The organism is Mucilaginibacter celer, from assembly GCF_003576455.2.
In the GTDB taxonomy this organism is placed as follows: Bacteria; Bacteroidota; Bacteroidia; order Sphingobacteriales; family Sphingobacteriaceae; genus Mucilaginibacter; species Mucilaginibacter celer.
This window is the reverse complement of record NZ_CP032869.1, coordinates 3,284,427-3,342,097: the sequence shown is the minus strand read 5'-3', so window position 1 is coordinate 3,342,097 and position 57,671 is coordinate 3,284,427. Positions and strand designations below refer to the sequence as shown.

Annotated in this window: 51 protein-coding genes and 2 tRNA genes (1 of these 53 only partly in view); 24 read left to right on the top strand and 29 right to left on the bottom strand. The window is 42.8% G+C overall.

The genetic code is table 11. The annotated features are described in order from the left end of the window. On the top strand, positions 1–254 hold the 3' portion of the coding sequence (locus HYN43_RS30325) for a hypothetical protein (RefSeq protein ID WP_162996452.1). The gene continues 112 nt to the left of window position 1, outside the view; only the last 254 of its 366 coding nucleotides appear in the window; its start codon lies off the left edge, out of view; it ends in the stop codon at positions 252–254. A 375-nt stretch (positions 255–629) separates the two neighbouring features. Here HYN43_RS30325 and HYN43_RS13315 read toward each other — a convergent pair whose 3' ends face one another. After that, on the bottom strand, positions 630–1,676 hold the full coding sequence (locus tag HYN43_RS13315) for an IS110 family RNA-guided transposase (protein ID WP_119406621.1): 1,047 nt from the start codon (positions 1,674–1,676) through the stop codon (positions 630–632). Positions 1,677–2,087: 411 nt separating this feature from the next. Between HYN43_RS13315 and HYN43_RS13310 the strand changes: the two genes are divergently transcribed. The 3 genes from HYN43_RS13310 (at position 2,088) to xth (ending at position 4,006) form a co-directional block, all read left to right on the top strand. Beyond that, positions 2,088–2,519: a hypothetical protein gene (locus tag HYN43_RS13310; protein ID WP_162996451.1), complete on the top strand. Its 432-nt coding sequence runs from the start codon at positions 2,088–2,090 to the stop codon at positions 2,517–2,519. Between the two features lie 411 nt (positions 2,520–2,930). Beyond that, positions 2,931–3,122, top strand: a complete 192-nt coding sequence (locus HYN43_RS13305) for a hypothetical protein (RefSeq protein ID WP_119409812.1) — start codon at positions 2,931–2,933, stop codon at positions 3,120–3,122. Positions 3,123–3,232: 110 nt separating this feature from the next. Continuing rightward, entirely contained in the window at positions 3,233–4,006 is a 774-nt protein-coding gene (gene xth / locus HYN43_RS13300; RefSeq protein WP_119409811.1) for an exodeoxyribonuclease III, read from the top strand. 87 nt (positions 4,007–4,093) lie between these two features. Here xth and HYN43_RS13295 read toward each other — a convergent pair whose 3' ends face one another. Then, the gene (locus tag HYN43_RS13295) at positions 4,094–4,642 is read right to left on the bottom strand and encodes a fasciclin domain-containing protein (RefSeq protein WP_119409810.1); all 549 of its coding nucleotides are present in this window, start codon (positions 4,640–4,642) and stop codon (positions 4,094–4,096) included. Between the two features lie 252 nt (positions 4,643–4,894). Between HYN43_RS13295 and HYN43_RS13290 the strand changes: the two genes are divergently transcribed. The 3 genes from HYN43_RS13290 (at position 4,895) to HYN43_RS13280 (ending at position 6,833) form a co-directional block, all read left to right on the top strand. After that, the gene (locus HYN43_RS13290) at positions 4,895–5,134 is read left to right on the top strand and encodes a helix-turn-helix domain-containing protein (protein WP_119409809.1); all 240 of its coding nucleotides are present in this window, start codon (positions 4,895–4,897) and stop codon (positions 5,132–5,134) included. A gap of 46 nt (positions 5,135–5,180) precedes the next feature. Then, a complete protein-coding gene (gene tatA / locus HYN43_RS13285) occupies positions 5,181–5,363 on the top strand; it encodes a twin-arginine translocase TatA/TatE family subunit (protein WP_119409808.1) in 183 nt (60 codons plus the stop codon). Between the two features lie 246 nt (positions 5,364–5,609). Beyond that, on the top strand, positions 5,610–6,833 hold the full coding sequence (locus HYN43_RS13280) for a CehA/McbA family metallohydrolase (protein WP_205589929.1): 1,224 nt from the start codon (positions 5,610–5,612) through the stop codon (positions 6,831–6,833). Positions 6,834–7,136: 303 nt separating this feature from the next. Here the strand turns inward: HYN43_RS13280 and HYN43_RS13275 are convergent, their stop codons facing one another. The 4 genes from HYN43_RS13275 to HYN43_RS13260 form a co-directional block, all read right to left on the bottom strand. Further along, complete coding sequence (locus tag HYN43_RS13275) at positions 7,137–8,030, bottom strand: BT_3987 domain-containing protein (RefSeq protein WP_162996450.1); 894 nt, start codon at positions 8,028–8,030, stop codon at positions 7,137–7,139. 23 nt (positions 8,031–8,053) lie between these two features. Next, a complete protein-coding gene (locus HYN43_RS13270) occupies positions 8,054–9,490 on the bottom strand; it encodes a SusD/RagB family nutrient-binding outer membrane lipoprotein (protein WP_119409806.1) in 1,437 nt (478 codons plus the stop codon). Between the two features lie 29 nt (positions 9,491–9,519). Next, entirely contained in the window at positions 9,520–12,759 is a 3,240-nt protein-coding gene (locus tag HYN43_RS13265; protein WP_119409805.1) for a SusC/RagA family TonB-linked outer membrane protein, read from the bottom strand. Positions 12,760–13,723: 964 nt separating this feature from the next. Then, on the bottom strand, positions 13,724–14,329 hold the full coding sequence (locus tag HYN43_RS13260; RefSeq protein ID WP_162996449.1) for a hypothetical protein: 606 nt from the start codon (positions 14,327–14,329) through the stop codon (positions 13,724–13,726). Positions 14,330–14,523: 194 nt separating this feature from the next. On the opposite strand from HYN43_RS13260, the gene HYN43_RS13250 reads away from it, so the two are divergent. Further along, the gene (locus HYN43_RS13250) at positions 14,524–15,162 is read left to right on the top strand and encodes a response regulator transcription factor (protein WP_119409803.1); all 639 of its coding nucleotides are present in this window, start codon (positions 14,524–14,526) and stop codon (positions 15,160–15,162) included. Here HYN43_RS13250 and HYN43_RS13245 read toward each other — a convergent pair. After that, positions 15,157–16,944, bottom strand: coding sequence for a tetratricopeptide repeat-containing sensor histidine kinase (locus HYN43_RS13245; RefSeq protein ID WP_119409802.1), 1,788 nt, complete (start codon positions 16,942–16,944; stop codon positions 15,157–15,159). The genes HYN43_RS13250 and HYN43_RS13245 overlap by 6 nt on opposite strands. Before the next feature lie 94 nt (positions 16,945–17,038). After that, the gene (locus tag HYN43_RS13240; protein WP_119409801.1) at positions 17,039–17,230 is read right to left on the bottom strand and encodes a hypothetical protein; all 192 of its coding nucleotides are present in this window, start codon (positions 17,228–17,230) and stop codon (positions 17,039–17,041) included. 514 nt (positions 17,231–17,744) lie between these two features. On the opposite strand from HYN43_RS13240, the gene HYN43_RS30320 reads away from it, so the two are divergent. The 3 genes from HYN43_RS30320 to HYN43_RS13225 all read left to right on the top strand — a co-directional run bounded on the left by HYN43_RS30320 (position 17,745) and on the right by HYN43_RS13225 (position 20,318). Next, positions 17,745–18,398 (top strand): hypothetical protein, encoded by a 654-nt coding sequence (locus HYN43_RS30320; RefSeq protein WP_162996448.1) that lies wholly within the window; start codon positions 17,745–17,747, stop codon positions 18,396–18,398. A gap of 57 nt (positions 18,399–18,455) precedes the next feature. After that, on the top strand, positions 18,456–19,256 hold the full coding sequence (locus HYN43_RS13230; RefSeq protein ID WP_119409799.1) for a hypothetical protein: 801 nt from the start codon (positions 18,456–18,458) through the stop codon (positions 19,254–19,256). Between the two features lie 540 nt (positions 19,257–19,796). Further along, the gene (locus tag HYN43_RS13225; RefSeq protein WP_119409798.1) at positions 19,797–20,318 is read left to right on the top strand and encodes an AidA/PixA family protein; all 522 of its coding nucleotides are present in this window, start codon (positions 19,797–19,799) and stop codon (positions 20,316–20,318) included. A gap of 142 nt (positions 20,319–20,460) precedes the next feature. Here HYN43_RS13225 and HYN43_RS13220 read toward each other — a convergent pair whose 3' ends face one another. Next, entirely contained in the window at positions 20,461–20,934 is a 474-nt protein-coding gene (locus HYN43_RS13220; RefSeq protein ID WP_119409797.1) for a GNAT family N-acetyltransferase, read from the bottom strand. A 230-nt stretch (positions 20,935–21,164) separates the two neighbouring features. Here HYN43_RS13220 and HYN43_RS13215 point away from each other — a divergent pair, with 230 nt between their 5' ends. The 5 genes from HYN43_RS13215 (at position 21,165) to HYN43_RS13195 (ending at position 25,022) form a co-directional block, all read left to right on the top strand. Then, a complete protein-coding gene (locus HYN43_RS13215; RefSeq protein ID WP_119409796.1) occupies positions 21,165–22,184 on the top strand; it encodes a metallophosphoesterase family protein in 1,020 nt (339 codons plus the stop codon). A 13-nt stretch (positions 22,185–22,197) separates the two neighbouring features. After that, positions 22,198–22,737: a YceI family protein gene (locus tag HYN43_RS13210; RefSeq protein ID WP_162996447.1), complete on the top strand. Its 540-nt coding sequence runs from the start codon at positions 22,198–22,200 to the stop codon at positions 22,735–22,737. A gap of 3 nt (positions 22,738–22,740) precedes the next feature. Beyond that, positions 22,741–23,169 (top strand): c-type cytochrome, encoded by a 429-nt coding sequence (locus tag HYN43_RS13205; protein WP_119409794.1) that lies wholly within the window; start codon positions 22,741–22,743, stop codon positions 23,167–23,169. A gap of 117 nt (positions 23,170–23,286) precedes the next feature. Next, on the top strand, positions 23,287–24,306 hold the full coding sequence (locus HYN43_RS13200) for a sensor histidine kinase (protein ID WP_119409793.1): 1,020 nt from the start codon (positions 23,287–23,289) through the stop codon (positions 24,304–24,306). Then, positions 24,303–25,022 carry a LytR/AlgR family response regulator transcription factor gene (locus tag HYN43_RS13195; RefSeq protein ID WP_119409792.1) on the top strand — a complete coding sequence of 240 codons (720 nt, stop codon included), beginning with the start codon at positions 24,303–24,305 and terminating at the stop codon, positions 25,020–25,022. Before HYN43_RS13200 ends, HYN43_RS13195 begins: the two co-directional genes overlap by 4 nt. Before the next feature lie 18 nt (positions 25,023–25,040). Here HYN43_RS13195 and HYN43_RS13190 read toward each other — a convergent pair whose 3' ends face one another. Together HYN43_RS13190 and HYN43_RS13185 are read right to left on the bottom strand one after the other, a co-directional pair. Next, complete coding sequence (locus HYN43_RS13190; protein ID WP_119409791.1) at positions 25,041–26,138, bottom strand: pepsin/retropepsin-like aspartic protease family protein; 1,098 nt, start codon at positions 26,136–26,138, stop codon at positions 25,041–25,043. Between the two features lie 177 nt (positions 26,139–26,315). After that, on the bottom strand, positions 26,316–26,804 hold the full coding sequence (locus HYN43_RS13185) for an Lrp/AsnC family transcriptional regulator (protein ID WP_119409790.1): 489 nt from the start codon (positions 26,802–26,804) through the stop codon (positions 26,316–26,318). Positions 26,805–26,930: 126 nt separating this feature from the next. Here HYN43_RS13185 and HYN43_RS13180 point away from each other — a divergent pair, with 126 nt between their 5' ends. Further along, positions 26,931–28,343, top strand: coding sequence for an MFS transporter (locus tag HYN43_RS13180; RefSeq protein ID WP_119409789.1), 1,413 nt, complete (start codon positions 26,931–26,933; stop codon positions 28,341–28,343). Here HYN43_RS13180 and HYN43_RS13175 read toward each other — a convergent pair. The 3 genes from HYN43_RS13175 to HYN43_RS13165 all read right to left on the bottom strand — a co-directional run bounded on the left by HYN43_RS13175 (position 28,317) and on the right by HYN43_RS13165 (position 29,930). Continuing rightward, entirely contained in the window at positions 28,317–28,853 is a 537-nt protein-coding gene (locus HYN43_RS13175; protein WP_119409788.1) for a DinB family protein, read from the bottom strand. The two genes, HYN43_RS13180 and HYN43_RS13175, sit on opposite strands and share 27 nt — an antisense overlap. A 175-nt stretch (positions 28,854–29,028) precedes the next feature. Then, positions 29,029–29,442 (bottom strand): VOC family protein, encoded by a 414-nt coding sequence (locus HYN43_RS13170; RefSeq protein ID WP_119411229.1) that lies wholly within the window; start codon positions 29,440–29,442, stop codon positions 29,029–29,031. Positions 29,443–29,492: 50 nt separating this feature from the next. Beyond that, positions 29,493–29,930: a helix-turn-helix domain-containing protein gene (locus HYN43_RS13165; protein WP_119409787.1), complete on the bottom strand. Its 438-nt coding sequence runs from the start codon at positions 29,928–29,930 to the stop codon at positions 29,493–29,495. 198 nt (positions 29,931–30,128) lie between these two features. Between HYN43_RS13165 and HYN43_RS13160 the strand changes: the two genes are divergently transcribed. Further along, positions 30,129–30,202: transfer RNA gene (locus HYN43_RS13160), tRNA-Pro, on the top strand. A 96-nt stretch (positions 30,203–30,298) separates the two neighbouring features. Next, positions 30,299–30,372, top strand: a tRNA-Pro gene (locus tag HYN43_RS13155). 112 nt (positions 30,373–30,484) lie between these two features. Here HYN43_RS13155 and HYN43_RS13150 read toward each other — a convergent pair. After that, positions 30,485–31,534 carry an ankyrin repeat domain-containing protein gene (locus tag HYN43_RS13150; protein ID WP_119409786.1) on the bottom strand — a complete coding sequence of 350 codons (1,050 nt, stop codon included), beginning with the start codon at positions 31,532–31,534 and terminating at the stop codon, positions 30,485–30,487. A gap of 418 nt (positions 31,535–31,952) precedes the next feature. On the opposite strand from HYN43_RS13150, the gene HYN43_RS13140 reads away from it, so the two are divergent. Together HYN43_RS13140 and HYN43_RS13135 are read left to right on the top strand one after the other, a co-directional pair. Continuing rightward, on the top strand, positions 31,953–32,702 hold the full coding sequence (locus HYN43_RS13140) for an SDR family oxidoreductase (protein WP_119409784.1): 750 nt from the start codon (positions 31,953–31,955) through the stop codon (positions 32,700–32,702). A gap of 57 nt (positions 32,703–32,759) precedes the next feature. After that, positions 32,760–33,632 (top strand): RNA polymerase sigma factor, encoded by an 873-nt coding sequence (locus HYN43_RS13135; protein WP_119409783.1) that lies wholly within the window; start codon positions 32,760–32,762, stop codon positions 33,630–33,632. A 253-nt stretch (positions 33,633–33,885) separates the two neighbouring features. Here HYN43_RS13135 and HYN43_RS13130 read toward each other — a convergent pair whose 3' ends face one another. The 3 genes from HYN43_RS13130 to HYN43_RS13120 all read right to left on the bottom strand — a co-directional run bounded on the left by HYN43_RS13130 (position 33,886) and on the right by HYN43_RS13120 (position 36,829). Further along, complete coding sequence (locus HYN43_RS13130) at positions 33,886–35,280, bottom strand: MFS transporter (RefSeq protein WP_119409782.1); 1,395 nt, start codon at positions 35,278–35,280, stop codon at positions 33,886–33,888. A gap of 2 nt (positions 35,281–35,282) precedes the next feature. Beyond that, entirely contained in the window at positions 35,283–35,849 is a 567-nt protein-coding gene (locus tag HYN43_RS13125; RefSeq protein WP_119409781.1) for a TetR/AcrR family transcriptional regulator, read from the bottom strand. Positions 35,850–35,926: 77 nt separating this feature from the next. After that, on the bottom strand, positions 35,927–36,829 hold the full coding sequence (locus tag HYN43_RS13120) for a helix-turn-helix domain-containing protein (RefSeq protein WP_119409780.1): 903 nt from the start codon (positions 36,827–36,829) through the stop codon (positions 35,927–35,929). 141 nt (positions 36,830–36,970) lie between these two features. On the opposite strand from HYN43_RS13120, the gene HYN43_RS13115 reads away from it, so the two are divergent. Next, positions 36,971–38,536 carry a DHA2 family efflux MFS transporter permease subunit gene (locus HYN43_RS13115; protein ID WP_119409779.1) on the top strand — a complete coding sequence of 522 codons (1,566 nt, stop codon included), beginning with the start codon at positions 36,971–36,973 and terminating at the stop codon, positions 38,534–38,536. A gap of 41 nt (positions 38,537–38,577) precedes the next feature. On the opposite strand, the gene HYN43_RS13110 is transcribed toward HYN43_RS13115, so the two are convergent. Further along, positions 38,578–43,380: a RecQ family ATP-dependent DNA helicase gene (locus HYN43_RS13110; RefSeq protein ID WP_119409778.1), complete on the bottom strand. Its 4,803-nt coding sequence runs from the start codon at positions 43,378–43,380 to the stop codon at positions 38,578–38,580. Between the two features lie 256 nt (positions 43,381–43,636). Between HYN43_RS13110 and HYN43_RS13105 the strand changes: the two genes are divergently transcribed. Further along, positions 43,637–46,108 carry a TonB-dependent receptor gene (locus HYN43_RS13105; RefSeq protein WP_119409777.1) on the top strand — a complete coding sequence of 824 codons (2,472 nt, stop codon included), beginning with the start codon at positions 43,637–43,639 and terminating at the stop codon, positions 46,106–46,108. Between the two features lie 149 nt (positions 46,109–46,257). Here the strand turns inward: HYN43_RS13105 and HYN43_RS13100 are convergent, their stop codons facing one another. After that, positions 46,258–47,265, bottom strand: coding sequence for a LacI family DNA-binding transcriptional regulator (locus HYN43_RS13100; protein WP_119409776.1), 1,008 nt, complete (start codon positions 47,263–47,265; stop codon positions 46,258–46,260). Positions 47,266–47,459: 194 nt separating this feature from the next. Here HYN43_RS13100 and HYN43_RS13095 point away from each other — a divergent pair, with 194 nt between their 5' ends. Further along, the gene (locus tag HYN43_RS13095) at positions 47,460–48,329 is read left to right on the top strand and encodes an inositol oxygenase family protein (RefSeq protein WP_119409775.1); all 870 of its coding nucleotides are present in this window, start codon (positions 47,460–47,462) and stop codon (positions 48,327–48,329) included. A 396-nt stretch (positions 48,330–48,725) separates the two neighbouring features. On the opposite strand, the gene HYN43_RS13090 is transcribed toward HYN43_RS13095, so the two are convergent. The 9 genes from HYN43_RS13090 to HYN43_RS13050 are packed head-to-tail and all read right to left on the bottom strand — an operon-like array spanning position 48,726 to position 57,417. Then, positions 48,726–49,103: a DMT family transporter gene (locus HYN43_RS13090; protein ID WP_119409774.1), complete on the bottom strand. Its 378-nt coding sequence runs from the start codon at positions 49,101–49,103 to the stop codon at positions 48,726–48,728. 10 nt (positions 49,104–49,113) lie between these two features. Then, positions 49,114–50,085, bottom strand: coding sequence for a sterol desaturase family protein (locus HYN43_RS13085; protein WP_119409773.1), 972 nt, complete (start codon positions 50,083–50,085; stop codon positions 49,114–49,116). A 2-nt stretch (positions 50,086–50,087) separates the two neighbouring features. Continuing rightward, entirely contained in the window at positions 50,088–51,527 is a 1,440-nt protein-coding gene (locus tag HYN43_RS30770; RefSeq protein ID WP_119409772.1) for an HAD-IA family hydrolase, read from the bottom strand. A gap of 12 nt (positions 51,528–51,539) precedes the next feature. After that, positions 51,540–52,343 carry an SDR family oxidoreductase gene (locus HYN43_RS13075; RefSeq protein ID WP_119409771.1) on the bottom strand — a complete coding sequence of 268 codons (804 nt, stop codon included), beginning with the start codon at positions 52,341–52,343 and terminating at the stop codon, positions 51,540–51,542. Between the two features lie 3 nt (positions 52,344–52,346). Next, positions 52,347–53,687, bottom strand: a complete 1,341-nt coding sequence (locus tag HYN43_RS13070) for an aminotransferase class III-fold pyridoxal phosphate-dependent enzyme (RefSeq protein WP_119409770.1) — start codon at positions 53,685–53,687, stop codon at positions 52,347–52,349. An 11-nt stretch (positions 53,688–53,698) separates the two neighbouring features. Beyond that, positions 53,699–54,637 carry a transketolase family protein gene (locus tag HYN43_RS13065; RefSeq protein ID WP_119409769.1) on the bottom strand — a complete coding sequence of 313 codons (939 nt, stop codon included), beginning with the start codon at positions 54,635–54,637 and terminating at the stop codon, positions 53,699–53,701. Position 54,638: 1 nt separating this feature from the next. After that, positions 54,639–55,496 (bottom strand): transketolase, encoded by an 858-nt coding sequence (locus HYN43_RS13060; RefSeq protein WP_119409768.1) that lies wholly within the window; start codon positions 55,494–55,496, stop codon positions 54,639–54,641. A 16-nt stretch (positions 55,497–55,512) separates the two neighbouring features. After that, on the bottom strand, positions 55,513–56,340 hold the full coding sequence (locus HYN43_RS13055) for a cytidylyltransferase domain-containing protein (RefSeq protein ID WP_119409767.1): 828 nt from the start codon (positions 56,338–56,340) through the stop codon (positions 55,513–55,515). A 9-nt stretch (positions 56,341–56,349) separates the two neighbouring features. Further along, complete coding sequence (locus tag HYN43_RS13050) at positions 56,350–57,417, bottom strand: glycosyltransferase family protein (RefSeq protein ID WP_119409766.1); 1,068 nt, start codon at positions 57,415–57,417, stop codon at positions 56,350–56,352. Between the last annotated feature and the right edge of the window lie 254 nt (positions 57,418–57,671).

Here is a 57,671-nt window from a genome sequence, read left to right as displayed (position 1 = left end):
CAGAATTAAGTATTTATGGTGGTAAAAACCATGATCAATTTTTGGGTTGCATCAATTGCTCCGATCAAAATATAAAGTCAATTTGGTGCATTTACGGCGATTTTGGTTCAACTCATGGGCCAAAATCAATTTGGAACGAACAAGGGATGTTCGGTAGTAAGCGAAGCCAATTTTCTCCTTATAATCCTTTGGCAAAATATCCACCGCTAATTATCGATGAAAAAAGGAAAATCACTCGGATATTTTACTATTAACAAGAACAATCCTAAACGTACCCGCGACGAGTTTGCTCAAATGATTGTTGAAAGCCGGGACCAAATCACACAGGATATCCAAGGATTTTATAAAGGATATCATTATAGTTTTTTTGATTAGCAAGATTATAAAAAGTGTTGGGTAGGCTGAGTTATATGGGAAAAAGATTACACTATGTCTATTGCGTTTTTTGCGATTTCATAACCTGTTTTAAAAATCAGAATCCTCTTTATTTGATTATCTAAGAAGCTGTTTAAATTTGATTGGTTTTAAATGTAGAGATTCTGTGTTAACATCAAATAATTTTTAGATTTGTTTATTAAGGCGGCACAAGCCAGCCAGATTAGGGCGGTTCATCTTATGATGTCACCGCTCTAACTATTTATAACTACTTTTTCGTTCTCTGTTACTTTGTTCAGGAATTTGGGATCATATTTAATATCAGTTTTCCAAACGATATAGATGAGCCCCAGTAGCTTTCTTTGTACCGCAACAGCTGCCTTCATCTTAATACCGTGTTTACTTACCAGCCGAATAAATACAGCTTTAAAGCGATCGTCATGCCTGATGGCTGCTAATGCCGGCATATACATGGCTTTACGTAAGTGCCTGTTCCCTCTTTTTGATATTTTGGATTTTCCTTTTACCGATGAGCCGGATTGCTTTTCCTTTACATCAAATCCCGCATAGCTTTCGATTTGCTTTTTACTTTTAATCAGGTTAAAGCCATTGGTTTCTGCCATGGTAATTATGGCTGTAAGCTTCCCAACCCCTGGTATTGTGCTGATATTGTTTATCTTTTCAACCAATTCCTTATCCTTTTTGATTATTTCAGCGAGGTCTGCTTTAATTTCCTTTTCCTGTTCATTGAATAACCGGATGCGTTGGTGTAGCCTGGCTATGCTTCTTTCGTTGGGAAACGCTTCTGCATTTTCTGCATGCAGTTGATTTTTAGCTACCGTACGTTCTGCGATTATCTGATTCCTTTCGCGTGTCAATTGTTTAAGGTCTCTGAATATTTTTTTTGGTGGTTGCCATAAACTAATCTTCTTTTCCAGTCCAAACTGGCAGATAGCCTGTGATGCTGTTTTGTCGGTGACCGTTTTTGTTTCGAGTGACTTAGCATAATTGTTGATCTTATTAGGAAGTACAATACTTACTTCATAGCCCAGGCCTGAAAGATGATACGCTAATTTTTCGTGATAAACGCCCGTTGCTTCCATTACAAACCGGACCTTTACCTGTTTATCCGTATGTTTCTTTATCCATACTTCTAAAGCAGAAAACCCAGATGGTTTATTGGCAAATGTTTTGAAAGCATAGATATCTGGTTCAATAGAATCATCCATACGTCCAAGAGAAACTACCAACTCTTTTTGAGCTACATCAATGCCTGCTACCTGTTTTAAAATTTTTGCCATCACTTATTAGGTTTGTATTTTCTTAAGTGAACAACCTTTCTTCGTCTTGTCTCCTGGTCGGATATCCTGAATATACAGACCTGCTGTATTCCTTACATTCTGTTCAGACTCTAAAAGGTAAAAAGAATGAGGCCTGATCTCTACATGTACATACTATAAAAGTTGTTTAGACGCGACCCAACTCTCATTCTTTTCACTTAAGATTTCTAATTTATTCCCTTTTTTATTTGATGACAAACATAGGAGACGCATAATTGCGTCTCCCGCATGCAATTTACGTTAGCTGAGATGTGCAAGGCTGCTTGTGTCCTACGGGAGACGCATGTGACGCGTCTCTACATAAAAGAATATTTAATCGTTTTTAAACAGCCTCTAAGGAACTAAATGTTCTCCATAAATAATAAAACAACTATGAGAAAGCTGGTAATATTATTCTTAACTCTTATCGCCTCATTTGCAGCAAAAGCGCAAAATGGCACAAAAATTTATGGCGGCAAACACTACGATCAGTTTTTAGGCTGTTTTGACTGCGACCCGGAAACTCAAAACTCAATATGGAGCCCGTTTACCGAATATGGTTCCTCCCATGGTCCAAAATCGATTTGGAACGAAAATGGGCGATATGGTTCTGTAACCAGTAATTTCTCACCCTATAATCCCAGTGCAAAATATCCTCCGCGGGTTGTTGATGCAAGTGGAAACTTGCTTGGCTACCTTACCGTTAACAAAAACAACCGCAGTCGTTTACAAGGAGCAATTTCAGACTTAATATGCTTTAGCAGGGATACTGTACTAAAAGACGGAGTAGAAAAATATGGAAAGCAGTTTGGCAAAGTGAATTGAAATATCATTTTTATCCCTAAACGTACCCGCGACGAGTTTGCCCGAATGATTGTTGAAAGCCGGGAGCAAATCACACAGGATATCCCGGGATTTTATAAAGGATATCATTATAGTTTTTTTGATTAGCAATTCAAAGCAAAAGCAGACGATTTTACTTATATCTTTCCTAATGATGTATTGTTTCGGATAGCCGGTGCATTAGTGGATTCGAAGAGAAAGTTTCCCAAAGCTATGGTTATATCAGAACCCGTAATAAAAATTCTTTATGAGACGCAGCGTTAGTAAGCCGTTTTTATAAGCAATCCGTGGAGGCAGAGGACATTACTGCTGAATACAATATGGGGACAATTTAAGCCCAGCCCTTTGCCCTTCAACTTAAAACCATTCCGTCCGCCCTATGTTATACTATACATGACAAAAAAACACACCATCCCCTTCGAACCCGAAGAGTTCCCCATAACCCCGGAAAACCCGGAGATCAGGCAACCAACAGATCCGGGGGAGCCGGAAATACCCGAGGAAGCGCCCGGAAACATGCCCGACGATGTACCTGAAGAACACCCGGCGCAACCCGAAGTAAACCCGGATGAGTTTGAAAAATAATATTGGGGTAACAACTATCTCCGCGCAACAACGAGGTATCTGCGTTTAAAATATAGGTTGCAGATTATGTTTTATAGCGCGGTTTTGGCCGGAGATAGTTATTTTGCATCATGAAAATTGCTACCTATAACGTAAACAGTATAAATGCCCGGATGCCGGTGCTGCTGCGCTGGCTGGAAGAAACCCAACCCGATGTAGCCTGCCTGCAGGAACTGAAAGCCCCGCAGGAGAATTTTCCGGAACAAGCCCTGCTCAATGCTGGCTACAATGCCATATGGCACGGCCAAAAAAGCTGGAACGGGGTTGCCATACTTACCCGTAACCGCAACGTTACCGAGGTGCGCCGCGCCCTCCCCGGCGATGAGGAGGATACCCACAGCCGCTACATCGAGGCCGTAGTTGATGGTGTTACTATCGCCTGCCTGTACCTGCCCAATGGTAATCCGGCTCCCGGCCCCAAGTTTGATTATAAACTGGCCTGGCTCGACCGCTTCAAAACCCACGCGGCCGAACTGATGGCCACCGGCAAGCCCGTAATTTTAACCGGCGACTATAACATTATCCCCACCGGCGCCGACGTGTACAAACCCGAACGCTGGGTTGACGATGCGCTTTTCCGCCCCGAAACCCGCGAGGCTTTCCAAACCCTGCTGGCTCAGGGCTGGACAGACGCTATCCGCCACCTGCATCCAACCGAAACTATTTATACCTTTTGGGACTATTTCCGCAATGCCTACGGCCGCGATGCCGGTTTAAGGATTGATCACTTCCTGCTCAGTCCTGATCTGCTACCCAAACTGGAGGCTGCCGGCGTTGATAAACACGTACGCGGCTGGGAAAAATCAAGCGATCATGGTCCGGTTTGGATCAGGTTAAAGGATTGACGTATTCAATACAGGAAAATCATTTATAAACAAAACGCCCGGTGCTTACGGTACCGGGCGTTTTGTACTATTACAAATTATTGGGTTTTATTTAGGCATCAACACGGTATTCACAACGTGGATTACACCATTTTTCTGAAAAACATCGGCAATGGTGATCCATGATTTGCCGCCTTTTTCATCAACAAGATAAAGTTTTTTACCTTCTTTCATTACGGTGATGGTACCACCACTTACGGTTTTAAGTTCGGCTTTGCCCATGCCTGCTTTTACTTTAGCCTTCAAATCGGCTGCGCTCAGTTTGCCGGCAACTACGTGGTAAGTAAGTACTTTGGTAAGCGTTTCTTTGTTTTCAGGTTTCAGCAGGGTAGGTACGGTTTCTTTGGGCAGTTTATCAAAAGCCTCGTTGGTTGGTGCAAAAACGGTGAAAGGGCCATCGCCTTTAAGGGTTTCAACCAGGCCGGCAGCTTTAACGGCGGCTACCAGTGTAGTATGGTCTTTTGAGTTAACTGCATTGTCAACAATGTCTTTAGTTGGATACATGGCCGCGCCACCTACCATTTTAGTTTGCGCGTAAGTTTTTGGCGCTACCGCTATAGCTACTAAAGCAAAGGCCATTACAAATAATTTTTTCATGATATTATGTTTAATGATTTGATGTAACTAACGGCGTTTTTTAACCGGCGGATTAAAAAATGTTACGCTAAAACGAAGTGAAAAAATATAGCAGTCTGCACAAACCGCAAATTATTTTTAAGCGTATGTTATAATCGCGGGGGTAAGATAAAAGAAGTTTATAATGCGTGCCGTTTTAAATCATTACTCCTATTAAGGATACAGCCTAACTTTTGTCATAATATATTGTTAATTGAATATCAAATAAAACCAATGAGCCAAAACGATATAGGGCGTATAGCAAACCACATCAGGCAGCTGCGCGAAAGCAAAAACTACTCGCAGGAATACATGGCCGCTAAAATGAGGATGAGTCAAAACTCGTACAGTAAAATTGAGCTTAACTATTCAAAACTCACTGTAGACAGGCTGATCCAGATAGCCCGCCTGCTGGATACCGACCCTGGATCGCTGATAGCGGTCTGCGAATACGAAGAAGAACAAGCCGCCTGAAGCGGCCGGGATTTAATAAACATTTACACTTAAAAAAACAAACACCATGGGATTAGGCGCACCGGAGATTATCCTCATATTAGCAGCCGTTTTATTATTATTTGGCGGCAAAAAAATACCCGAAATGATGAAGGGCCTTGGCAAAGGCATGAAAGATTTTAAAGATGCTCAAAACGGCCACGTAACAGAGCCTGCACCTGCACCGGTTGTAACCGAGGTAAAAGAATAACTATTGATGTACATTTAACATATCAGGCATAGCAGAGCATATAAAAGTGAAAATTCGGAGAATAAGCCGCCCCAAAGCCGGATTTGAAAGAACAAGGCTGCGGGGGCTTATTTTTTGCAATAACGATTATATTACAATAAACGTTAGCTCTGTCACATTTTTATGTCATTCAGCTCAATTAACAATGAGCTAATATAACAGGGGTAGGTTCGGGCAAAATTTATTTACCCGGATTAAAAGTTATATATGACATCAAAAAATCAAACCCTGCGAAAAGGGCTAATGCGCATTGGCGCGATAGCTATAGCAGGATGCATCAGTGCCTCGGCTATGGGGCAAAACTCAAAACATGTTAACCCGTTTACGGCCAAACCCATCGCATCACCGCCACCGGTTGCCAGCCTTACAGATGGCGTATGGCTTAAAGGCGAGCTGCATATGCACTCCAGGCATAGCAAAGAATCGTCGAATAACTCTATCGCTAAAATAATAGCCTTTTGCAAATCTGCAAGGATCGACTACCTGGCCATAACGGATCATGATAACCATGTAGATGGCGACGTAGCCCACAACACCTGGACCGATCCTGAATTTAAATCAGACTCGGTATTATTACTTTATGCTGCCGAGTGGACAACCACCCGTGGCCACGGTAACGCTTTTTCGGCCAAACCTTATGATCATCAGCAGCTTTACGATGTACGCGATCAGCGCGATACAGTGGTTGGGCGAATCAAAAATAAGTTGGGCATCCATCTTTCGGCTAACCATCCAAGTGGTAAAGACCATTTTGGGTATTCGTATGATATGGTAAACTCTATCGAAGTATGGAATTCGGCCATCTGGTCAAAAAACGCTAACGCCGTAATGATCTGGGATGATATGCTTTCATCGGGCCGCAAGCTTACCGGCAGGGGTGGGAGCGATGCGCATCATGGCGTACCTGTTGGCGATGAAAAGGCAGGACCAAACACCTACCAGGCTAAAGCCAATTATGCCGGCACACCAACCACCTGGGTATTTGCAAAAAAACGCACAGTGCAGGCTGTGATAGATGCATTGACAAACGGCAGGGTATCGATAAGTTCAAACCCTTATGCTCCGCGGGTTGAATTTTATGCCGATTTAAACGGCGACGATAAAATGGATGCAATGATGGGAGATAACGTAAAGGCTACCGGCAAAGCGGTTAAGTTTAGCGTAAAGCTAACCGGAAGCAGTATTAAGGATACAACCTATACTGTTAATGTGGTAAAAAACGGCAATCCGTTTAATACTTATAAAATGAATGGAAAAACGCCTGTTATTGATTTTACTGATACACCGGCGCTAACAGGTCGTACGTATTACAGGGTTACGGTGGAGGGGCCGTCAACACCATATCCGCAGGTGCCGCAATCGGCTGCGTTGAGCGGGAACATGGTTGGGCTTTCAAATCCCATCTGTTTTAATTTCGATCCAAACTTTTAACAGGTATAAGAAATAAAAGCCGCACACGAGCTTACTGTGTACGGCTTAAGCATATATAACTATTAACTAAAAGAACGAAGCTGCAAAGTATTAGTTTATGGGTTTATAGGTGTAGGTTTCTGGTTGAAAAAAAATTGAGCAAGTACAGATGGGCCAATTAATTCCGATATTGGAGCATCATCAGGCAGATAAGGTTTGATGCAATCTGTCGGCCTGATAACGTTGTCAATTCGGTTACGATAATTGGTTTGGTAAATAAAACTAAGGAGAGATTTTTGCCTCTCCTTAGTTTTGAATCTGATGTTACTTGTGTTTGATAGTTTCTTCAACAACGCGATCACCCGTACCAGCCGGATACCTGTAGTTAAGGATAAAGCTTCTTGATGACGGATCGTAAGTGCTTTTCTTACCAGCTACAGGCAATAATGGCTGAGTAGCACTAACGTTACCCGAAACAGTTACCTCGTTGGTAGCTTCGTTCACAGTTAAGATCATTGAACCGCCGATATCACCAATTTCTGTACTTACCGAAGTTGCGCCGGCTGTGGTAAGGGTTTTATCCCTGTCGATAGCGCGGTCGCCATTTACCGGGTGGTGGAAGGTACCTGTTGAGTGGTATGCACCATCATACTTGTTTTTAATAGCAAAGAAGGAGTACAGGGTATCTTTGCTTGCCGCATGTACGGTTAAACCGGCTGCATCAGTAATAGTATAAGCCAAAGCGTACTTTTTGGTCAGATCAAACTTGGCGCCATTCAATTTAATGGTAAAGTAGTTCTGAAAATCGCCCGGAGCAAACTTGGCGCTCAGGTTTCCGGCTGCATCAGCGGTAACCTTGGGGCTGCTGATGGTGTAAAGGCTTGTTGGCAGCAATTCATATGCGGTACCGTTATCATCGTTGTATTTATCGATGGCGGCAGGTAACGCCTTTAAGGTAATTGTTTGATCTTTTTGCAAATCGGCGGCGCTCTTGGCATCGCGTTTTATCGAAAACACATCAACGGTTTTGATATCGGTAAACGGATCAAAAAAGTGTGGTTGCTCCAACCCATCAGGGAAGCCGATAAATGAAAGGCCATTATTAAGGGCTTCTGTTGTGATCTTATCAGCAGTGGTTTCTTTTCTGCAGCCTGTAAAGGCAACCGCAGAGCAAATACCGGCAATAAGTAAGTATTTAAATGATATATTCTTTTTCATGTTCGTGTCTGTTTTAAAAATGATCAATTGCCACCATCCCACCATACTTTTGTATCCTGGCTGTCGCCGCCCATACGTGCTGCAGCAGCAGTTACATTTTTGCCGTTGGTGCTGTACTCATCAGGTACATAAACAAAACGACGTACAATCTGACCGGAAGAGTTGGTGTGGTCAGGAGCCGGAGTCAGAAGAGGGAAACCTGATTTTCTCCAGATATTCCAGGCCATGTGGCCGTCCGGATAGCTGGCAACCCAGCGTTGGGTTGAGATTAGTTTAATATCTAAACTATTACTATTCTCTTTTATAAGTTTAGCAGCGAAAGTTGCTCCGGTTCCATCGCCGTCCAGTCCCCACTGGTCAAACGATGTTTTGATGCCGTTTGTAAAATCAGTGGCAACGACTTCCGTAGTCCAACCCAAACTGGCAGCTTCAGATCTGGCAAGCCATACTTCAGCAGCGGTAATCAATGTTACAGAACCATTTTCCAGCCTCTTATCGCCGCGTAAAACACGGGCCCAGTTTGGATTGGCATCTGTAAAGGCGGTAACCGCTAAACGTGCTAAACCATAAGGCACACCAACGTCGGAAGTCCCTAACCTGCCGGGTTGCTCGCTATCGCCTCCAAACAAGGCCTGACGCGGATCGGATGTTGACTTAGTATAGTCGGTAAGGGTTTTTGATTCAGCAAAGTCCTTACGACCATTGTAAAGGTTCCACCATGGGCTTTTGTATGGGCCGCCCGGATATTTCAGGATGAAGTTTTGTTCATAATTTTCGATAACACCCGATGCAATTGCCTCTTTAACAGATGTTGAACCCAAGGCTGAAACGCTCGCTACTTTCGACATTTGTACTGAGATAAGCAATTTTAACGAGTTTGCCATTCTTTTCCACGAAGCAACGTCGCCGCCATAAATCAGGTCGCCGCTTATTGGCGATGAATCAAACGAGTTGATAGCGGTTGTAAGCGTACTCAACATGCCTTTGTAAATATCCTGCTGCGCATCAAATTTAGGTGTGATGTTTGCAGAGCCCTGCAGTGCTTCGCTATACGGAATATCACCCCAAGAGTCGGTCATGATCCAAAAAATGTACTGTTGCAATATTTTGGCAACATTAACCATGTTTTTGTTAGGGTTTAGCCTGATAATGATTTGCAGGTTGTTAAGGTTACCACCGTAGTTACCTGCAAACGAGTTTTGAGGCAAATTATAAAGTGAGGTACCTGAATACTGTGTTTCGGTAAAATACTGGGCATACTGGCCACCGCTTATAGCTTCGGTGCCGGTTGAGGCATAACCGCCTAAACCCACTTCAACGTTTGATAGCAACGCCGATGGAATAGGCGTTACGGTTGCTCCGGGGTTGTTGTTAACATCACCAAAGTCTTTAATTTTATTACAGCCCGCACCAAACAATGTGAGTGCGCTTGCTATGGTGTATAAATATATCTTTTTCATTTTTTTATCTCTCTGATATCCCTAAATCGTTAAAATGTTACTCGCAGGTTAAAGCCTATACCCCTTGTACCAGGATACTGTGCAGTTTCACCTTCTGTTGCGGTGATCTCCGATGGATCGAAATCTTTTGATTTGGCGTATATTAACAATAAGTTACGGCCTGTAAGCTCAAACCTTGCCGATTGTAAGGTTTTGCCCAAACCCCATTTCTTGATAGGGAGGTTATAACCCAACGCTACCTCACGCAATTTGATGAAGGTAAGATCGTAGATATAAGGATCGTAAGTTTTGTTGTTGGTTAAGCCCTGGTAGTATGCTTTTGCGTCAACATAGTAAGTAACAGGGTTGTTGTTGGCATCAACACCGGTAACTTTAACACCACCGCCATCTTCAACAGGGTCACGTACCGATAAGCCTTTGTCGTTAAGTGCTGCTGTATTTGCAGTTAAACCACTAAACTGGCCCCACCTGTTCGACAGGGATACGAATTTACCGCCAAACTGATAATCTACGTTAACATTCAGGATAAAGTCTTTAAAAACGGTGAATGAGTTTTGCAAACCACCTGTGTATTTAGGTAATGCGCTGCCAAAGTAAACGTTAGGATCATTTTGGTACATACCTGATGCGGTAAGGATTGGTACGCCATTAGCATTGCGTTTAATACCGTTACCGTAAATCTGGCCCCACCATTTGCCTTTCTGATTGATAAGGTATGGCATATCTGTACCCCAAACACCTGCCACCTGCACGCGGTCAACACCGTATTTGTCGCTAATTTCGGTTACGGTATTGTCAATTAACTGCGCGAAGTTGGCATTAATTGTCCAGCTAAAGTTTGGAAGTTTAATAGGGGTACCACCAGCCATTAACTCTAAACCTTTTCTTTTAATAGCACCTACGTTGGTTTGAATAAATGATACACCGCTTGCCCTGTTTACATTAAGCGATTGCGGGAAATCTTTATCTTTTGCAGCGTAATAGGTTGCACCAAAAGTAGCTCTGTCGTTAAGGAAACCAAGGTTAAAACCAACCTCTACAGTTTCGGTAGTGCTACCATGCAGGTTTGGATCAACAAAGTTGTTCGGACCGCCTTGCAGCAGGTAGCCGTTAAATTTGTTGGCGGCCACGCCGTAAACCACGTTGTTTACATAAGCACCAAAGGTTTCGGTACCGGTACTTAAAGCGCGCGGAATCTGGCCCCATGAAGCCCTTACTTTACCAAAGCTCAGCCAGTCTCTGTATCCCGGAAGTAATTCGCTGAAGATGAATGAACCACCAAATGATTTTGATAATACTGAGTTAGCGCCATTGGCTTTTGGTAATGTTGAGTACCAGTCGTTACGTAAGGTACCGTCAACATACACTATCGATTTGTAGCCAATGGAAGCTTTGCCAAACACGGCACGATATTGCTCCTGCGTGCGGCCGTTACCTACCGAAACCGGATCTACCGAGTTTGATATTGAATAGAGGTTTGGTACGCTTAAGCCGTTTACAGTACTTGCAGAGTTATCTTTGTAGCTCCAGTTGTAAATATCAGTACCGGCGTTGGCGTTTACGTGGAAATCTTTGATCTGCTTGTTATAGCTTAACAAGGTTTCGTAGTTTTCGCGGTTCGAGTAACTGTTTGACGTACCGTAGGCAGCCTTCTGGCCGGTTTGGGTACCGCTGGCTTGAATTTCAGACGAGATTTTACCCTCGTTCCAGGTATTGGTTTGGTTACGGCGGTAGGTTACTTTAAAGTTTAAATCTTTATTGATGTTGTACTGGAAGTAAACCGAGCCATAAAAACGATCTCTCTGGTTAAGGTTTCTCCATTGTTTTTGCCATAAATACGGGTTATACCAGTAGTTACCTGCATAAAACTGATCAGGGTGTGCCGGATCGTATGAGTTTGGATTTTGGTGGTTCCAGCTCACGTAGGTACCATCAGGAGATTTTAAATCCTGTAACTCCTTCATAATACCCATATCCAAATCACGGTGGAACCATGAGTTGAACGAACCGCTGGTTGCGCTTGCATAAGCATCGCTGATCTGTCCGTTAAGCTGGGTACCTACAAAGTTGATGTTGGCACCTGCACTGAAATGCTTGTTCAGATCTAAGTTAACGTTCAGGTTGAAGATGTTTTTATTCAACTTGGTTTCAGGTACAATACCACGGGTGTTTTGGTTGTTGTAGCTCATCCTTACGTTATAGTCGTCGCCGGCTTTGCTGAAAGCGATACCGTTGTTAAGTGCGATACCCGTTTGGAAGAAGTCTTTCGCGTTATCAGGTTCAGGGTTCCATTTAGCAGTTTTGAATGAATATTTTGTACCTGCAGCCCATGCATACCATGGAATATATTCCTGGCCAACCATGCGCGGGCCCCAGCTGCTATCATCGGTATAATCAGGATAGTATTTACCGTCAAGCGCTTTCCAGCCTTCAGGATCGCCTTGTTTCCAGTGGTACTGGATAAAATCTGCCGATGCACCACCACCATAAGTGTTTTGGTAGTTAGGCAGGATGTAAGCACGGTCAAAGTTGGCGCCAACATTCAGCTCGATGCCTGTACCACGACCTTTTTTGCCTTTTTTAGAAGTCATAACGATAGCACCGAATGCACCTTGCGAACCAAATTGTGCCGAAGCCGCCGGACCTTCCAATATCGACACAGATTCCATATCATCTGGGTTAAGGTCGTCTGAGTTTGGCAAAATGGTACCGTCAACCACATAAAGCGGGTTGTTGCCGCTACCAAAACCCACAGCGCCACGAAGCCTGATATTGGTACCACGACCCAAAGCAGCAGCCGACTGGCTACGTACCTGGATACCGGCAACTTTACCAGCCAATGCGTTGTTGATGTTGGGCTGACGAATAGTGTTCAACTCGTCCGACTTTACTACCTGGGCGGCATAAGAAGCAGAACGGGAAGTTTGCTTGGTACCATAAGCACCCGAAATCACAACTTCGGATAACTTATTGGCTGCACTTTCCAATTTAACGTCCAGGGGGCCGTTGCCAATTTCAACAGTACGGGAAGTGTAACCGATAAAGCTAAAGCTTAATGATTTTGCCGAAGAGGGAACGTTCAATACAAATTGGCCATTTGCATTGGTCTGGGTACCGAGGGTTGTCCCCGTAACCCGGATGGATACGCCAGGCAGCGGTAGTCCATCATCTTTCGAAGTTACCCGGCCGGTAACTGTTTTGTTTTGTGCATGTGCCACACTAATAAATAGCATGAACAAACACCAGCTTGCGAGTAGGAGTTTTTTCATTATTAAAAATCAGTTTTAGTTAATACTCAAAACTACAATTTTTGCAATAAAATGAAAAAAAACTTGAAAAAAGTTCAAGATTGGTGTTAATGTATTAAAATATGTATAAAAAATCAGATAAAACATTTTATCTGATGTAAATTTAATATTGATTTTGCTTTTAATTCATTTAAAATTCACGGAATTGTTTAGAGAACTATAGGTTGAGGCGGTAATGTGATAAAATAGGCGACGTTTTTAATGATATATTAATAATAACCATTCAGTTTTATCAATATCACCTAAAAAGAACTCATTATTGTGTCATTTATGAGTAATTTTTAATTTTTTTGAGAAGAGTTATGCTTTGGGGGTATGACGAAGTAGCGGGGGTGAGTGTATTTTTTTTGCAATACCTGGCTTTTTGCGGGTATAATTAAGTTTTTGGTAAAACCTTTTACCTATTTTTTATTATTATAAAAACTGTATATTTTTATTTGTAGCTGATTTTTAGAGTGTTGTGTTATGGTTATTGAATATTTTTTTAATTATATTTTTTATTTTAATATTTATTTAGTGTTCTATCTGGATGGATCTTTTAGATTCTCGCTCTTTTTTTTGTGTTAAATTTCAAAATTACTGTCTATATTTTAAAAACTTGTCGATTTTATGATGGTTTTTTTAAAAATATACGATGGTATTTGATAAAATGCTATCAGCGGTAGTTTGTTTTAATTTATTTTATTTCTAATGCGATTTTAATCTAAAATATAGTACGAATGTTTTGACTGTTTATTGTATGTTGGTTGTTTATCTAATCATTTTGTTCGCAATTACTGATGTTTTGCAGTTGAAGTTGTTTTTTTTGGACAATTTTATTTCGATTTTTGGTGTTTTGTGCTGTTTTATTGGGTAATTATTAGTGTTTGCTTTTAATAACCTGATAATTATCCTGCAATGTTCAGTAACAGAGGTGATAATGTACTCAGCCACGTGAATACGAAAAGTATCGCTTTGAGGAATAATAACCTGGGTTGTTATAAAAGGAATGGAGTGTAGACAATGGCATTAAATAGGGATGGCGTTGTGGGATGTTTTGATAGGTTGCCGAAAATGTTCTGAACTTTAAATCTGTTGTGGAGGGTACAGTGGCTTTGCATTTTAATCTTACCTTTTTCATGTATCCCACAATTAATACCGCATGATTGCCCGGACTTGTAACAATCTGGTGCTCCCGGCTATAATATCGGGGTTGCCGGGCCAGGGTGGCACTGCCTGCCGAGGTTGATTTTGGTTTATTGATATTCAGCCCGACGAAGATGTAGGTACGTTTAACAGGGGTTGCCGGCAATAGCTTATGTTTAACATCCCGGGTTAAAGTTGAGGTTTCGGTAAAAAAACTGAATTTTAACGGGGCTGTGATATGAACCCTGCGTAAATCCCTTGCAGGGGCCTGCTGACAAGCATTGATTTTTCTTGTTAAGGGTGCTTTTGAGGCCGGTAATACTATCGCTCTCTCGGTCATGGTGTCGCGCGATAGGGCTATGATGCAAAAAAGCATTATTATAATTGTGCAAATAATGTATTCCATTGCTTTGGAAGGTTAGTAATGATGTTGCTGTGTTCATTGCCAGCCAACTTTTAGTCGGCATTAATTGGTTTACCGCACAGTGGCTGGTTTATAACACAATTTTAGGTACCCGGAAAAAAGTGTACAATACAAAGCAGTTTGTATTTCTGTGGCAGGAGATAAAGCATAGCTTTACATCTGCTAACACCAATTAAATGACAGCCGGAAAATTATCAGTGATCATTGCGGATGATCATACCTTATTTATAAACGGGCTTTGCATGCTGCTGCAAAGTGAGCCGGATATTGAGATTATGAATGTAGCCTCCAACGGCAAAGAGGTACTGCAACTATTGCACAGCAATCGTATCCCCGATTTGGTATTGCTTGATATTAATATGCCCGGCATTAATGGCTTTGAAGTGCTTAAACGGATCCGGGCTTATTATGGCAAGGTAAAAGTGGTAATGTTATCTACCTATAATGAAGAGCATTTGATTGAAAAGGCCCGTACCGAAGGAGCCAATGGCTATTTGTTTAAAAATGCCGAAAAGGATGAATTAATTAGAGTGATGCGCAAGGTAAATGAGGGCGAACTGTGTTTTCCGCATAAAAAGGAGGCCGTTCATTCAGGTTTTGATGAGCCCGACCTGTTCCTGAAACAGTTTCAGCTTACCAAGCGCGAAATGGAGCTGCTGCAGCTCATTAAACAAAACCTTACCAATCAGCAAATGGCCGATCAGCTGCATCTGAGCATTTATACCGTTGAAACGCATCGTAAAAACATTATGCAAAAGCTAAACCTTAAAAACCCGGTAGAGCTTAACAGGTTTATTATGCAAAATAACCTATAGCACTTTATTACCAACAGGGATATATACCGATACCAATGTTCCTTTACCAGGTTCTGAAATAAATTCAACCTTACCTTTTAAAAAATTAATACGCGATTTTAGGTTGTTTAGTCCCATTCCGTTATAAACTTCGGGGCGGGTTGTATCAAAGCCTTTGCCGTTATCTTCAATGGTAAGGCTAATTTCCTCTTCTGTTCTGATAAGCGAAATATCGAGCCTGGTGGCATTGGCATGCTTCATTACATTGTTTACACTCTCCTGTAATACCCGGTATAAAATAATCTCGATGGTATCATCAAAAGGTGCGTCAAAGCCTTTACTAAAAAAGTTTATAGCTATAAAGCCGGTATCGATGTTTGAAATAAATTGTTTAATTACCTGCGCCAGTCCTGTTTTATGCAGGGCCCAGGGCGCCATGTTGTGCGATATGGTGCGTACTTCCCTAAAACCGTTGTCAACCAAATCTATCGCTTTTTTAAAGCGTGCCTTCTGGTCGTCATTATCAAAAGGTAATTCATCGCCAATTACCGTTAGATTTATTTTTGCTGCCGATATAATCTGGCTTACGCTATCATGCAAATCCTGGGCAATCCGCCGCCGTTCGCTTTCTTCGGTAGCTATGATGGCCTGCATGGCTATGTTGCGTTGCCTTAACTTAAGTTGTTTATAGTAAAAGAAGCCGGCAAACATCATCAGTAAAATAAAAATAAAAGATCCCGCCATCCAGTAGTTGCGCTTGGTTATTTCAAACTGCTGTTTCAGTACCTGGTCTTCCCGTTGGGTTATCTCGTATTTGGTTTGCAGCTGATCCACCGTTTGGGAGCCTTTGGTATTACTTAGGGCATTTGCTTCCACATGCTTTTTTAAATAAATAAGCGATTGTTTGTAATCGGCCTCCAGTTCATATAAATCAGCAATTTCGTAAGCAGCGCTGCTTTGCATATCAGTATAATGGATCTGGGCCGAAAATTGCAGGCTGCTTTTCAAGGCATCAAGCGCCTCCGGATACATTTGTTTATTTTTATATAAAATTCCGAGATTGAAGTAATTGATGGATAGTGCCAGCGTATCGTTCAGTGTCTTTTTTACCTCGATGGTTTTTAAGATATCGGCAGCCGAGTCGTTTTTTTGCCTGATGCTCCCCATCACATCTCCCATAAAATTATGGCTGTAAGCCTCTGTGGTGCTTGCTTTGGTTTTCTCAACCAGCATTAACGAATCCCTGATATCAAACGATTGTCTGAAATAATTAAGGGCCTCACGATAGTTGCCGGTTGTTTCGTATAATGATCCAACCTGGTTTAGTACCGTCATTAATTGCTGCCGGGATCCGGTTTTGGGAGCAAGGGCGATAGCTTTATTGTAAAATTCAAATGCCTTATCGTAATGTTTGAGTTTAGCATAGGCGGCGGCCAGGCTGATATAATCGGCAGTTAGGGTATCCTGTTTATTTAGCTTATTGAAAACCTGTTCGGCCCGGTTATAATAAAAGGCCGCCGAATCATAACTGCCGTTGAGGTAATAGGAGTTTGCAATAGTTTTCAAAAGCATACCGGCAGCAGCCTGGTTTTTTAACCCGGATGCGATATTTAGGCCCTGCATTGCTATAGGGCCAAGTTGTTTTTTTGCTTTTGCCGGCGATTGTTTAATAATCAGCGTGATAGCATTGAGTTGTTTTTGCGCGGGTAAGTTGCTAAACGCTATTTTTTTTAAACTATCGGTATTTTGACCGAAGCACGGAAGTGTAGCTAAACCCAGTAAAAGCAATAGTATATGTTTCATGTACAGGTATATAGCCCGGTTAAAGTTAACGAATTAGGTGCTATAGTCAAAAAGTTACCCGTACGGCGCTGGTTTTGCAAGATAATGCCCGGTGTTAGTAAATAATGATAACCAGTGCAGAAAGTACTGCCAATACAAAAAAGATTATTTGACGCTGCCTTGCACCAAGCAAACACGGTATGCGGCCGGTACCTTTTAATTTATTGAATTTTAGCCTGTACATGGCCGATAATCCTACAAAAGTTAATGACATGCAGCCCATCAGGTAATTTAAATTGCTTTCCATAATTTTTTAATTTTTAGGTGAAACCTGCTGAAATACGCTGCGTCGGGGTTTTGCGTGAATAGCACCGCGCTTATTTCGTTATTTGTTTTTTGGTTTTATTTGATAAAGCAATTTTAGCGAGTACCTGAAGGGTGTACAATACAAAGCAGTTGGTATTTTAATATGAGGTTGTTAGGCTTAGCTTTACAAAAGATTAATAACCCGAATCAGGCCTAAAAAAGAACGCCTGATTTGAGTGTTTAAAGAAAGGCTTGCAGGTAAAAGTTGGGAAGTAGGTAATTGATAAAAAAAGTTAACTTTATTAACACAGATCAATATAAAATTAAGAGAGAGGAGCCTCTGAATTATCAATTACCAAACCTTGTTAAATAATTTAAAAGGCTGTTTATAAGCTGCTGGTGTAACTAAAGCAGTTAACCTTTTGTATAAATGAATAATTAAAACCGAAATATCATATATGTTCCGTCAACCTGAAAGGATCAGAGGCCGAAGTAAATTAATACCGATTTTACTTTTGGCTGCAATTACCGTTTGCGTAAACCGAACGGTAGCCCAAACCCGTAACAACCAGTCGGACTGGAATGTGCCGCCGCCTGTAATTCCCGGTACTATTACTAAAGGTAGTACCAATAAAAACGGTGCTGCTAATAATAAACAGATTACTTTAACGCTTACCGATGTTCCGGTGGTTTCGCAACCGGCTGTTTCGCCTGTGCCTGTGCCGGTACTTGCAGCAGTATCAACAACGCCACCACCGGTAAACGCTCCCGACCAGCCTTTGACAGGCCAGGACGGGTTGCCCGATATACCATCGCCTGATGCACCCGAAGCACCTGCTTTGCCTAAGCAAAGCCTTAAAGATTTGCCGGTTGCCACCTCATCGATGATTGATTTGCCTTTACCCGAATCGCCCGAATTGCCTCCGGCTCCAACCGAGCCAACACCTTCGGGAGTGTCAGGAATTTCAAACGGCTCTGTACCCTTAATGCCTAATCTTTTTGATTCGTTTCCGCTGTCATTAAATTCTGCCGATGTTATCCCATGGTCAGTACCGGTACTTCCGGAAAGCCTGAGCTTTAAGCTGATTATGCCGGCCGATGAAAAAAACAGCAAGCCCGGCGGCAAAGCGATAAAAAGGAATAAACCTCACGCGCCGCGACGGAAATAATCAAAAAAAAAGACATCATGTAGATATGCCGAAGGGCACTATCACAAAATCATCAAAATGAAAACTACCCCAACCAAGTTAAAATATATATTCATCCTCATAACAGCCTGCATCAGCAGCTTTGCTTACGGGCAGGTACGATTTAAGCAGGGCGATGAATTTCAAAGGCAGGTAATTGCCAAATCCAACTGCGTATTACAGCGCGGTGGTCAAACACTGAATGTAAGTTCGGTGTCGATAGCCACCAAATTATATAAAGTAACCGATGCTTCTGATAGGGGAGCTTCTGTTACCATCAGTACTGATAAATTGATTGATACAATTAATGCTATGAACCAGGTTATGGTTTATCATTCGGGCCGCCCGGTTGATCCTAATTCAATCATCCAGGCAGGGCTCCAAAAGTTGTTTAATGCCCAGGCAAGTGTATCAGTAAATAATAAAGGTGAGATAGTGGCGGTTAAACGCCCGGCTATGGCGAATGATACCCTGTTATCATTTGCAGGTATCCAGCCTGAAAACTTATCTGCAGGCAGTACATTGCCTTTTATGGTTAACTTTCCGGTAAATCCATCGCTTAAAAAAGGCTATACCTGGAAAACCAGCACATCATCAGCCGAAATTAATTACACCATTTATGCAGCTAACAGTTTAACCACCACCATTACCTATAAAGTATCGGTTTTAGGCGGAAGCCTTAACAGCCGGATAAACGGAACAATGCTGATTGATAATAATACAGGTATGGTGTTAAAACGCTATTCGCAAAGCGTATCTACCGGTTACGAAATGGTAAATGGTATTGTTTATACCGCTACCCGCCGTACAGCAGTTACCGAAATTTGTAATAAAAAATAAACAGATAGCGAAGCATCTTCTTCAACAAGCCCGAGACGACTACACTGCGTGAGGAAGATGCTTCATTATCGTTTATTCATAATATTGAGGATATTATTTATCCTGTTTTACCTCGCACTATAGATATAGTGGAATCAGGCTCTCAAAGCCTCTGCATTTTAGCTTTTCGATAAATCCTCTTAGGAAGGCACTCTTCAGTTATAACTACGTAATAATATTTTTATTCATATTGGTTAATATTTATGTGTTTATACGCAAAATATTAAAGCGGTAGATATACGCTTGAACTGCCTTGCCAGGCCTCATACCTTTATAATGAAAATGATACCCGGGAATTTCATTTTTAGTATTTAAACCTGATGAGTAAAAAGCGAGGCTGGTAAAAACACAAATGGCCGCTGCTTTTAAACCTGTGGTTTGTATGCTTAAAAATGTGGAATTCAGCTACCACATAAAAAAACGGGTCTACCTGTGAAGGCAAATATTGCAGGGGCGTACATCCGAAAAGCCAAACGAGTAGGAAAAACACACATCTAAATCATGGCAACAATTAATGTATTAATCGCAGTGGACGGAGCAGCATTGGCTACAGCAGGCTTTCCGGTTGGTTCGGCCGATTCTCCAAACAATTTAGGTTCTTACGGCACATCAAACGTGTACATAGCAATGGTAGCTCCTAACAGCTACGTAAGTAACGGAACCCAGGGCCAGTCAGAATTACAGATCAGCGCCGATGGTGGCGACACCATTGAATGGGCAATCACTACGTTCGATAATAATTTTGATCAGACAGCGTATTTATACAACGGATCATTCAACCCCTCAACAGCTATCAACACACCGTTGTCGTATGCCTGCGGCGAGGCCTACGCTTATTTGGCTACCGGTAACCCGCCTGCGGCTTCTCCGTCAAAATTTATTAACCAGGTAAGTACAGTATCGGGCACTATTTTGCAGCTCGGTCTCACCATCCAGTATACATTATCTTTTGTATTGGTAAACAACTCAAATGGCCAGATCATCGGCTACTTTTCATGGGATCCATTTATTAACGTTAATTAAGCGGAAGCATCCGGCTAAACAACGGTTATAAACCTATTTCTTATCATGAGCCCTGTTTAAAGATTGTTTATGCGGGGGAATTAATAAACGGGGTTGCATTACAAAAAGGCAGCCCCGTTTTTACTTTTAAAATAATAGTTGATTATATGTTCATTTGCAGCATAATCATATCTTTCAGCATTACACCGTTATCAAATATCGGCGCGGGATAATTATCAATAAAGAAATTTGTTTTTACGCCGGCTTTAGTAAAACCATTCTTTTCATAAAAAACTATTTCAGGTAAAGCGCAATCAGCTGTGCCAACCCAAATTTGCCGGTAACCCTGGTCTATAGCTAATTGCTTTATTTCATCAATTAATTTGCTACCGATACCCAAGCCCTGGTATTCTGTAGCTACAGCTATGTTTTTTATTTCTATTTCCTCCTGGTTTAAATGCAACAGCGCGAAAACGGCAATAGGCTTGTTATTATTCGGGCTTGTGACAATATACACCCTGCATTGATAAATGTATTTGTTAATGGCTTCAATGCTTTCATCGGCCAGTAACAACAAATCAAAAGGGATGTCATTTTCATCGCTAACTATAGCAGTTGTATATACGGGAGTGTTCATTTCTTGCTGATATTTAGCCGGGCCTGCATTCGGTGGATTAATTTTCTTTTATTTTTCTGATTAGCAAATTTGAAGCTTGCCGGCATTTATGCCCTAAGGTATGTATGGTTTGATTATTTAAAAAACAACCTCATCAAGTAAATCAATACGTTCATGTAAAATAGTATGCCATGCGCGCCTCTTTGTCTTCTTTAGTGTCATAATTTATTGATCATTAAAAAGATAACAGGATGAAAAAACACTTTCATACGCACGAACACGATAGTCCCGATACAAATAATGATGGCATCGATCGCCGGGGATTTTTAGAATGTATGGCCTGGGCGGGTACAGGCGTACTGTGGATGATGACCGGCGGGGTACTAAAATCATACGGTATGAGCCAGATGATTGACAGGGCTACCGGCGGGCTGAAAAAAGGGCTGATAGTACCTAAATCTGATTTTAGTTTTGTGCAGATCAGTGATAGCCATATCGGGTTTAGCAAAGCCGCTAACCCGGATGTTGTGGGTACGCTTAATGCCACCATCGATAAAATTAACAGTATGCCCAATGCGCCATCGTTTGTTTTACATACCGGCGATTTGTCGCACCTGGCCCAGGCCGATGAGTTTGATACCCTCGAACAATCATTAAAAAGCGTAAAAACCGAAAAGATTTTTTATGTACCCGGCGAACATGACGTAACCGATAACGGCAAGCTTTATTTGGAACGTTACGGCAAGGGTACCATAGGCGATGGCTGGTATAGTTTTGATTCGCATGGGGTACACTTTATCGGTCTGGTGAATGTAACCAACCATGTTGACGGCGGCCTTGGATACATTGGTCCGGCCCAACTCAAATGGCTTGAAAATGATTTAAAGCCACTATCCAACAGTACGCCTATTGTAGTATTTGCACACATCCCGCTTTGGGCCATCTACCCGCAATGGGGTTGGGGAACTGATGATAGCGCACAGGCACTGGCTTTACTAAAACGTTTCGGTTCAGTATCGGTGCTTAATGGTCATATTCATCAAACTATTCAAAAAGTGGAGGGTAATATTACGTTTCATACCGCTAATTCTACGGCGTTTCCGCAGCCCGCGCCGGGTGCTGCACCCTCACCCGGACCAATGAAGGTTCCGGCCGAAAAACTACGCAGTTTTCTGGGTTTAACAAGCGTAAATTATGTTGAGCATAATCACACGTTGGCAATTACCGATATGCCTTTAATAGAGGCCGATAAAGTAACCGAACAGAAGTAAGCTAATGGAAAACATGATAAGAATATTAACGGTATTGCTGTTTATGCTTTGCCTGGCAACAACAGGCAAAGCACAGTATAAGCCGGTTGAACAGGAATCGGATTTGAAGTTTACCATAAAAAACCTTGGCTTTGATGTGGAGGGCACTCTCGCCGGCTTTGAGGGGAATATCAGTTTCGATATACAAAATTTAGCCGGCAGCAGCTTTGATGTAACTGTTGCTGCAGCTACTATAAACACCGGAAACAGCCTGCGCGACGATCATTTACGCGGTGAAAACTATTTCGATGCTAAAAATTACCCAAAAATCAGGCTTGTATCTGAAAAAATTACCCTATTAAGTAAAAGCGGAACATACCGGCTGAGCGGAAAATTGACGATGAAGGGTGTAATTAAGCCGGTATCGTTCCCTTTTACAGTAGTGGCGCTGCCCGGGGGATATAACTTTAAAGGATCATTTAAAATAAACCGGAGGTATTTTGGGATAGGAGGCACAAGCACCCTTGCCGATGAATTAGAAGTGAACATTAACGTTACCGCAAAAAAGGCTTAGGTTATGAAATTAAAAACAATCCCGGTAAAAATAAACCGGAAGCTGCTGGTTATAGCATTTTTGGCGGCTTCAATAAGTGTTACCGCGGCTGCCACTATCAATCAGCCGGAGCCGGTGCATTATGAAAACTTAAAGGTATTGCCCAAAGACATCAGTGCGCATGATTTACAAAGCATTATGGCTGATGATTTTGAGGATGGCCTTGGCGTTACCTGCGGTTTTTGCCATGCCAACTCAAAAAACGGACACGGACTTGATTTTGTAAGCGATGCCAAACCCGAAAAGGAAATTACCCGCCAAATGATGCGGATGACCATCGGCATCAATAAAAAATATTTTAAACTTAAACACCCTAAAATAGGTAACGCAGCCCTGGTGGTATCATGCGAAACATGCCACAAGGGCCAGGCCTTTCCGGATGGGAAGCTTTGAGTCCGAAGTCATAAGTTCTAAGTAGAAAGTCTCTCCTTAAAAATGACTTAATACTTTCTACTTAAGGCATCTGGCATTAAACACAAATCGTAACTTAAATAAATATTATCGTTCAAATTGAAATTCAACAAAACAGCATATCACATCGTATTTTGGTTGCTGGCGTACCTTTTCTGGATTTTTGTTTTCAGAAACGGTACGCTGGTATTAACCCATGCCATCACCATTCAGTTTTGTTATCTGCTGTTTATCTCGGCAAACTACTATTTCAATGCGTTTTATACTATACCTGTTTTGCTTAATAAAAAGCGATATGCATTGTTTGCATTTATGTTTTTGCTGGGGATAAGCCTAACCGCAGCAGTAAGGGTGCCGGTATCTATGTTTGTAACTATTTATGTTTTTAAGGTTGCTTATCCGCAGTTTAACTACCTTTCTATTTTTGCCGATTCGTTTGTTAATATACTTTTTTGGGTGCTTTGTATCCTGGCAGCAAAAATGATCATCGAAAAAATCCGCTCGCAGGTTTATATTGAAAAGATTGAAAAAGAGAAGGCCACCAACGAGCTCAATTTTTTAAGGGCTCAGTTTAATCCACATTTTTTGTTCAATTCCATCAACTCTATTTACGGGCATATTGATAAATCAAATAAAGCGGCGAGAGAAATGTTGCTTGTATTTTCGGAAATGCTTCGTTACCAGCTGTACGAATGTAATGTTGAACGGATAAGCCTGGAGAGCGAAGTTAACTATATTAAAAACTATATAGCCATACAAAAGGGCAGGATAGATGAGCGGATTTTGGTGTCGTTTTGTGCATGCGATATCAATGAGCCGGTTTATATCGCCCCGCTTTTGTTTGTTGCTTTTGTTGAAAATGCCTTTAAATACGTTGGTTTTAATGAGCACCGGATCAACCTGGTTGATATCAGCCTGAAATATCAAAACGGCGATTTGTGGTTGCGGGTTTATAATACTAAGGATGTATTTACAGGCAGCCGCGAAGAACGTTCGTGCGGCCTGGGAATAGCAAATACCAGGCGCAGGCTCGAAATTCTCTATCCGCAAAAACACAAACTCGAAATAACGGATAGTATAGATAGTTTTGAAGTGAATTTAACCCTGACAGGCGTATGAAGTTAAACTGCCTTATTATTGACGATGAGCCGATAGCCCGCAAGCTGCTGCAGGAATATATTGAAGAAACCGACTTTATGGTATTGGTTGATGCCGTCGAAAATCCGCTGAAGGCCACAAGCATCATTAACAATAACGATATCGACCTGATATTTTTAGATGTAAACATGCCCAAAATGAGCGGCTTCCAGTTTCTGCGCTCAACCACAAACCTGCCTATGGTTATCATGACTACAGCATACGGCCAGTACGCACTTGAGGGTTTTGAAATGGCCGTGGTTGATTACCTGGTGAAGCCCTTCCCGCTCGAGCGTTTTCTGAAAGCATCACAAAAAGCACTCGAATTAAAAATGTTGAGGCAAAAGCAGCATCCGGCGGATAAAAATGAAGCTGATCATTTTTATGTGAAGTGCGATGGTAAAATAGAACGGGTGTTATATAACGAGCTGGTTTATATTGAAGCAATGGCCAATTACGTTACGCTTTACACGCTGCATAAAAAACTGGTGGTTTACCTAACCGTTAAAGGAATTGAGGAGAAATTACCTGCCGAAAAGTTTATCCAGGTGCACAAAAGTTACATTGTTAATGCCGACTTAATTAACAATATTGAAGGTAATATGATTAATGTTAACGGTACCAGGATTAGTATAGGGCTGAGTTTTTACGACGAGGTAATGGATAAGTTATTAAAAGGCAAACTTTTTAAAAGATAGCGTCTGCCTTTTATAGTCTTAATTATTCTTCAACCCTATGCGGTGGTTGCCGTAATCTGTTAGGTATTCATTGCTGATGAAAAAATCGAGGCTGAAAATGGTGCGGCTGTCGCCGGTATTTGCAGGGTTTTGTACCTCGGTAAGGTTTGAAGTGCTGGTGGTGGTATAGGTGTAAACAAAGCCCTGGTTGGTAGTTACCGTAACTGTCGAGTTTGCAGGCAGGTTCCCTATGGCCGTTGTTGCCAGTTTATCTTCAATTACAGTGGTTGATGGTGTGCCGGTATCAAAAAGCACCGTTGCTGCAATGGTTTTGCCGCTGTAGCTTATAGTTGCAGGGATGTTGGGCGAATACCCGCCTACGTTAAACCTGCTGAGCCCATGCATAATAAAGCCGGATGAAGACAGATCGGTATTGGTAAGGCCGATGGTTAACAGGTTGCTAACATAGTTGCCGGCAGTGCTGAACATGCTTTTATTTAAGGTAGCCAGTTTAAACCCTCCCGTAAGATTGCTCCCCGTTTCAAAATACTGCAGCGGACTTTGAATCTGGCTGATTACATAACTTGTACCGGGGCCAACGCCAAACACATCGCTGGAGTGGGCCGGGAATTTATTGTTATTGTTATCAACTATTTTATAGTAAAGAAAAAAGGGTACCCGCTTGAGGCTGAGGTTACCCAGCTGATCGCCTATGGTGATATTGGCATAGGCAAGGTTGCCGTATTCTTTAGTACCGCTAAGGTTGTCGCCAAAACTTATGATGCCTGTGGTTTTGGTAACGGTAATACCGTTTACCACTACCGAGTCGCCCGTAACCTGGATTCCTGATGAGGTGATCATAGATGCCGGTAAAATTCCATCAGCATCAAGTGTCATGCCCGATGAACCGGTATCGAACACAGTATAATAGGTAACTGCCTTGGTGCCTACCTGGGTAACCGGTAAAAAGATCCTTTTATTTACGCCGCTGGCATACTCATACAAACCCAGCGTAACCGGATTTACAGTAGGTTTTTGCGGTGTGGTGGTTTTATCCTTTTTACAGGAGTTAAAAGCTAAAATGATAAACAGGAAACCGAACAACTTCGGCAGAGATAGTAAAATTTTTTTTGTCATACAGATCCGTTTTAGCGGTCAATAATAAATACGGGATAAGGCCTGTAAAAGTTGGTTTCAAAAATATAATAAGTTTAATCATTGCCCGCAATTAATCGACAAACAAAAAAAATGACCCGATTAATACCTACCGCAACCCTGGTTTTAACGCGTTAAAATACATACTGTTTCATCCGGTTACAGTAAAAAAGTAGTTTCCTTGATAATGTCCATCACAAAGGTGCTTTTTGAATGGCCTATACCTTTCACCTCGCTTAGTTTATTCACAAAAAATGAGTGATAGCTATCCATACTTTCTGATACTATTTTAAGCATAAAATCAAAATCGCCGGATATGTTGTAGCATTCAATCACCTCGTCAAACTCCAATACGGCATTAATAAAATCGGCGCCGGCTTTGCGGCTGTGTTCGCGCAGGGTTACCATACAAATTACCATAATGCGTTTGTTAAGCATGCGCTTATCTAAAATGGCGGTATAATTTTTTATGGCGCCCCATTTTTCAAGGCGTTTAATGCGCTCGTGGGTAGGGGTAGGGCTCAGGTTTATTTTAACCGCAATTTCACGCACGGTAAGTTTGGCATTGCGTTCTATAAGCCGTAAAATTTCATAGTCTTTTTGGTCAAGCTGCAGGGCTGTTTTTTCTTGTTCTGTTTGGGCTGCCATAAATTATGGATGATGATATGTTTGTTCTGTTAACGTTGCGTTTGCATTCGTTGTGTTCCAAAATTATAATAAATAACACTATTAATTTCTACTGGTATAATTTTGCCGGAACAATATCGATATAAAATGACACAAAATAAGAACAGCATCGTGGTTATCGCCTCGCTGGCGGTATTTGTCGAAGCCCTTGATATAGCTATTATCAACCTCACCATACCTGCAATTCAACAGCAGTTTTTTGTAAGTAATGATAAGGTGCAATGGCTGCAAACTTTGTATGTTTTGCTGTATGGTGGTTTCCTGATCATTGGCGGAAAGCTATCGGATGTAAAGGGGCCGAGAGTTACATTTATTGCCGGGGCTATACTGTTTTTGCTTACGTCCTTAAGTGCAGGTCTGTCGGATACATTTTTGATGCTCGCCATTTCGAGGGCGGTGCAGGGTTTGGCGGCCGCTTTAATTATGCCCTCGGCACTTTCCATCGTTACGCATACGTTTGTAGAAGAACGGGAGCGGAGCAAAGCCATAGGCATCTTCAGCTCATTTGCTGCGGTGGGTTCGGGCAGCGGGCTTTCAATAGGAGGGATTATCAGTACTTACCTGGGCTGGCACTGGGTTTTCCTGATCAATGTACCCATACTGGCGCTCGTAATTACATTAGGCTGGTTTTACCTGGCCGATGACTCGCCCAAAGAAAAACAGCCCGCACCCGATCTGCTTTCGGGGCTTTTGCTGGTGGCCGGTTTGCTAATGCTAAGCTTCGGTGTGCACCAACTGGGCGACATCAGGCAGCAATACCCCTTAATAGTAGTTTGTGCGACCGGTGTCACCGTATGCATGCGGATCCTTTACCTTAGGTTAATGCGCGGCAGTAATCCGCTTATTGACCTGTCGGTTTTCAAAGCGCCAACTACCGTTATAGCCAATGGTGTATTTATATTGTTGGGCGCATTTTTTACAGGCTACCTGTTTATTATCTCGTTATTGCTGCAAAAAGATCTGCATTTTACATCGGCCAAAGCCGGGCTTTTGCTGGTACCCTTCAGTATCCTGTCTGCGGTTGTCGCCAAATTTATGCTGCCCGGCATTATGAAACGCCTTACTACCGAACAAACCGGCGTATTAGGAATGGCCTGCATGCTAACCGGCGGACTGGCTTTAATCTGCGCTGTTTTTGCCGGTTATTCGCTGCCGCTGATGCTTTTATCGGCAGCATTTATATCCGGCCTGGGGATGACCATCTGTTTTACCAGCCTATCTGTACTGGCGGTTAAAAATATCCCTAAACAGCATTATGGCCTGGCATCAAGCATAGGTACCACCACCTATTTTTTGGGAGCAGGTGTTGGCCTGTCTATCCTTACATTATTTATGAACAAACAGGCTGCCGAAGCTTCGGTAAACATCCTGTCGCTTATTGTTTTGAGCGTTTATGCACTTGTGGCTTTGTTGTGGCTGCTCATACACAATGGAAAAAATAATGTGGGTGCAAAACAGGCATCATTTAAAACCTCACAAAGCCTGCCTGATGTTTTCTAACTGGTGAATGTGCCTTTGGGTGTGGTAGCATACCAGGTACAGCCACTCCAACCGGGTCATTTTGCCCAGCATGGGTACATCAACATCTGTACAAAGGGCAAACAGATCCTGTGTGTTGATGATCTCTTTAATCTGGGGGATAACTGCCTCCAGCGCGGCAATAACTTCGGCCTTTTTATGCGGGCCGTTTGATGGTACTATGTTGGGTGCCGCTTTATACCTCGCATTAAAATCAAGAAAGATATCCCTGAGCGTTTGTTTCTTTTCGGCAGGATCGCGCTGCGCAGGTTCGGTATTTCCGGCAAACAGGGGTGGGATGCCAACCGCAGATTTAAACAAGTGTTCGGCAACCTGTCCGGCTGTCCAGCTGTTTGCTGTTATTTCGGTATTAATTTGTTCCGGTTTAAAACCAGCCAAAGTGGTTAAGAGCGACGATGCCGTATGTTCAAATTCAGCTTTTAAAGCAGAACGGGCTTCGGTTTGATTGTTTATAAATGTGGCGTTTTCCATAACGTTTTAAGAGTTTGTTTATACAAATGTCGATGGAAAAGCAGGGGATCTCACCTTGGTATTTGTGCCATATTAAGGGTGGTTTTGTGCCATGTGCAAAGCACTTGATTTGCGCAGAGACGCTAAGCCGCAAAAATAAATCTTGGCGTCGTAGCGTCTTTGTGTAATAATATGATCAGCTTTTCTTTTCTCCCAGAGAAAACCAGTTACCCGAATCATCTTTAAACAAAGCTTCGTACCCATAAAACTCTTTGGTAGGAGCTTTTGTAAATTCAACGCCTTTGGCTTTCAGCTCTTCGTAGGTTGCCATTAAGTTATTACACTCAAACACACCGAAGCCGAAGGTGCCGCGGCTTACCAACTCGCGCATTTGGTTGGCCGAATGCTCATCGAACATCATCCCGGCCGAAATCAGCATCAGTGAAATTTCCAGTTCGGGCTGTTCGGGCGGGCAAACGGTAAGCCAGCGCATGCCGGGGCCCATGGGTGCATCGGTGTTCACTTTAAAGCCCAGTTTGTTTACATAAAAATCGTAAGCGCTGTCCTGGTCCAGTACAAATACGCTAACATGGTTAAGTTTGGTTATCATTGGTGTTTTGTTTTGATGATCCAAACATCGGGTTTAGGGTAAACAAAAGCTTATTGAAAATTGCGGTTTTGCAGCCAGTCCTTTTCCATGGCAAAACAGTTGGGGATATATTTGAGGGGTATTTGCTGCATTTCCTGCTGGCGTTTAAGCTCGGATTGCTGATAGGCAGCGGGCGAATAATGGGTAACTTTTTTAAACAGCGCCGAGAATGAGGTAACGCTGTCGAAGCCTACGGCATAACAAACCTCGCTAACTGCAATGCTCTTTTTTAACAGCAGGCAGGCATTGTCAATGCGCACCGTGATGAGGTATTGGTGCGGGGTTTTGCCATAAATGCCTTTAAACAACCTGATAAAGTGGAATTTGGAAAAATAAGCCTCATCGGCAATAGCATCCAGATCGATAGCTTCGTGATAATTGCTGTCGATGAACAGTTTGGCCTGCACCAAACGCCGGTAAAGGTATATTTTAGGTAACTGATTGGTCATTTACTGTATAAATATCGGCTTATTATTTAAAAAGGAAAGATTTGCCTGCAATTTGCCCGGCTGCACTGTCATGCAATAAAAAAATAAAAGACTAAAAATTTTGCTAATGAGTATGTTACGAAATTGTAAGGAAATTCTTTGAAAAAAAATTTTGCAACTTGATTAAAAATCCTACTTTTGCACACCCAATCAGGGAGACGGGATGTAGCGTAGCCCGGTATCGCGCCACATTTGGGATGTGGAGGCCGCAGGTTCGAATCCTGCCATCCCGACAAAAGCGATACCAAGTATCAAAAACCCTCTAAATCGAAAGTTTAGAGGGTTTTATTTTCTGATTGGGGAATTTAAAATACCCGGCGAAAGCCAAACGGGATGTAGCGTAGCCCGGTATCGCGCCACATTTGGGATGTGGAGGCCGCAGGTTCGAATCCTGCCATCCCGACAGATTTTTCCACATGGGATAAAATGTCAAATTCTATTTTATAAAAAAGACTGTCTCAAAAAGGACAGTCTTTTTTTTTCCAAACCCAAGGTCAGTTTTTTAACAAAAGAGCTTATCTTTTGTAATCAACTGGTGACAGTTTCACCGGAACAGGATTATCAATGACCCACTTAACGCCAAGTTCACACAAGCGTGCGGTATCACCATTTTTTTGTTTTATTTGAATGATAATTTCTTCCGCTTCCAAAAGTTCACCATCAGGAAGTTGTTTTCCCTGTTTGATAAGCTCAATAAATTTATCTGTCATTTTTTTATAGTCTGCATCCCAGTTGATTCCCCCATTTCCTTCCAACTCATTAGCAATTCGGCCGGTAACGCGAATTATTTCTCCTTGAATCGTTTCTGCCGGGCCGTTTGAGGGTACCAGCAGCTCCCAAAGTTCCTGATGCTGTTCTTGCCAGGTTTTTCCTTTTATTTCAATTTGAGATTTACCGTCGTGTAAAACACGTTTACCTACAGGTTCAACGCCAAATATTTTATATAGTTCATCAAGCGCAAGATCAAACTCGGCAATGTTTTCTTTGTTAAAGTTTGCTCGATGAAACTCAAATTGTTTACCAATTTCGGCAACAAGTTTCTTCATCTTTGTGGTAATTCCAACGCCAGCTTTCAAATGCAATTTGGAAATTTCAGTGGTAGCTTTGATATCTATGTTGCGGCACGTTAAAAGCGCTTGTTCCAAAGGTGTATTATCGTTGGAATTTAATGCATCAGTTTTGCTGCCATATGCCAACAGGAGCCTTGTACTTTCAATTTGATGAGCATCGGCTGCAGCATGGATAGGCATATTGTTTTGATTATCTCTGTAATTCACATCTGCTCCCAATAATAATAAGCTTTCTATATTACCTAACCGGCTGCGCGACCGATTATGCAGCGGTGTATTTCCCCATGTATCTGCGGCGTGTAAATCTGCGCCCTGTTCAACCAGCCATTTTGCTAACTCGTGAGAGCAACTGTTATATGCTAATGCGGTTTGTTTGCCATAGCCGCCGCGTGCATCAACATCACATTTATTGAAAATATCTTTAAGCTCCTGAAACGTAGCTGTGCTTAACAGTTCTTCAAAATCTTTTGGTAGAGTTGTTTTTTTCTTCGCCATAATTTTATGATGAAGTTATAAAATTAAATTCGCCAACAATCTCAACTCATACAGAAAAAGGGCTCGGAATTTGTAAAGGCAGGGCGACTAAAGCCATGCCAGGTAAAAAGCCTTTTCAAAGTAATTTGAAAGGCTTTTTTTTGCTTATACCCCAATTTTTTCAAGTTATATCAAAAAAATGCACCTTGTTCGGTACGTCAAATTTCTTTTTTGTTTCGGGGTGAGATTGTCTATCTAAGTAATTAATAATCAGTGTATAATTTTGCTTGTTTTGATTGGTTTTGCTGCCATTTGGAACGTTCCAAATAAACAGGTAAGTCGCCCTGTTTGGGATACGGTTGATAGCGTTTTGTAACACGTCTATTTTTTGCTTGTCAAAAAATTCAGTAACAATGAGGTTGCTATCAAACTTTAAAAAATGGAAAAATTAACAAACAAAGTTGCTGTAATAACAGGCGGTGGCAGTGGAATTGGTTTAGCAACAGCTAAAGAATTTATTGCAAATGGTGCAAAGGTTGTCATATTCGGGCGAAATCAACAGGCGCTTGATGAAGCAACAAGAGAGCTGGGTGCTATGAGTTATGGAATTCAGGGCGATGTGACTAACCTAACCGATCTGGAAAAATTATATTCCGAAACAAAATCAAAATTCGGTGGGATTGATGTTGTTTTCGTAAATGTAGGACAAGGAAAATTGGCACCAATCGCTGAAACATCAGAAACCTTTTTTGACGAAATGGTTAGCGTAAACCTGAAAGGGGCGTATTTTTCTCTGCAAAAGGCTATTGCACACTTGAACCCAAATGCTTCGGTAATCATTACCACCTCCTGGTTAAATGAAATTGGCTTTGGCGGAAGTAGTTTATTAAGCGCCAGCAAGGCCGCGCTTCGTTCAGTTGTACGTGTTGCAAGCGCCGAACTTGCACCGCGGGGAATCAGGGTAAATGCGGTAAGTCCCGGCCCTATAGGTACGCCTTTTTGGGGTAAAATTGGATTGCCGGATAAGATCCTGCAAGGTGCTGCCGAGGTAATAACCAACCAAACAGCGCTAAAAAGATTTGGACAGCCGGAGGAAGTGGCAAAAGCGGTATTATTCCTTGCCTCAACCGACGCATCGTATATTACCGGACACGAAATAGCCGTAGATGGCGGTATCAATCAAATTTAACCTATAAATTTAGTCAACTGGGAACTTTACGCTTTCCAGTTGGTTTTATATTATCGTATGGAAAATCCTTTTCAACTCAATTATACCGACCACGTAGATACCGATCTGGTTAAATTGGCTGTAAGTGGCGATAAAAAAGCGTTGCAAAATTTGATCATCAGGCATCAGGTATTTATATACAACCTTGCCTTAAAAATGACGAAGAGTGTTGAAGATGCAGAAGATTTAACACAGGAGGTATTTATTAAAGCCATTACGGCTTTAACGAAATTTGAAGGCAAAAGTAAATTCAGAACCTGGTTGTACCGAATTACGGTAAATCATTTTCTAAACACAAAAAATAGTAAGGCTAAATTACAAACACAAGATTTCGAAACCTACTTTGATTCAATTGATAAAATCCCTAATCATACCTTAACAACGAATGAGGAAAATGATCTTGCAGACTCGATAGAGGAAATCAGGATTAATTGCACAGCAGGCATGCTGCTCTGCCTTGACCGGGAACAAAGAATGATCTATATCCTGGGAGAAATGTTTGAAATTGACCACAATTTAGGCTCTGAAATTTTGGGGATCTCTGCGGGTAATTTTAGGATACGCTTGATGAGAGCAAGGCAAGACTTATATAATTGGATGAACGAAAGATGTGGATTAGTGAACAAGGCTAACCCATGCAGGTGTGCAAAAAAGACCAGGGCAAACATAGCAGCTGGCTTTGTTGACCCCGACAATTTGGTATTCAATACTCGTTATAAGAAAAAAATTTACGAAGTATCAGAACACAACGCCCTGTCAATTTCAAATACAATTGAAGACTTGAACAAAGATATTTTTCAGCAACATCCGCTACAAGAGCCGGTTACCTCTCAGAAAATAGTTGAACAGATTTTCAATAACGATTTTATAAAATTAATTTTAAACACCTAAGTTAAACTGAAAATACCTTGTAACAAGCCCTTGGCTGCTTGCTTTATCGGGACTGATGTATTCTTCACTGGAGAGCTTTTGGTACTACAGCTTGATCAACTTCCTTGCTTTATTACTGCACAAACTCTTGCTGTACACTAATACCCTTCATTTTTCAAAAATCCACTGTATAACTACAATTGTCCATTTAGAAAAATATGTGGGAGCAAGAAATTTGCGTCCAACAATTTAAAATAATTAATAAATGAAAAATTCAGAAAAAACATTCGTACTCTTTACCCTCCGGTAGTAAATACAGCATCAAGCCTACCAACCCGGTACAAACCAATATGGCAATAATGCCGGAGTGATAAGCCGCCTGCCATCCATCTTTGGCAAAATAAAAAAAGATCCCACCAATAATACTCACCCCCAATGCCGAAGCAGTTTGCTGAAAAGTAGAGTAAATACCCGCGGCCGCACCGGCATATTCAGTTGGTACGCTTTTAAGGGCGATATTGAGCAGCGATGGCAATACCATGCCATTGCCAAAACCCCAGGTACCCATCAGTAAAACAATAAGCGATGCCGGAGCTCCTGGTTTTAATAATAGCAGCTGCAAAATAAATGCGGCCGCCAAAATAACCACGCCAACCTGCAGTACGCGTTTGCCAAACCTCACAATAAGTTTAGACGCCATTACAGATGAGGCAGTGAACAACACCCCAGGCAAAATAAAATACAAACCACAATCAAGCGCTGATACCTTTAATCCGTTTTGCAGGTAAACCGCACTAAGCAGCAGGTACGAAGTATGCAGCATAAAATGGAATAGCACCGCGATAAGCCCGATATTGAAATCCTTGATCCTGAAAACCCGCATATCAATAAGCGGGTTGGCATTGTTCGCCAGTTTTTTGTTTTGATCGCGTACAAAATATATAAATACTGCTACAGATGAAACGAGCAATGCAATACTCCATAAAGGCCAGCCTTTTTCGCGGCCTTCTATCAAAGGGAATATCAGGTTAAACAGAGCCAGCGTAAGGATCATTATACCCGAGTAATCAAATTTGCTGCCCTGATTAACCTTGGTTTCGTTAACGTATTTGTAGGTTGCCCATAGTGTGGCGATGCCTATGGGCAGGTTAATAAAAAATATCAATCGCCAGCCCGCAACAGTCCAGTGGGTATCTGATAAATAACCGCCTAATACCTGCCCGGTAACAGCAGCTACGCCCAGGGTGATGCCAAACATGCCTATGGCTTTGGCACGCTCTTTAACATCGGTAAACAGGATCTGGATAAAGGCGATGGTTTGCAGTACCATAAACGAGGCACTCAGTCCCTGAAAAAAGCGGGTGATGTTAAGTTGTAATGGCGTTGTTGATAGCCCGCACAGGCAGGAAGCTACAGTGAAAGCCAGCATCCCCCAAAAAAATACTTTTTTACGCCCGAAGTGGTCGCCGGCCCTGCCGCCGGTAATCAGGAAGGCAGCATACCCCAGCAGATAACCGGCAATAACCAATTGTATTTCGGCATCTGTAGCGTGCACGCCTTTTTTAATGGATGGCGCTGCTACGTTAATTATAAAAACATCTATTACTGATAGAAGCGGCGCCGAGAGAACGATAGCCAGTTCTAACCATTTATTATGTTGCTTTGTCATGATCAGATAAATTGTTGAATGATTTGTTTTGCGTTTTGAAGGTCGGTAGCCTGCTTAAATACAGATCCGGCGGCAACACCGCCCTCTATAAGCAGGTAAATGAGCTCGGCGAGTTCGGCATCGCTCAGTATATGTTTGTGATTGGTTTGGTTTACCAACTGTTTTAAAATATCCTTAAATTGTTGCTTAGCCTGTTGTATTTCGGCCTGTATGCGCGGGTCAGTGCTGCCGGCTTCGTTGTTGGCTTTAATAAATGGGCAGCCGCCAAAGTCGCGGTATTTCTGCCTTTCGGCGTGATGATCAAAAATAGCCAGTATTTTTTCTTTGGGATCGGCAATCTGGTTGATGCAGGTTTCTATCCGGCTAAGCCATTGCTGATGATAGCGCTGCATGTAGCCCAGCATCAGGTCGGCTTTTGATTCGAAGTGTTTGTATAACGAGGCTTTGGCGATATCGGCCTCTTCAATTACCTGGTTTATACCGGTGGCATTATAGCCCTGCCCGTAAAACAGGCGTTCGGCGGTATCTAATATCTTGTCGGTTACAATCTGGCCTCTTTGCTTTGTCATGAAGCAAAGGTATATTGTTAAATAGACAAATTTGTCTATTTAATGTCGTTTTGTGACCAATAGAAAAATAACGGTTATTAAACAGCGCTCCTTGCCATTCCCGGCGAAGAAGAAGTATGTTTCTTGAAAAAATTTGTAAAATAGGCAGGCTCCTCAAAGCCTAAACCCGATGCTATCTGGGCAATACTCCAGTCAGTATGTTTCAGCAAAGCCTGAGCTTCCTTCAAAATCCGCCCTGAAATATGCTGACTGGTGGTTAAGCCCGTCATCTCTTTTACAGATCGGTTAAGGTGGTTGGTATGTACGGCCAGGCTACCTGCAAAATCATTTGCTGTTTTTAGTTTGAGATGCTGCCCCGGCGAATCTATCGGGAACTGCCGCTCCAATAGTTCTAAAAACTGGCTTGTGAGCCTCGCTGCGGCGCCTGCAAGGTTTTCGGATGAGGCAGGGGCTATTTTCAAAGCCTCGTGCATCAGTATCTTGAGGTAGCTGCGTAGCAGGTCGTATTTACCCGGATAATCTGAATCCATTTCCTGCATCATTTTTTTAAGCACGGCCGATAAAAAGCTTACCTCGCTATCATTTAAAAAAACAATGTGGCTACCACCGGCTTTAAACAGCGGGAAATCCTGGATGGGGCTTTTTTGCTCGTACGAATCGATAAAACCTTGCGTAAATATGCAAAACCAACCGGTTTGTGGTCCTGGCCCGCACTCCCATGAGGCGGGTACCGAGGGGCTTGAAAACACCAGCGCCGGCTGATTAACTTCTATCTCCTTATCGATATAATGCATTTTACCCTGACCGATAACCAACGTTATTTTATAAAAATCGCGACGACTAAAGGGAGTGCGCCGTTGGCAGGGCCGGCGCAAAAACACGTTAAAGTGTCCCTGCCCGGTATTGTTTTCTGAAAACACTTTCTGGTTATCAACCGGGTGGCGCTGATAAAATTGCTCAAGGGTTTCTATTGCTTGCATTACGCTAAGATAAAACTTATTTGAATATTATAACCGAATATGACTTTTTGATGATTGAAAAAGAGTGTTGTGTTTGATTGTTATAATTTTCTGTTTGAAAACTATAAGCCCCTCCAACAAAAGCGCATCTACTTTTGTGGCATGGAAACCGGCTTTAGGAAATGGATTATTGTGGTAACCATTATTACCTCAACCATTATTGAATTAATAGATACCACCATCGTAAACGTATCAATCAATACGATGAGTGGCAATTTGGGCGCATCGCTTGAGGATACCGCGTGGGTTATCACTTCGTACGCCATAGCAAACGTGATCATTATCCCCATGACGAGCTTTCTGGCCGAGAAGATTGGCCGGAAGCAATACTACATCGGCTCGATCCTGTTATTTACGCTCGCCTCCGCGCTTTGTGGTTTTTCGCATAATTTGTGGGAGTTGGTGGCTTTTCGTTTTTTCCAGGGAATAGGTGGCGGAGCCTTATTATCTACCTCTCAATCTATTTTGTTTGAAACTTTTCCTGTAAAGGAGCGGCCTACCGCCAGCGGTATATTTAGTTTGGGTATTATCATTGGCCCGTCGATAGGCCCGGTAATGGGCGGTTATATTGTGGATAACCTTTCCTGGCAGTGGATTTTTTATGTTAATATCCCTATCGGGCTTATGGCAGCCTTGTTATCCTATATCTACCTACGCCCCAGCAAACCATCAACCGATGGGCGAAGTATCGATTGGTTCGGCATATTTTTACTGGCGGTAGGCGTTGGCTCGTTACAGGTAGTACTTGAACGCGGCGAAACTGATGATTGGTTTGCAGCTACATACATCATCGTTTTAACCATGCTATCTATCGCATCACTGGCCATCCTTATTTGGTGGGAACTGCGGATAGAGCACCCGGTGATTAACCTGCGCGTATTGAAAAGTACAACGTTATCCATCTCGGCTATAATGACGTTTGTGTTGGGATTCGGTTTATTTAGCGCGGTGTTTGTGTTCCCGTTGTATGCGCAGCGTATTATTGGCTACTCGGCATTTCAAACCGGCACCATGTTGCTGCCGGGTACGCTGATGGCGGCTATGATCTCGCCGTTTTTGGGTAAAATGCTGCAGAGCGGACTGAGGCCGCAATACCTCATCATTATGGGGTTTGGTTTGTCGGCTATTTTCGGCTTCATGATGTCGGGATCGAACCTTGAAACGGGTAATGCCTACTTCTTTATCCCGCTTATTTGTCGTGGTTTGGGGGCAGCACTGTTAATAGTTCCACTTACAGCCCTTGCCGTTTCAGAGTTAAAACCGCAGGATATCCCGCAAGGCGCGGCTTTAAACAATATGATGCGGCAAATGGGCGGTTCGTTTGGTATAGCGTTAATCAATACTTATATCGCGCACAGGGCGGCTAATAACCGGATGTCGTTAATAGCACATGTTACCGCCTCCGATCCGTTTACTATTGCCCGTCGCCAATCGTTTGTTAATAATTTGATAGCTCATGGTACCAATTATTTAAGGGCTTTACAGCAATCGTTAGGGGCCTTGGAAAATACTGTTTCGAGGCAAACTTTTTTATTGAGTTATATGGATGCCTTCCTGTTGCTGGCTATCATGAATGCTTGTTGTATCCCGTTGGTGATCATGACCATTAAAAGGAGGAAGGAAGCTAAGGTAGCAGGAGGTAAGGTAGAGGTGCCTGACGCGCATTAATGGATTTGAAAGATTTGCCGAGCTAAATATCACGATCATGCCTAAACTTTTTCAAAATATAGGGCCGGTAAAATGATCTTTATTTCCTGAGCTATCCGCTCGCTTTGCCAGTAAACAATGAAGTTTACCTTAGCGCTTTTTAAGGTGTATCCTTTGTTTTTTAATTCTTCAATCTGCTTCAAAAAGCCATTAGAGAATTTTAAAACAGATTGTCTTGCTGTAGTTAAGCATTCATCGCCGCTTACAATCAGTTTATCACCACTTAAAAGTTGTGAAATAAAAGATTGGCGGCTATCAAAATAATCAAGCCAGATATCCCGGTGAGTTAGTAATATAGTTAGCTGGTTAGGCTCTGGATGAACATCGTTATTTTCAGCCCTTTCCAGGTTAGTGGCACTAAAGCCATCAAACAGGTTTGAGTTTACATGGATAGTAAGGTTTTTCTTAGCCCGTGTCATCCCCACATACAGCTGGCGCTTTTTCTCATCTGTTGATACGTTGAAATCTTCAAGCATCATAAACACATTGTCAAACTCTTTTCCTTTAGCTTTATGTATGGTTGATACGAATATGGTTTCGCCGTTTTGATCAAAAAAATCTTCCAGTTTCGACTCGCGGATAAAGGATACGAGGTCTGATTTATATTTTAGTTTAGGGTTAATTACTTCAAAATCCCTTAGCATTTTATTGCAAAGCTCCAGCCTCGCGCTCCGTTGAAAATTCTTTACCAGGTCAGTTTTGGCGTTTTTCCAAATCTCATCGTCAATGGTGTAAACATCGTCGGTAAGATATAAACGGCTTATAAAATACCTTACTTCCAGCAAATCATATAAATTAAAGCCATCGTTACTTTGAATCAGCTTTGCCTTGAAGCCTTTTTTTATAAGCAGGCCGGTAATTTTTAAAGCTTCATCATTGGTAGTCACCAATACACAGGTAGTGCCGGTAAGGCCGGTATTCACAATATCTTCCACCAGCGGAACAATGAGGTTTTTATGCTGATATTGAACTAATTTTATTTTTCCGTCGTCGGTTTGTTTAGCTGCAATTGGCGTTTGCTTTAGCCGGTGCCTTAACGTTTGTACAAACTGGTTACTAAAACTCACCAGGTTGCTTTTACTCCTGTAATTTTCAATCAGCTCGTGCCGGGCGGCCCTGTTTACGGTAATAAATTCCTCTAAATATTTGGAGCTGGCACCTCTAAACTCATAAATGTTCTGATCATCGTCGCCAACGGCTATCACCCTCATTTCATCGTTTTGTTCCATCAGGGCGCGTACAAGGTCAAACTCATCGCTATCCATATCCTGCGCTTCGTCAATCACTAAAACGGTTTTGGTGATGCGGTTTACTTCAACCTCACTATTCCTGATTTTTTTGATGGCTTGCTTAAGTATCTGGTCCGATTTTTCCAGACTGCCAATTTTGCCCAGCAAATCAAAGCAATAGGAGTGGAAGGTTTTTATTTCGATACGCAGCGCAGCGTTGCCAATCAGTTTAATCAGCCTTTTTTTAAACTCTGTAGCCGCCTCCCGCGAAAACGTGAGCATTAGCAATTGCTCGTGCTTTACATCTTCCATAAAAAACAACGAAGCCAGTTTATGTACCAGCACCCTTGTTTTTCCGCTGCCTGGGCCTGCCGCTACCGCTACATGTTTGGCGTCCTTATCTTTAATAATGGCTAATTGGGTGTGCGAAAGTTCACCAAAAAGCTGCTGGAATTTGGTGGCGGTAATGGTGAGGTTAATCTCATCGCGGCGGTTGCCTTTAAAATATTTGTTAAGGAATGACGAGTAATTGAGCTGGAAATAATCTTCAACAAATTGCAGCGCCTCTTTATAATCAGCGATCATCTTTTTGGCATACTCGCCCACAATATGTATCTGCTGAACCTTATTGGCGTAAAACTGCTCCAGTTTTTGATAATCTTCCACTTTGTAACGGATCTTGTTATCCTGCTCCAGGCGTTCAATGGTTAAGCGGTTATAAACCACCATAAAGCCACCCTCAATTTTTATGGCCTCAATTCGGGATAGGTAAAACAGCGTGTCTTCAATATCATCTATTGTTACGTCTACTTTAAATAACGTCTGGCTGTTTTCATAAGCAGTTTTTAGTTCGTGTACCGAAAATTCGATAAGGGTTTCTTCGCTATTTTCTTTACCTTTTTCGGGATCAGAGATGTTGCGTTGATACAAAAAGGCTACAATAAACCGGGCAAGTTCATGCCGCTTGTTCATTTTGTCTTGCAGCTCGGCTTCGGGGTAATTTGCCATCACCACAAAATGACTTTTCGAAAAGTCGGAACTTTGGCGTTTGATCCATTTTTTTATCGACCAAAAATTGATGATGGTTTTAATTTTATTGGGATTTACATCATCAAAGCCCGCGTTTGCGGCAGCCTCATTTAATTCTTTAACCTGAATCGTTTTTTCCTCCTGTTCAAAATAGGGGAGTAAAAATTTTTCAATTCTGGCGAACGTTTCAACGATGGCGAGCGAGCGATTTTTATTTTCGGTACGTTTAATAAACGCAGTTAGGTCTTTGGTATCTGCCAGGATTTTTTCTTCCCGCAGCAGGTTTATAATGGCAATTACATCCCCGTTCATCAACCCTAAATGGTCGCCGATGTAATCAACTCTCGATTCGGCTGTTTCTTCGTTACCCTGCTTTTTGCTTTTGCTCGAGAAAAGCTTTTTAATGATCCTCACCGCCTTCTGTTTTTGCTTGTCGTCAAACCTGGTCGACAGATTTATTTTATCGATGGCTTCCTGGGCGGTTTTCGCGAGGATACTATTGGCAAATACGCGTGGCATATTTTGCCCGCGTTTTAGGTAACCGGCATCTTCGAGTGCGGATATGGCGGTTTTTACCCGTGTTTCAATTTCGGCAACGTTGTCGTCCCAACCAGCCTTCCGGGCAATTTCTAAAGCTGAATTTGAAACGGTTGATCTAAACTTTGTAATATCCTTTACGGCTTTCCAAACCTGCTGAATCTCTTTAATAGAAAGTTTGGTTTGATTATGCATTATAAAATGCTTACTCAAATCTTCCTCATTAAACAGCGCGTAACAATCGGCCTCTATGTTTTCATCCCGCCCCGCGCGACCGGCCTCCTGAACATAATTCTCCAACGAATCGGAAAGTTCGTAATGGATCACCAAACCCACATCCTTCTTATCTACTCCCATCCCAAAGGCCGATGTGGCCACCATAATCTGCACTTCGCCGGCAATGAAAGCGTTTTGATTGGCGGTTTTCAGCTTCGCATCCATTTTGCCGTGAAAGGCGCGGGCGTTGAAACCATCGGTGGCTAACTTATCGGCAATGTTTTCGGCGTTGCGGGTTCTGGAAACGTATACAATGGTAGGGCAATTTTTTTGTTCGATAAGATCACGAACGGTCTGGTATTTTTCGTCGTTACCTTCCTTGCTAAAAACCTGGTACTGCAGGTTGGTTCGTGAGGCTTTGGAGGTGAATAGGTCCAGCTCCAGCGAAAGTTTGTTCCTGAAATACTCCCTGATATCTTCAATAACCTTTTGTTTGGCCGTAGCCGTGAAGCAGGATACCGGGATAGTATAATCAAGGCTCTTTTTGTGCTGTAAAGCCTTTATAAAATCACCGATATACAAATAATCAACCCTGAAATCCTGTCCCCATGAGGAAAAGCAGTGTGCTTCGTCGATCACAAAACGGGCAATCTTGCGGCCTAAAAGCAGGCGTTCGATAGTTTTAGACCGTAATGATTCGGGCGAGATATACAACAGTGCCGCCGATCCGTTCTCAACCCGTTCAAATGATTTTGCTTTTTCAATTGGGTCAAGCAGGCCGTTGATGGTAACTGCATCGGTAATGCCTATCTTCTCCAGGTTATCAACCTGATCTTTCATCAATGATTGCAGCGGCGAGATCACTACCGTAAGGCTCTTGCTGTTTTCGCCGGCCATCAGTGCCGGTACCTGGAAGGTAATGGATTTGCCACCACCGGTAGGGAACACTGCCAGTAACGATTTATTGTTGATGGCCGCTTTAACCGCTTTTTCCTGCAAGGGTTCATCCCCGTATTTTCTGAACTCATCAAAGCCGAAAAATCTTTTCAACCCGCGATGGGCATCCATCGCTTGCAGGCAATACGGGCAGCCCGTGATGCAGGGATTATTGCGGAGGCTGTAGATGATCCACTCAACTTTTGGGTAATTCATTAACACCCAGGGAGGGGTAATGGAATACCTGTGGTTTGCATTGATGAGTGCCAGGGAATAAGCCAGTTCGATAGGGTGATTTGAAATTGCTTTCATTAAGCCCGCTTCCGAGCAAATCTGATCTTTGAATTTTTGCCGGATAAGGTCTCTCACACCTGTGTCCGGGCATAAATATCCTATAAACCTGAAAAACGCGCCGAACTCCCGTGTTTGGTTTAATAACAGGTAATAGATCTGTTTCAACGTTCCATCAGTTTGCTTGAATGCCGTAACCTCATCAAAAAACAGCTCTTTGGCTTTTTTCGAATCATTAAGCGGATTGTTGAGATCGTCGGATTGTAACTTATCATCCTTTAATAAGGCATGATAAGGGTTGGCTGGAAACAACAGGGGAGAGAGAAATAAAGTATCGATAATATTTAATCCATTTATCCCTACATCGGCGATTATCCGCCCTATGTATTTTATATCGTGGTTTAAAATATTATGGCCACAAATAAATTGAACCCCGCTAATAAACCGGCCAAACTCAATTTCGGATGGATTGTGAAAAGCGCTTTCATTGTCCTTGATAGCCCCAATATCCATTATACGATCGTTTTTAGGGTTTATCTCAGTATCAACAAAAGCAATCGAATTCATTTGAGTTAAAATCTTCCGCGGTTTTCAACAAGCTTAATTATGCTAACTAAACCTGATGGTTGTTAAATATATGTAAATAAGCTGCTATAAATAACAAATATAATCTCATCAAAAAATACAGAATGATTGGTTTTTGGGTTGGTAATTTTTTTGAATAAATTATATCTAATAAAATAAATTAGTCCTGTCTAATTTTTTATTTATGTTTGTTTGAATTTAAACACAGCCGTCGCATAAAATTTATCATACTATATAAATGAAAACAACCCGTACGCTTTTACTGCTAATAATTACCACTATACACTTTGCCGCCTACGCCCAAAACGGCTCGTTAAAGGGCCGCTTAACGGGAGGCAGCGAACCGCTTGCATACGCCACCGTAGTGCTTACCGGTACCCAAACCGGTACCACCAGCAATGATAAAGGCCATTACGAACTGAAGAACATCAAACCCGGCAGCTACGAAGTGTCATTTTCCGCAATAGGTTATCTTACCGAAAAGTATAAGGTCACCATACAAAGCGGGCAAGTAACAACTCTGAGCGGCAATTTAAAAGAAAACAATTCCAAACTAAACGAAGTGGTGGTAACCGGCGTGTCTCGTGCTACCGAACTTCGCCAAAACCCCGTGCCTATTGCTGTAATGACCAAAAGGGAAATGAACGAAAACGTGAATAATAACATTATAGATGCTATTGTTAAAGGCGTACCAGGCGTTAGCGCGGTTACTACCGGCCCCAATATTTCCAAACCATTTATCCGCGGCCTGGGCTATAACAGGGTGCTTACTTTGTACGATGGCATAAGGCAGGAAGGCCAGCAATGGGGCGATGAACATGGCATCGAGATCGATCAATATGGCATAGGCAGGGCTGAAGTAATTAAAGGCCCGGCAAGTTTAATTTACGGTTCGGATGCGCTGGCGGGTGTGATCAATATGATCCCGGCTATGCCCGAGAACGGCGATGGGGTTTTAAAAGGCGATTACCTGGCCGATTATCATACCAACAATGGCATGATCGGTACATCGCTTGGCCTGGCGTATAAAAAAACTGATTGGAAATATACTTTCCGTGCCACGGCTAAGACTGCTCATGATTATCAGAACAAGGTTGATGGGTTTGTTTATAATACCGGTTTCCGGGAGTATAACCTGAGTGGCAATGTACGAACTGATAAAAAGTGGGGCTTCTGGCAGCTATCCGGTACATTATATGATAACAAACAGGAAATACCCGACGGTAGCCGCGATTCGCTTTCCCGGCGTTTTACCAAACAGGTTGCCGAGGGGGCAGCGGATGATATTAAGAACAGGCCGTTGGTTAGCGATAATGAGCTCAGGTCATATGCTATAGCGCCACTGCACCAACGCATTCAGCATTACAGGTTGTATAGTTTTGGTGAGTTAAAAATGGGGCAGAGCAGCCTTGATGTGGCTTTGGGTTTGCAACAAAGTATTCGCGGGGAATATAATCATCCCACAATGGTTAATCAGCCGGGTTTATATGTGGTGTTGAATACGCTTAATTATGATGTAAAATATAACCTGCCCGCCTTTGCCGGTATTGAAAGTACCATCGGTGTAAACGGCATGTATCAAACTAACCGGAGTAAAGCTGCTACTGATTTCCCAATACCTGATTATAATTTGTTTGATGCGGGAACTTTCTTTTTCGCCAAAAAAACTTTTGGAAAGCTTGATCTGTCGGGTGGCATCAGGTATGATAACCGTAATATCCGGTGGAATGATTTTTATGTGGGGCCAAATCCTGATAATGGTTTTACCAAACATGTTGCGCTACCCGATACGGCGGGGGCTAATTTGCAGTTCCCTGCTTTCAGACATACCTACCATGGCGTTTCGGGCAGTTTGGGGTTAACCTATAACGTAAGTGAACGGTTATTACTGAAAGCCAATATTGCCCGTGGCTACCGTGCGCCAAATATTACCGAGATTGGCTCGAACGGCTTGGATCCCGGAGCGCACATTGTATACTTAGGCGACCGTACTTTTAAACCCGAATTTAGCTTACAACAGGATATCGGAATTATATCTTACCTGAAAGATGCCGACCTTATTGCCGAGTTTTTTAATAATAATATTGATAATTATATCTTTCAGGCTAAATTGAACGATGCTAATGGCAACCCGGTGGTTATTGTTCCCGGCAATAGCACCTACAAATATCAGCAATCGAAAGCCAGGTTGTATGGGGCTGAGGTAACGGTAAATCTGCATCCACAAAAGTTAAAATGGCTGGCATTTAATAATAGTTTGGCCTATGTAACGGGTATTAATAAAGATCAAAAACTCATCGCTCAATCAAACGGGGCGGCTAAGTATCTGCCATTTATACCGCCGGTGCATGTGCGCTCGGAATTGAAGTTTAATTTGCAGCAAAACGGAAAAACTTTCTCAAAAACATATTTTAAGCTTGAGGCTGATATTTATGCTGCGCAAAATCGTTTTTACGCGTTGGATAATACCGAAACAGCTACACCGGGATATACATTGATCAATGTTGGTGCGGGAACCAAAATCAAAACAAAATCGGAACGAACGTTTTGCGAGTTGTTTTTGCAGGTTGATAATTTGTTTGATAAAGCCTATCAATCAAATTTAAACCGGTTAAAGTATTTTGAATATTACACAGCGTCGCCAAATGGCCGTTCCGGGATTTGTAATATTGGACGGAACGTGAGTTTGAAAGTGATGTTTCCGTTTTGATGCTTTACAATGCTTGAAATCAATCTAATACCACCACGTCATTGCGAGGTACGAAGCAATCCCAAACTATACAAGGCGGACATGCATAGCCGCTCTGCAAATCGGGGATTGCTTCGTGCCTCGCACTGACGCCTTTTTATTCTTTTCTATCAATACAAATTTTGCGTCGAATCCCGCACCACCAACTCCGAATCCAAAACCAAAGTCTGGTTTAGCTCAACCTCTTTCCTGTTCAATATCTTAAACAAAATCCCGGCCGCTGTCCGGCCCATTTCAAATGCAGGTTGAGCTATTGTTGTAAGCGATGGGTTTAAAATCCCGGCTGTTTTCAGGTTCGAAAAGCTAATGATCTTTACATCCGTTGGGATTTTCAAGCTTAATTCCCGACACGCGTAATAGCAGGGGAGAGATAGCTCTTCTATCGAGGCGATGAGCCCGTCCGGCTTCTGAGTTTGCAGCAGATTTTTGATCAACTCAACATTTTCCTGCTCGCTCCGGGTATCTATCATTAGCCGCTCATCAAATAAAATCTCACTATCCTTTAAAGCATTAACATAGCCAGCTATGCGGTTTTTTCCGGCAGGAGTATGGTCAATAGCTTTTAAATACGCTATCTTTTTGCAGCCATTTTCAATGAGATGTTTGGTGGCGGTATAACTGCTCTGGTAATCGTTGGTGGTTATTTTGATGGCCTCGATATCCTCACAAACCCTGTCGAAAAATATCAAAGGCAAAACGGGCAATACATCCTTATAATTCCGGCTTTCGCTTGTACCGCTGGCTATCGATATTAAAATCCCATCTACACGTCCGCTTAGCAGGCTTCGGATAAAGGCGTTTTCAGCTTCAACGTTCTCGTGGGTCTGGTATATCAGTACGTGATAATTATGCGCACGGGCAATCTCTTCAATACCGTTTATAGCCTGCGAAAAAAAGCTGTTTGCAATCTCAGGCACAATAACCGCTATGGTTTTGCTTTTATGGCTGCGCAGGTTACTGGCCGATGGGTTGGCTACGTAATTCATCTTCCGCGCCATTTCCATTACCCTTGCCTTGGTTGCCGCGCCAATTTCATGGCTGTCCCTTAACGCGCGCGATACGGTAGCGGCAGAGAGGTTAAGTTCGGCGGCGAGCTTTTTGATGTTTACTTTATCCACAAAGGCTGATTGTAGCGGGGTTTTAAACCGCTAATGTAACAGATTTACGTAAACGTTTACGTAAATAAATCCGGACGGATCAATAAATCGGGTATGTTTTTTTAGGAATTTAGTAGTGTGATAGGTCGCTATAACCTTGGATAACGGCTTATTACAAGCCAACCAACCAGTTATAAAAACCAAAAACAACCGACATGGACAAGTTAACCGAAAAGGAAATTTCTCCTTTGGCCAGTATCGAAGAGTGGGAAGATGATGTGTTAGAACGTTACCCGGAGCCGGGCCCTGCCAAAGCGAAGGATGAGTTCAGAGTATACAGCGAGGCCGAAGATAACCCGGTACGCGAGTTTTACAGGTTAAATCACAAGTATCAAACTTATGATAACGTTTTGGCCAAAAAGGCCAATTTTTTAAAGTTTGATAAAATGGAAATGCCATGGTGGAAAGCCATGGAGTATCTGAATACATTGGTTGATGATTCGGATCCGGATATTTCACTCGATCAGTTACAGCATTTACTGCAAACTGCCGAGTCGATCCGCGCCGATGGTCACCCGGACTGGTTTGTATTAACCGGTTTTATCCACGACCTGGGTAAAGTACTTTGCCTTTTTGGCGAGCCCCAATGGAACGTGGTAGGGGATACCTTCCCGGTAGGCTGCAAATTTTCGGATAAGATAGTTTATCCTGAGTTTTTTGCCGATAACCCGGATAGCTATGATGAGCGTTTCAATACCAAATATGGTGTTTATACGCATCAATGCGGTTTGGATAATGTACAAATGTCGTGGGGACACGATGAGTATTTGTACCAGATCACTAAAGATCACCTACCGGAAGAGGCGCTGTACATGATCCGTTATCACTCGTTTTATTCGCAGCACCGCGAGAAAGCGTACGATCATTTACTAACCGCGCACGACCAGGAGATGTTTAAATGGGTTGATAAGTTTAACCCTTACGATCTGTATTCAAAAAGCCCGAAACCACCGGTGGTATCGGAATTAAAACCATACTATGAAGATCTGATAGCCAAATATTTACCGGCTACAGTGAAATTATAAAAGAGTAACAATTCACTTTGGTTAAGTTGAACTGTAAGGTCGGGTGTATGTAACCACCCGGCCTTTTCTATTTTATCATCAAGAAGATTTTTTATTGTAGACACACATAATTGCGTCTTCCGCGTGCAATTTACGGTGGAAATGATTTGCAAGGCCGCTTGTCCTGCGGGAGACGCAATTATGCGTCTCTGCATCGAATTCTGGTCGAAGTTTAGCGCAGCGTAACTTCGTCCTAAACTGTCGGAAGCATTCTGCTTCCGCAGCCAAACTTTAAAGCTATCGGATTCTGAAAATATTAAATGAAACGTTATAAAGTTAAGCTGAAAGCTTAACACAGTTTAGGACGAAGTTACGCTGCGCTAAACTTCGACCAGAAGAGAGGGATGCGCCTTTTGGTTACTTTACCTGCGGCCCATAAAACTTCAATCCCAACACACCCGTCATAATCAACAACATAAAAAAGATCTCCATATACGATAGCCGTTCCCCCAAAAAAGTCATTTCAACAATCTTAATCAGGATGAGCGTTACAGCCGTCCAGACGGCATAAGCCACAGCAGTGGGCACCGATTTAATGGATAAGGAAAAGAAGTAAATATTACCGATACCAAAAAGTATATAACCCAAAAACGGCAACCAAACCGGCAACCCATATTGCAAGCTCAAAACCGAATTCCAGCGCAGAGCTTTCAAATCGCTGAATTTCATGAATTTTAAGCAGAAGGTCCAGGCCGCTTCAAACGCGGCAGCTATTAAAAGGTATAACCAGGCCAATGTGTAAGTTTTATTGTAAAATGTTTTCTTCCTGAGGCGCTAAGATAACCGGTTCAGGCAATTTATTCGCTGCCTTTGTTGTATCTGTTTGTTGTACAGATGCTTTTAACTTAGCCGGCAGCGCTTTGTTTAAGAGGCCCATTAACTGTGGCCGTAAATTATAATACCAGCTAAACCAGCGGTATTTAAGCAGCTTTTGCTCGTCAAAGCGTTTTACACTAAAGGCATGCTGCAAAAAGTAATCGCGCGGATAATCATAATGTAATCCCCAGTTTTCGGGTTTGTCTCCCGGCGCGTGGCCCGGATCATAAACTGATTTAAACAGGTAATCCCAAAATGAAAACTTGGTAGCAAAGTTGGCGTGAAACACCTCGATGTAGTTGGCATGGTGCCATAAATGCAGCTCGGGCGAGTTGATGATGTATTTCAGCTTGCCCATGTTTACCTTGATATTGCCATGGATAAACATGCCGAACATGGCATCCAACATGGCTTTTATCGGTATAACCATCGGGTCGGCACCTAACAGAATGATAGGTGCAAACTCGATGGTTTGATTGATAATAATTTCTACAACATGCGACCGTGATCCGGCCAGGAAATCAACTTCCTTACCCGAATGGTGCGCTTCGTGAAACCTCCAGAAAAGCTTATTGGAATGCTGAAAGCGGTGAAACAAGTAGATATACAGATCGTGTGTAAACAAAAAGAACAACACCTGCACAGCCACCGGCCAGTTACTCACAAAATGAAAATGCGACAAGTCCCAATGCCTTTGCATAGGCGCGATGATATAATCGAAAATCAGAATTTTGAGAAAGTAACTTTGTATCAGCGTGTACCATACCAGGTCGATCCAAAACCCTTCCCTGAAAAATTTCAAACCTTTTCTGTAAGGTGAGATCCGCTCCCAGGCAATGATGAATGCTATCCAGCAAAAAAGGATAGTGGATGTGATGGTAAGTACTTGTTCCTGTGGCATTATTATTTTACGGTTGGTTTTTCTTTGTATTCGTCGCTGATGTTAACGCGCAGGCGTTTCATCGGTGCCAGTTCTGATTCGTAAACGCGTTTTTCGCCATCGCCTGCGGCTGTTTCCACATCGCGGATATCACGAACCAAACGTTGGAAGCCTCCTGGTTCAACAGATGCCGCATGATCTGAACCCCACATGGCTCTATCTAAAGTAAAGTGACGTTCAACAAATGTTGCCCCCATAGCTACTGCACCTACGGTAGTAGCCAGGCCGGTTTCGTGGCCTGAGTAACCGATTGGGATGCCCGGATATTTGTTCTCCAAAGTCCGGATCATTTTAAGGTTCAATTCCTGTGGAGGGCATGGGTAGGCCGAGGTTGAATGAGCGATGAACAGCGGATAGTTTTCATCAAATTTGTTGATGTAATCCATCGTGGTTTCGATCTCTTTCATAGTCGACATACCGGTCGAAAGCATCAGCGGTTTGCCGGTTTCCAGTATGCGTTGGATCAGATCAAAATCGGTTAATGAAGCTGATGCCAGTTTGTATAAAATGGTATCAAACTGCTCCATAAAATCAACCGAAGGCGCATCCCATGCAGATACGAACCAGTCGATACCTACTTTTTTGCAGTATTGATCGATGGTGGCGTATTCGGCAATGCCAAATTCGGTTTTGCGTTTGTAGTCGATGTAGCTAATACGGCCCCATGGGGTATCGCGCATAATTTCCCATTGGTCGCGCGGAACGCAAATTTCCGGTGTACGTTTCTGGAATTTTACGGCATCTGCTTTGGCTGCTACGGCTTCGTCAATCAGTTTTTTGCAGATCTCTAACGATCCGTTGTGGTTGATGCCGATTTCGGCAATAATATAGCTTGGCTGGCCTTTACCAATTACGCGACCATTTTGCAGGGTAATGGTACCATTGCGGTTGCCGGTTAAAAACTTATCGTTTTTAGCTTCGATGATGAACTCTGCAAACTCGCGGAAACAGCCATCGCCGCCGTTTAAGGTGCTCACAAAATCAACCTGCGCCTTAACCTGTGGCAGGCCATCGGCGGGCGAGGCGCTAAGGCCTGCAAGTTTCATGATCTCGATATCGTTGGTATCATCGCCAATAAAAGCAACTTCGTTAGGCGATAGGTTTAAACGGCTGCAGATCTCTTTAAAAGCTGCCACTTTATCCCTGATGCCTAAATGTAATTCAGTGATATTTAATTTTTCGGCCCTTTTAGCCAGCGATGGTGAGTTTTCGCCGCTCACAATCCCTATTTCTACGTTAGCCAGTTTGCGTAGGCGTTCAACACCCATACCATCGCGCATGCTGAATTTTTTCAGCAATTCGCCTTCGGCGTTGTAGTATACGCCTGCATCTGTTAGTACCCCGTCGTTGTCGGTTAGCAATAGTTTAATGCCTGCCGCTTTTTGTTTTAAAATCTCGTTCATAATAGGTTTAAATTAAATTGCTGTCCATCCCCCGTCTACAACCAGGTTAGCGCCGGTCATGTATGCCGATGCTTCGCTGGCCAGAAATATGAGTGCGCCCTGATAGTCGCTCGCTTTGGCCATGCGGCCCAATAGTGTTTTTGCTGAATAGTTGTTAATAAAATCCCCGGTTTGCCCGGCCTCTACGCCACCTGGCGAAAGGGTGTTAACTCTAACACCTGTATGCCCCCAATAGGCTGCCAGAAAGCGCGTAAAGTTGATGATAGCCCCCTTGGTCACCGGGTAAGCTGCCGACTTATAAAAGGTTTGTTTTCCCTGTGCATCGCGATAGATCGTTTGATCAGGCCCAACAATACCGTAAGTTGAGGCAATGTTGATGATGCTGCCGCTGCGCTGTAATGACATCTGGGTGCCAAACACCTGCGAGCATAAAAACACGCCGGTAATGTTCACGTTAAGCGATAGCTGAAAAGCCTCTAACGGATAGTTTTCAAAAGCCGAAAGCTCTTTGGCCATGGCCGGATTTTCAAACTTATCGTTAATGGCGGCGTTGTTCACCAATATATCCACCGAATCGTATTTGTTTAATACGGCATTAAGCGCGTCAATTAATGATTCTTTGCTGGTTACATCAACCTCAATGCCCAAATGATTATCGCCTAATTGTGCAGCGAATAGGGCGGTTTGCTCAGCTCCTAAATCAGCTACTACCACGTTGGCTCCTGCCGCTGCAAGGGCCTCGCAGTGTTTTTGGCCGATAAGGCCTAAAGCACCCGTAACTACAGCTGTTTTTCCTTTTAATGAAAAAAGCTCCATGGCTTAGGCGGTAGTTTTAGGTTTGATATTGTAATTGCTCACCTTGCGGAAAACAGCCTCAAGCACTTCGCCTTTAAGGTATTGTTTGATGTTGCCGCTTTCAATAGCTTCTTTTACCAGTGGCAATACATCGCGGTAAGCAGCAAGAATATAGTCGATATCCTCGGTGGTGTGGCTGTAGCTCATGTTGTGGAAACCGGCCCAAAGAACACCGCGTTTAATCATTTCCTGTTGCATCAGGGTTTTTACTTCTAATCCATTGCCTGCATCGGGTGTAAAAGTTACCATGCTGCGGCAGTTAAAGCCTACGGCGCGGGTGTATTTATCCATGCCTAACTCAATAGCGAGGCTGTTGTAACCATCTTTCAATAAAGCGCCGTGCTCATCAAGGTATTGCGGCACATTTTTATCGCGAAGCTCGTTGATAGTAGCAATACAAGCAGCTAAGGATAAAGCCTCGCCGCCGAAAGTGGTGTAGCTAAACACTTCCGAATTGAAAAGCTCCATTACATCGGCACGGCCGGTTAATAAAGCTATCGGCATACCGTTGGCGCATGCTTTTGAAAACACCGCCAGATCGGCTTTAACGTTAAAATATTCCTGCACACCGCCAACAGCTATGCGGAAACCTGTCCACATCTCATCAAAAATTAACAGGGTGCCGTTGGCTTTGCAAGCCTCAGCCAGTTCCTGTAAATAACCTGGTTTCGGTGCCTCGAAAATGAATGGCTCAAGGATCAAAGCAGCAACAGTTTCATCCAAAGCGGCTTTTACCGATTCGATATCGTTATATTCAAAAGTATAGGTCAAATCCTGGATAGCTTCTGGAACGCCAGAGTTACGGCTGGTGATGCCGATATACCAATCGTGCCAGCCGTGGTAGCCGCAGCAAAATACTTTATCGCGCCCGGTAAATGCCCGTGCTACGCGGATAGCCGCCGAACAAACATCGGCACCTGTTTTTGAAATTTTTACAGCTTCGGCATTTGGCACAACCTGCTGAACAAGTTCAGAAAGTTCAACTTCCAGGGGGTGCATTAATGAAAAAGTAATACCATCGTTTAGTTGTGTGCGGATAGCCTCATCAACAGCCGGGTAGGCATAGCCTAATGAAACCGGACCGATAGCAGCGTTCAGGTCAATAAACTCGTTGCCATCCGCATCCCAAACATGCGAACCTTTGCCCTTTACAAGGTATTTAGGCGCTGCACCTTTGGTAAACTGGCCTGGGCCTTTTGCTAAGGTTTGGGTAACCGGTTTCTGCACTTTTAAAGCGCGTTCGTATAATTTGTCCGATTCGGTGATGATCGGGAAGTCGTTGTTAAGCTCAATTTTATTGGCCATGGTAAATATTTTTATTCTGAAAATTCAGGGGTTAAAATTTGTGGTTGGTGGTGTTCGGTTTGGTAACCTAATATCCGCTCGGCTATCTGTTTGCCGGTAAAACCTTCGTATTCCAATACTGATGGCAATAACGATGGCCTGAACCATTTTTCATTCAGGGCGATAGGCAATACGTTAGCTGTAGTACGGTTTTTCAATAAAACTTCGGCAACAATGGTGTAAAGGCCGCCGGTTACAAAATGATCTTCAAGCGTAACCACCAGTTTGCTTTGTGCCGATGCTTTCAGAATGGCTTCTTCATCAACCGGTTTAAGGCTGCGCATATTGATCAGGCCAACGGATAAACCTTCAGCTTTTAACATCTCAATAGCTATCAGCGCCTGTTCAAACAGCAGGCCGTAGGTTAAAATAGTTACATCTGTGCCTTCGGTTATTACTTCTGCCTTGCCCATCACAAATGGCTCGTGGTTATAAGCTGTTTGGCGGGTGTTGATGCGGGTATAGGCAGGGCTTTTGCTTGCCCAGATCTGCGGCAACATTTTTACCAGATCGTCCTCATCGGCAGGGGCAAAAACGGTTACATTAGGGATGCCGCGCATAATCGAAATATCCTCGATAGCCTGGTGGGTAGGGCCGTTCCCATCCGATAAAAAGCCGGGGATAAACGAGCTTAGTTTTACCGGCAGATTGGCAATGCCCACATCGGTACGCACAAACTCGAAAGCACGCATGGTTAAAAACGACGCCAGGGCATGTATAACCGGCACACGGCCACGTAAAGCCAGGCCGGCAGCAGCGCCAACCATGGTTTGTTCGGTGATGCCGGTATCAATAAAACGTTTGCCTAATTTGGCGGGCAGGTTGCGTACCAGCGCGCGGTTTTCGGCGGTCATTACTACCACCTGCTCATCGGCAAGGGCTGTTTGGGTTAAAAGTTCTTCGTAACTCATCTTATCTCACCACTAAAGTTTCGGATGTTAATGTTGTGTTGTGTTCGCCGTGCAGTTCGAGCAAAAGCTGCTCAACTTCACCTGCGTTGAAATTGCAGAACCACCTGTCGGCACGCTCCTGGATGCTTGGCAGGCCTTTACCGCGTATGGTATCGGCAATGAGTACATTCAGTTTGTCGGTTTGGAAAGGGTAGGCGTTTAGCGCTTCGTCCAATTCGGCGAAGCTGTGCCCGTTAATACGTTTAACCGCTGCTCCAAAAGCGGCGAATTTATCAGCAAGCGGCTCCAGCGGAATCAGTTCTTCAGTACGCATATTGGCCTGGAACTGGTTCCTGTCAACAATAAAGATCAGGTTATCAAGCTTGTAAGCATTAGCCACCAATACAGCTTCCCAGCAGGTACCTTCGTTCAACTCGCCATCACCCAAAATGCAGATCACCTTGTTGGTGCTTCCGCTGATCTTCAAATCCAAAGCAACACCTAAAGCTACCGATGGTAAATGGCCTAATGAGCCTGAATGAAATTCGATACCCGGAATTTTGGTATTGGGGTGCCAGTAGATATGGTCGTTCAATAACAGATGATTTTTAAGGCGATCTTTTTCCAGTAATCCCAGTTCGGCAAAAGTGCCGTACAGGGCAGGTACATCGTGGCCTTTTGATAGGAAAAGATAATCGCGATCGGGATCGTTCAGGTTATCCTTGTTGATGTTTAAAAAACTGCTGTACAGGTACACAATCAGGTCTACCGCCGAGAGTGATGCGCCCGTAAAGCAACCGCCATCGGTAGACATGCGGATAATATGCTCCCTTACTTTAAGCGCCGTTGCTGTTAATTCTTCGTAATTCTTGTTCTCCACGCTATATTCTTCTTTTTTATTGCTCTTGTATAGTTGTTGTAGGTGCCTGCCTTGTTTTATCGGCTGATACTGTTTTCAGTTCATCGATATGATGCCGATACCAGTTTACACCGGCGTATTGGGCGTTGATGTTATAGATCTCTGGTTTTTGCTCCAACAGATCGAGAATCTCCCGGCAGGAAAAGGCGTTGTTTTCCGGGTAAAGCTCCCTGAAGATCCTTTCGATAAAATAATAGTCCTCAGCGTAATCGATAGTGAACCTGTGCGACATGGAATAATCCAAACCCGTTGGCCAGGCGAAATTTCCTATGCTGAATAATTCCGGATTCTCCCAGATGTAAGGGGTGGTATGCTCCAGTTCTAAAGGACGTGTTGCATTTTCCCAGGCGTTGGTAAGACACTCTATAGTCATAATCTCCACATCGTTACCATCGGGGTAGGTCGCAGGATGCAGGTTGCTCACAAAATCGAATTGACCTCGGTTGGCGAAAAAATAATCAAGCACTTCGTCGATGATTTTCGGATCAATCAGCGGGCAATCTGAAGGGATTTTTAATACAACGTCCGCGTTATATAGTTTAGCTGCCTGGTAATGCCTGTCGAGCAGGTTGTTTAGGCTGCCACGAAAACAGGGAATGCCGATAGCATTCGCCTCGGTTTCAATAATATCGTCATCAGCCGTTTCGGATGTTGCTACCACCAGTTGTGCCTTATGTTTTATCATCTGCAGGCGTTCAATCATCCGCGCAAGCAAGCTTTTACCCAATATGGGCAGCATTACCTTGCCTGGCAAGCGGCTTGAGGCCATGCGGGCCTGTATAACAATCAGTATCTTATCTTTCATGGTAAAATATTACCAGGTTTCAACTAACTCGGGTTTCAATTGCAGGTTTGCTTCTTCGCGGGCCTGGTGCTGTGCCAAAGCCATAATAGGATCGTAGTTTTCAGCAGCACCGTTGTAGTTAATATAATCACGGCATAAAGCAGCTATGTTTTTAGCTGATGTTCCTCCGTTTTGTACCGGTGTAAGTCTTTTCAACTCATCAACATCAAATAATGAGTGTACTTTTTTGCCCAACGCTATGCCTGTATATACCACGGTTGAATATTGAGTGATAAGCTCAACACTGTTGGCTATCATGTGGTTGGTGTTGCCTTTGGCATAAACAAGCGTACCGGCAGGGGTATTAGCTTTAATTTCCTTTTCGGCGCGTTCGGCATTTTCGTTAGGGTGCAACTTGAATAGCAAGGGACGGCCATTGGCAATAGCCACCGCTTTTTTAATAAAAGCTATCCTGTTTTCAAAACGGAAGGTTTCGCGCATATCGGTAGTGGCTACCATAACATAGCCATGGTGCGGAAAATCGTTGTTTACATGTTGTGCCAGGTTGTCATAATTAGGCATACCAGCCACTACAATCTTGCTTTTAGGTGTTCCTTTACCTGCAAAATACTGGCGATAACCTTCAGACGCGGCGCAATAAATATCACAACGATTTGATGAGCCGTTAAGCGAAGTGTTGCCGCATAAGGTAGGAGGCAATTTTAAATTGCGCACAATGTGGCTCCACGGTGTATAACGGTCAATCATACCCTCCTGAACCCAGATAGTTTTGGTTTTGCGCATCCGCTGCGGTACGATGAGATCGGTGCAGAACACCACCAGGTCGTACTGGTTTTTGCGGGCGGCAAAATCAATCTGAAGGCCGTGATTATTTAAATATTCTTCAGAAATGATTCTGAATTTGTTTGATAATACAGTGCCGTTAAAAAGCTTTGTATTATTTAGTATATAATTAAGAGGGGCGTTATCTGTAAACAACTGGCTAAACCAGCAATCAAATTCAGGCAGCTCATTGGCTATCTGGTGCATTTGCGTGGTTTGGTTAATTGAACCGGTAATGAACAATATTTTCTTCATCCTTTTATTTCAATTAGCTTTATTTGTGAGTGGTAAGGTACAGGCTGATTTTGAACAAATTCTGTAGTTCGACGCCCGTAAGAAGTCTGCATCGGCAGTTGCGTTTATGATACCAGTTTGAATGAATTTCATATCAACATTAAAAGCTTTAGGGCGTACTGTCTTTACAAATTCTTTACCCGGATATATTAATGACGTACCATAATCAAGTCCGCATATGTAAAAAACTTATAATTTGATAAAAGTAGGGGCGC

Excerpts from the sequence above, each read along its gene's own strand:
- HYN43_RS30770 (WP_119409772.1), bottom strand. The coding sequence starts at position 51,527 with ATGAACGAGATTTTAAAACAAAAAGCGGCAGGCATTAAACTATTGCTA.
- HYN43_RS13225 (WP_119409798.1), top strand. The coding sequence starts at position 19,797 with ATGGCAACAATTAATGTATTAATCGCAGTGGACGGAGCAGCATTGGCT.
- HYN43_RS13055 (WP_119409767.1), bottom strand. The coding sequence starts at position 56,340 with ATGAAAGATAAGATACTGATTGTTATACAGGCCCGCATGGCCTCAAGC.
- HYN43_RS13315 (WP_119406621.1), bottom strand. The coding sequence starts at position 1,676 with ATGGCAAAAATTTTAAAACAGGTAGCAGGCATTGATGTAGCTCAAAAA.
- HYN43_RS13110 (WP_119409778.1), bottom strand. The coding sequence starts at position 43,380 with ATGAATTCGATTGCTTTTGTTGATACTGAGATAAACCCTAAAAACGAT.
- HYN43_RS13170 (WP_119411229.1), bottom strand. The coding sequence starts at position 29,442 with ATGATAACCAAACTTAACCATGTTAGCGTATTTGTACTGGACCAGGAC.
- HYN43_RS13085 (WP_119409773.1), bottom strand. The coding sequence starts at position 50,085 with ATGCCACAGGAACAAGTACTTACCATCACATCCACTATCCTTTTTTGC.
- HYN43_RS13175 (WP_119409788.1), bottom strand. The coding sequence starts at position 28,853 with ATGGAAAACGCCACATTTATAAACAATCAAACCGAAGCCCGTTCTGCT.
- HYN43_RS13220 (WP_119409797.1), bottom strand. The coding sequence starts at position 20,934 with ATGAACACTCCCGTATATACAACTGCTATAGTTAGCGATGAAAATGAC.
- HYN43_RS13295 (WP_119409810.1), bottom strand. The coding sequence starts at position 4,642 with ATGAAAAAATTATTTGTAATGGCCTTTGCTTTAGTAGCTATAGCGGTA.
- HYN43_RS13135 (WP_119409783.1), top strand. The coding sequence starts at position 32,760 with ATGGAAAATCCTTTTCAACTCAATTATACCGACCACGTAGATACCGAT.
- HYN43_RS13215 (WP_119409796.1), top strand. The coding sequence starts at position 21,165 with ATGAAAAAACACTTTCATACGCACGAACACGATAGTCCCGATACAAAT.
- HYN43_RS13260 (WP_162996449.1), bottom strand. The coding sequence starts at position 14,329 with ATGGAATACATTATTTGCACAATTATAATAATGCTTTTTTGCATCATA.
- HYN43_RS13095 (WP_119409775.1), top strand. The coding sequence starts at position 47,460 with ATGGACAAGTTAACCGAAAAGGAAATTTCTCCTTTGGCCAGTATCGAA.
- HYN43_RS13150 (WP_119409786.1), bottom strand. The coding sequence starts at position 31,534 with ATGGCGAAGAAAAAAACAACTCTACCAAAAGATTTTGAAGAACTGTTA.
- HYN43_RS13250 (WP_119409803.1), top strand. The coding sequence starts at position 14,524 with ATGACAGCCGGAAAATTATCAGTGATCATTGCGGATGATCATACCTTA.
- HYN43_RS13280 (WP_205589929.1), top strand. The coding sequence starts at position 5,610 with ATGACATCAAAAAATCAAACCCTGCGAAAAGGGCTAATGCGCATTGGC.
- HYN43_RS13050 (WP_119409766.1), bottom strand. The coding sequence starts at position 57,417 with ATGAAGAAAATATTGTTCATTACCGGTTCAATTAACCAAACCACGCAA.
- HYN43_RS13070 (WP_119409770.1), bottom strand. The coding sequence starts at position 53,687 with ATGGCCAATAAAATTGAGCTTAACAACGACTTCCCGATCATCACCGAA.
- HYN43_RS13180 (WP_119409789.1), top strand. The coding sequence starts at position 26,931 with ATGACACAAAATAAGAACAGCATCGTGGTTATCGCCTCGCTGGCGGTA.
- HYN43_RS13195 (WP_119409792.1), top strand. The coding sequence starts at position 24,303 with ATGAAGTTAAACTGCCTTATTATTGACGATGAGCCGATAGCCCGCAAG.
- HYN43_RS13130 (WP_119409782.1), bottom strand. The coding sequence starts at position 35,280 with ATGACAAAGCAACATAATAAATGGTTAGAACTGGCTATCGTTCTCTCG.
- HYN43_RS13165 (WP_119409787.1), bottom strand. The coding sequence starts at position 29,930 with ATGACCAATCAGTTACCTAAAATATACCTTTACCGGCGTTTGGTGCAG.
- HYN43_RS13210 (WP_162996447.1), top strand. The coding sequence starts at position 22,198 with ATGATAAGAATATTAACGGTATTGCTGTTTATGCTTTGCCTGGCAACA.
- HYN43_RS13310 (WP_162996451.1), top strand. The coding sequence starts at position 2,088 with ATGAGAAAGCTGGTAATATTATTCTTAACTCTTATCGCCTCATTTGCA.
- HYN43_RS13205 (WP_119409794.1), top strand. The coding sequence starts at position 22,741 with ATGAAATTAAAAACAATCCCGGTAAAAATAAACCGGAAGCTGCTGGTT.
- HYN43_RS13075 (WP_119409771.1), bottom strand. The coding sequence starts at position 52,343 with ATGGAGCTTTTTTCATTAAAAGGAAAAACAGCTGTAGTTACGGGTGCT.
- HYN43_RS13275 (WP_162996450.1), bottom strand. The coding sequence starts at position 8,030 with ATGAAAAAGAATATATCATTTAAATACTTACTTATTGCCGGTATTTGC.
- HYN43_RS13245 (WP_119409802.1), bottom strand. The coding sequence starts at position 16,944 with ATGAAACATATACTATTGCTTTTACTGGGTTTAGCTACACTTCCGTGC.
- tatA (WP_119409808.1), top strand. The coding sequence starts at position 5,181 with ATGGGATTAGGCGCACCGGAGATTATCCTCATATTAGCAGCCGTTTTA.
- HYN43_RS13270 (WP_119409806.1), bottom strand. The coding sequence starts at position 9,490 with ATGAAAAAGATATATTTATACACCATAGCAAGCGCACTCACATTGTTT.
- HYN43_RS13240 (WP_119409801.1), bottom strand. The coding sequence starts at position 17,230 with ATGGAAAGCAATTTAAATTACCTGATGGGCTGCATGTCATTAACTTTT.
- HYN43_RS13290 (WP_119409809.1), top strand. The coding sequence starts at position 4,895 with ATGAGCCAAAACGATATAGGGCGTATAGCAAACCACATCAGGCAGCTG.
- HYN43_RS13230 (WP_119409799.1), top strand. The coding sequence starts at position 18,456 with ATGAAAACTACCCCAACCAAGTTAAAATATATATTCATCCTCATAACA.
- HYN43_RS13125 (WP_119409781.1), bottom strand. The coding sequence starts at position 35,849 with ATGACAAAGCAAAGAGGCCAGATTGTAACCGACAAGATATTAGATACC.
- xth (WP_119409811.1), top strand. The coding sequence starts at position 3,233 with ATGAAAATTGCTACCTATAACGTAAACAGTATAAATGCCCGGATGCCG.
- HYN43_RS13185 (WP_119409790.1), bottom strand. The coding sequence starts at position 26,804 with ATGGCAGCCCAAACAGAACAAGAAAAAACAGCCCTGCAGCTTGACCAA.
- HYN43_RS13140 (WP_119409784.1), top strand. The coding sequence starts at position 31,953 with ATGGAAAAATTAACAAACAAAGTTGCTGTAATAACAGGCGGTGGCAGT.
- HYN43_RS13265 (WP_119409805.1), bottom strand. The coding sequence starts at position 12,759 with ATGAAAAAACTCCTACTCGCAAGCTGGTGTTTGTTCATGCTATTTATT.
- HYN43_RS13120 (WP_119409780.1), bottom strand. The coding sequence starts at position 36,829 with ATGCAAGCAATAGAAACCCTTGAGCAATTTTATCAGCGCCACCCGGTT.
- HYN43_RS13105 (WP_119409777.1), top strand. The coding sequence starts at position 43,637 with ATGAAAACAACCCGTACGCTTTTACTGCTAATAATTACCACTATACAC.
- HYN43_RS13305 (WP_119409812.1), top strand. The coding sequence starts at position 2,931 with ATGACAAAAAAACACACCATCCCCTTCGAACCCGAAGAGTTCCCCATA.
- HYN43_RS13190 (WP_119409791.1), bottom strand. The coding sequence starts at position 26,138 with ATGACAAAAAAAATTTTACTATCTCTGCCGAAGTTGTTCGGTTTCCTG.
- HYN43_RS13115 (WP_119409779.1), top strand. The coding sequence starts at position 36,971 with ATGGAAACCGGCTTTAGGAAATGGATTATTGTGGTAACCATTATTACC.
- HYN43_RS13065 (WP_119409769.1), bottom strand. The coding sequence starts at position 54,637 with ATGAGTTACGAAGAACTTTTAACCCAAACAGCCCTTGCCGATGAGCAG.